Source organism: Micromonospora endolithica (assembly GCF_003626595.1).
Lineage (GTDB): Bacteria > Actinomycetota > Actinomycetes > Mycobacteriales > Micromonosporaceae > Micromonospora > Micromonospora endolithica.
The window spans coordinates 229,870-285,116 of record NZ_RBAK01000008.1 but is presented as its reverse complement, the minus strand read 5'-3'; the positions used below and the strand labels follow the sequence as shown (position 1 = coordinate 285,116).

Annotated in this window: 58 protein-coding genes and 2 tRNA genes (2 of these 60 only partly in view); 45 read left to right on the top strand and 15 right to left on the bottom strand. The window is 73.1% G+C overall.

The features are described from left to right. From D7223_RS21265 to D7223_RS21225, 10 genes are all read left to right on the top strand, one after another. On the top strand, positions 1–159 hold the final stretch of the coding sequence (locus D7223_RS21265) for a hypothetical protein (protein WP_186832280.1). The gene continues 354 nt to the left of window position 1, outside the view; the window shows 159 of its 513 coding nt (coding positions 355–513); the start codon falls outside the window, past its left edge; it ends in the stop codon at positions 157–159. Between the two features lie 182 nt (positions 160–341). Beyond that, the gene (locus D7223_RS21260; protein ID WP_120730212.1) at positions 342–965 is read left to right on the top strand and encodes a TrmH family RNA methyltransferase; all 624 of its coding nucleotides are present in this window, start codon (positions 342–344) and stop codon (positions 963–965) included. A 65-nt stretch (positions 966–1,030) separates the two neighbouring features. Then, complete coding sequence (locus tag D7223_RS21255; protein WP_337589458.1) at positions 1,031–1,732, top strand: DUF6758 family protein; 702 nt, start codon at positions 1,031–1,033, stop codon at positions 1,730–1,732. Between the two features lie 132 nt (positions 1,733–1,864). Next, a complete protein-coding gene (locus D7223_RS33070) occupies positions 1,865–2,023 on the top strand; it encodes a hypothetical protein (RefSeq protein WP_186832279.1) in 159 nt (52 codons plus the stop codon). Between the two features lie 6 nt (positions 2,024–2,029). Then, entirely contained in the window at positions 2,030–2,905 is an 876-nt protein-coding gene (locus D7223_RS21250; RefSeq protein ID WP_120730154.1) for a PH domain-containing protein, read from the top strand. A gap of 84 nt (positions 2,906–2,989) precedes the next feature. Beyond that, positions 2,990–3,832: a SigE family RNA polymerase sigma factor gene (locus D7223_RS21245; RefSeq protein ID WP_120730153.1), complete on the top strand. Its 843-nt coding sequence runs from the start codon at positions 2,990–2,992 to the stop codon at positions 3,830–3,832. Between the two features lie 56 nt (positions 3,833–3,888). Then, complete coding sequence (locus D7223_RS21240; protein WP_147252599.1) at positions 3,889–5,073, top strand: hypothetical protein; 1,185 nt, start codon at positions 3,889–3,891, stop codon at positions 5,071–5,073. A gap of 24 nt (positions 5,074–5,097) precedes the next feature. Beyond that, positions 5,098–5,964: a PHP domain-containing protein gene (locus D7223_RS21235; RefSeq protein WP_120730151.1), complete on the top strand. Its 867-nt coding sequence runs from the start codon at positions 5,098–5,100 to the stop codon at positions 5,962–5,964. A gap of 40 nt (positions 5,965–6,004) precedes the next feature. Beyond that, on the top strand, positions 6,005–6,619 hold the full coding sequence (locus tag D7223_RS21230; protein ID WP_120730150.1) for a MarC family protein: 615 nt from the start codon (positions 6,005–6,007) through the stop codon (positions 6,617–6,619). 137 nt (positions 6,620–6,756) lie between these two features. Further along, positions 6,757–7,584 carry a RecB family exonuclease gene (locus tag D7223_RS21225; protein ID WP_420330336.1) on the top strand — a complete coding sequence of 276 codons (828 nt, stop codon included), beginning with the start codon at positions 6,757–6,759 and terminating at the stop codon, positions 7,582–7,584. Positions 7,585–7,604: 20 nt separating this feature from the next. On the opposite strand, the gene D7223_RS21220 is transcribed toward D7223_RS21225, so the two are convergent. Then, positions 7,605–8,468, bottom strand: a complete 864-nt coding sequence (locus tag D7223_RS21220) for an oxygenase MpaB family protein (RefSeq protein ID WP_120730148.1) — start codon at positions 8,466–8,468, stop codon at positions 7,605–7,607. 139 nt (positions 8,469–8,607) lie between these two features. Here D7223_RS21220 and D7223_RS21215 point away from each other — a divergent pair, with 139 nt between their 5' ends. Continuing rightward, positions 8,608–9,090, top strand: a complete 483-nt coding sequence (locus D7223_RS21215) for a DUF2231 domain-containing protein (protein WP_120730147.1) — start codon at positions 8,608–8,610, stop codon at positions 9,088–9,090. Positions 9,091–9,102: 12 nt separating this feature from the next. Here D7223_RS21215 and D7223_RS21210 read toward each other — a convergent pair whose 3' ends face one another. Further along, a complete protein-coding gene (locus D7223_RS21210) occupies positions 9,103–9,459 on the bottom strand; it encodes a hypothetical protein (RefSeq protein ID WP_120730146.1) in 357 nt (118 codons plus the stop codon). A gap of 241 nt (positions 9,460–9,700) precedes the next feature. On the opposite strand from D7223_RS21210, the gene D7223_RS21205 reads away from it, so the two are divergent. Further along, positions 9,701–9,892 (top strand): hypothetical protein, encoded by a 192-nt coding sequence (locus D7223_RS21205; RefSeq protein WP_420330333.1) that lies wholly within the window; start codon positions 9,701–9,703, stop codon positions 9,890–9,892. Between the two features lie 128 nt (positions 9,893–10,020). Further along, positions 10,021–10,248, top strand: a complete 228-nt coding sequence (locus D7223_RS33670; protein ID WP_238162146.1) for a hypothetical protein — start codon at positions 10,021–10,023, stop codon at positions 10,246–10,248. A gap of 216 nt (positions 10,249–10,464) precedes the next feature. Here the strand turns inward: D7223_RS33670 and D7223_RS21195 are convergent, their stop codons facing one another. Next, complete coding sequence (locus D7223_RS21195) at positions 10,465–11,142, bottom strand: 5-formyltetrahydrofolate cyclo-ligase (RefSeq protein WP_120730145.1); 678 nt, start codon at positions 11,140–11,142, stop codon at positions 10,465–10,467. 86 nt (positions 11,143–11,228) lie between these two features. On the opposite strand from D7223_RS21195, the gene D7223_RS21190 reads away from it, so the two are divergent. The 9 genes from D7223_RS21190 to D7223_RS21150 all read left to right on the top strand — a co-directional run bounded on the left by D7223_RS21190 (position 11,229) and on the right by D7223_RS21150 (position 19,525). Next, positions 11,229–13,478, top strand: coding sequence for a GGDEF domain-containing protein (locus tag D7223_RS21190; protein ID WP_120730144.1), 2,250 nt, complete (start codon positions 11,229–11,231; stop codon positions 13,476–13,478). Positions 13,479–13,487: 9 nt separating this feature from the next. Continuing rightward, a complete protein-coding gene (locus tag D7223_RS21185) occupies positions 13,488–14,444 on the top strand; it encodes a UTP--glucose-1-phosphate uridylyltransferase (RefSeq protein ID WP_120730143.1) in 957 nt (318 codons plus the stop codon). Further along, the gene (locus D7223_RS21180) at positions 14,441–15,754 is read left to right on the top strand and encodes a molybdopterin molybdotransferase MoeA (protein ID WP_120730142.1); all 1,314 of its coding nucleotides are present in this window, start codon (positions 14,441–14,443) and stop codon (positions 15,752–15,754) included. Before D7223_RS21185 ends, D7223_RS21180 begins: the two co-directional genes overlap by 4 nt. Before the next feature lie 43 nt (positions 15,755–15,797). After that, positions 15,798–16,445: a GNAT family N-acetyltransferase gene (locus tag D7223_RS21175; protein ID WP_120730141.1), complete on the top strand. Its 648-nt coding sequence runs from the start codon at positions 15,798–15,800 to the stop codon at positions 16,443–16,445. A gap of 179 nt (positions 16,446–16,624) precedes the next feature. Beyond that, a complete protein-coding gene (sepX, locus tag D7223_RS21170; RefSeq protein ID WP_186832278.1) occupies positions 16,625–17,407 on the top strand; it encodes a divisome protein SepX/GlpR in 783 nt (260 codons plus the stop codon). A gap of 193 nt (positions 17,408–17,600) precedes the next feature. Then, positions 17,601–17,674: transfer RNA gene (locus D7223_RS21165), tRNA-Ala, on the top strand. 113 nt (positions 17,675–17,787) lie between these two features. Beyond that, positions 17,788–18,435 (top strand): DUF4304 domain-containing protein, encoded by a 648-nt coding sequence (locus D7223_RS21160; RefSeq protein ID WP_238162139.1) that lies wholly within the window; start codon positions 17,788–17,790, stop codon positions 18,433–18,435. Between the two features lie 34 nt (positions 18,436–18,469). Beyond that, positions 18,470–18,943 (top strand): VOC family protein, encoded by a 474-nt coding sequence (locus tag D7223_RS21155; protein ID WP_120730139.1) that lies wholly within the window; start codon positions 18,470–18,472, stop codon positions 18,941–18,943. Between the two features lie 93 nt (positions 18,944–19,036). Then, positions 19,037–19,525, top strand: a complete 489-nt coding sequence (locus D7223_RS21150) for a molybdenum cofactor biosysynthesis protein (RefSeq protein ID WP_120730138.1) — start codon at positions 19,037–19,039, stop codon at positions 19,523–19,525. A 39-nt stretch (positions 19,526–19,564) separates the two neighbouring features. Here the strand turns inward: D7223_RS21150 and D7223_RS21145 are convergent, their stop codons facing one another. Beyond that, positions 19,565–20,221 (bottom strand): 4'-phosphopantetheinyl transferase family protein, encoded by a 657-nt coding sequence (locus D7223_RS21145; protein WP_120730137.1) that lies wholly within the window; start codon positions 20,219–20,221, stop codon positions 19,565–19,567. Further along, positions 20,214–20,339: a hypothetical protein gene (locus tag D7223_RS34005; protein ID WP_272948736.1), complete on the bottom strand. Its 126-nt coding sequence runs from the start codon at positions 20,337–20,339 to the stop codon at positions 20,214–20,216. The genes D7223_RS21145 and D7223_RS34005 overlap by 8 nt, the downstream gene beginning before the upstream one ends. Positions 20,340–20,479: 140 nt before the next feature. On the opposite strand from D7223_RS34005, the gene D7223_RS21140 reads away from it, so the two are divergent. Then, complete coding sequence (locus D7223_RS21140; protein ID WP_120730136.1) at positions 20,480–20,734, top strand: hypothetical protein; 255 nt, start codon at positions 20,480–20,482, stop codon at positions 20,732–20,734. 59 nt (positions 20,735–20,793) lie between these two features. Here D7223_RS21140 and D7223_RS21135 read toward each other — a convergent pair whose 3' ends face one another. Both D7223_RS21135 and D7223_RS21130 read right to left on the bottom strand, forming a co-directional pair. Further along, positions 20,794–21,447, bottom strand: a complete 654-nt coding sequence (locus D7223_RS21135) for an HNH endonuclease family protein (RefSeq protein ID WP_120730135.1) — start codon at positions 21,445–21,447, stop codon at positions 20,794–20,796. A gap of 454 nt (positions 21,448–21,901) precedes the next feature. Further along, a complete protein-coding gene (locus tag D7223_RS21130) occupies positions 21,902–23,638 on the bottom strand; it encodes a dolichyl-phosphate-mannose--protein mannosyltransferase (protein ID WP_120730134.1) in 1,737 nt (578 codons plus the stop codon). Between the two features lie 65 nt (positions 23,639–23,703). Here D7223_RS21130 and rsmI point away from each other — a divergent pair, with 65 nt between their 5' ends. Further along, positions 23,704–24,570 (top strand): 16S rRNA (cytidine(1402)-2'-O)-methyltransferase, encoded by an 867-nt coding sequence (gene rsmI / locus D7223_RS21125; RefSeq protein ID WP_420330332.1) that lies wholly within the window; start codon positions 23,704–23,706, stop codon positions 24,568–24,570. Positions 24,571–24,850: 280 nt separating this feature from the next. Here the strand turns inward: rsmI and D7223_RS21120 are convergent, their stop codons facing one another. Next, a complete protein-coding gene (locus D7223_RS21120; protein ID WP_238162138.1) occupies positions 24,851–25,762 on the bottom strand; it encodes a hypothetical protein in 912 nt (303 codons plus the stop codon). 148 nt (positions 25,763–25,910) lie between these two features. Between D7223_RS21120 and metG the strand changes: the two genes are divergently transcribed. Beyond that, entirely contained in the window at positions 25,911–27,713 is a 1,803-nt protein-coding gene (gene metG, locus D7223_RS21115; protein ID WP_120730206.1) for a methionine--tRNA ligase, read from the top strand. A gap of 62 nt (positions 27,714–27,775) precedes the next feature. Here the strand turns inward: metG and D7223_RS21110 are convergent, their stop codons facing one another. Both D7223_RS21110 and D7223_RS21105 read right to left on the bottom strand, forming a co-directional pair. Further along, positions 27,776–28,627 carry an alpha/beta fold hydrolase gene (locus tag D7223_RS21110; protein ID WP_120730133.1) on the bottom strand — a complete coding sequence of 284 codons (852 nt, stop codon included), beginning with the start codon at positions 28,625–28,627 and terminating at the stop codon, positions 27,776–27,778. Between the two features lie 88 nt (positions 28,628–28,715). After that, positions 28,716–29,963, bottom strand: a complete 1,248-nt coding sequence (locus D7223_RS21105) for a hypothetical protein (RefSeq protein WP_120730132.1) — start codon at positions 29,961–29,963, stop codon at positions 28,716–28,718. 76 nt (positions 29,964–30,039) lie between these two features. Here D7223_RS21105 and D7223_RS21100 point away from each other — a divergent pair, with 76 nt between their 5' ends. From D7223_RS21100 to D7223_RS21075, 6 genes are all read left to right on the top strand, one after another. Further along, the gene (locus D7223_RS21100; RefSeq protein WP_120730205.1) at positions 30,040–30,939 is read left to right on the top strand and encodes a TatD family hydrolase; all 900 of its coding nucleotides are present in this window, start codon (positions 30,040–30,042) and stop codon (positions 30,937–30,939) included. Positions 30,940–31,021: 82 nt separating this feature from the next. Further along, positions 31,022–31,891 carry a 16S rRNA (adenine(1518)-N(6)/adenine(1519)-N(6))-dimethyltransferase RsmA gene (gene rsmA / locus D7223_RS21095; protein ID WP_120730131.1) on the top strand — a complete coding sequence of 290 codons (870 nt, stop codon included), beginning with the start codon at positions 31,022–31,024 and terminating at the stop codon, positions 31,889–31,891. A 142-nt stretch (positions 31,892–32,033) separates the two neighbouring features. Continuing rightward, positions 32,034–32,990 carry a 4-(cytidine 5'-diphospho)-2-C-methyl-D-erythritol kinase gene (locus D7223_RS21090; RefSeq protein WP_120730130.1) on the top strand — a complete coding sequence of 319 codons (957 nt, stop codon included), beginning with the start codon at positions 32,034–32,036 and terminating at the stop codon, positions 32,988–32,990. Positions 32,991–33,180: 190 nt separating this feature from the next. Further along, a complete protein-coding gene (locus tag D7223_RS21085; protein ID WP_120730129.1) occupies positions 33,181–34,986 on the top strand; it encodes an ABC-F family ATP-binding cassette domain-containing protein in 1,806 nt (601 codons plus the stop codon). A 102-nt stretch (positions 34,987–35,088) separates the two neighbouring features. Continuing rightward, a complete protein-coding gene (locus D7223_RS21080) occupies positions 35,089–35,544 on the top strand; it encodes a DUF4383 domain-containing protein (protein ID WP_120730128.1) in 456 nt (151 codons plus the stop codon). A gap of 130 nt (positions 35,545–35,674) precedes the next feature. Continuing rightward, positions 35,675–36,151 carry a DUF4383 domain-containing protein gene (locus D7223_RS21075; protein WP_120730127.1) on the top strand — a complete coding sequence of 159 codons (477 nt, stop codon included), beginning with the start codon at positions 35,675–35,677 and terminating at the stop codon, positions 36,149–36,151. 3 nt (positions 36,152–36,154) lie between these two features. Here the strand turns inward: D7223_RS21075 and D7223_RS21070 are convergent, their stop codons facing one another. Continuing rightward, on the bottom strand, positions 36,155–36,838 hold the full coding sequence (locus D7223_RS21070; protein ID WP_120730204.1) for a TetR/AcrR family transcriptional regulator: 684 nt from the start codon (positions 36,836–36,838) through the stop codon (positions 36,155–36,157). Positions 36,839–37,012: 174 nt separating this feature from the next. Between D7223_RS21070 and D7223_RS21065 the strand changes: the two genes are divergently transcribed. From D7223_RS21065 to cysN, 8 genes are all read left to right on the top strand, one after another. Further along, positions 37,013–37,084: transfer RNA gene (locus tag D7223_RS21065), tRNA-Gln, on the top strand. Between the two features lie 104 nt (positions 37,085–37,188). Beyond that, entirely contained in the window at positions 37,189–38,724 is a 1,536-nt protein-coding gene (glmU, locus tag D7223_RS21060; RefSeq protein ID WP_120730126.1) for a bifunctional UDP-N-acetylglucosamine diphosphorylase/glucosamine-1-phosphate N-acetyltransferase GlmU, read from the top strand. Positions 38,725–38,781: 57 nt separating this feature from the next. Beyond that, positions 38,782–39,762 (top strand): ribose-phosphate diphosphokinase, encoded by a 981-nt coding sequence (locus D7223_RS21055; protein WP_120730125.1) that lies wholly within the window; start codon positions 38,782–38,784, stop codon positions 39,760–39,762. Positions 39,763–40,105: 343 nt separating this feature from the next. Beyond that, positions 40,106–40,801, top strand: coding sequence for a 50S ribosomal protein L25/general stress protein Ctc (locus D7223_RS21050; RefSeq protein WP_120730124.1), 696 nt, complete (start codon positions 40,106–40,108; stop codon positions 40,799–40,801). A gap of 147 nt (positions 40,802–40,948) precedes the next feature. Beyond that, positions 40,949–41,539, top strand: coding sequence for an aminoacyl-tRNA hydrolase (pth, locus tag D7223_RS21045; protein WP_120730123.1), 591 nt, complete (start codon positions 40,949–40,951; stop codon positions 41,537–41,539). 111 nt (positions 41,540–41,650) lie between these two features. Next, positions 41,651–42,463 (top strand): 3'(2'),5'-bisphosphate nucleotidase CysQ, encoded by an 813-nt coding sequence (locus tag D7223_RS21040; RefSeq protein ID WP_120730122.1) that lies wholly within the window; start codon positions 41,651–41,653, stop codon positions 42,461–42,463. Positions 42,464–42,532: 69 nt separating this feature from the next. Continuing rightward, positions 42,533–43,444, top strand: a complete 912-nt coding sequence (cysD, locus tag D7223_RS21035; protein WP_120730121.1) for a sulfate adenylyltransferase subunit CysD — start codon at positions 42,533–42,535, stop codon at positions 43,442–43,444. After that, on the top strand, positions 43,444–44,739 hold the full coding sequence (gene cysN, locus D7223_RS21030; protein WP_120730120.1) for a sulfate adenylyltransferase subunit CysN: 1,296 nt from the start codon (positions 43,444–43,446) through the stop codon (positions 44,737–44,739). Before cysD ends, cysN begins: the two co-directional genes overlap by 1 nt. 225 nt (positions 44,740–44,964) lie before the next feature. On the opposite strand, the gene galK is transcribed toward cysN, so the two are convergent. Beyond that, the gene (gene galK, locus D7223_RS21025) at positions 44,965–46,149 is read right to left on the bottom strand and encodes a galactokinase (protein WP_120730119.1); all 1,185 of its coding nucleotides are present in this window, start codon (positions 46,147–46,149) and stop codon (positions 44,965–44,967) included. After that, positions 46,146–47,168 (bottom strand): UDP-glucose 4-epimerase GalE, encoded by a 1,023-nt coding sequence (gene galE / locus D7223_RS21020; RefSeq protein WP_120730118.1) that lies wholly within the window; start codon positions 47,166–47,168, stop codon positions 46,146–46,148. The genes galK and galE overlap by 4 nt, the downstream gene beginning before the upstream one ends. A 134-nt stretch (positions 47,169–47,302) precedes the next feature. Here galE and D7223_RS21015 point away from each other — a divergent pair, with 134 nt between their 5' ends. From D7223_RS21015 to D7223_RS20990, 6 genes are read left to right on the top strand one after another with little or no spacing between them, the layout of a single operon-like run. Beyond that, positions 47,303–48,316: a hemolysin family protein gene (locus D7223_RS21015; protein ID WP_120730117.1), complete on the top strand. Its 1,014-nt coding sequence runs from the start codon at positions 47,303–47,305 to the stop codon at positions 48,314–48,316. Between the two features lie 33 nt (positions 48,317–48,349). Beyond that, positions 48,350–49,375 carry a tryptophan--tRNA ligase gene (gene trpS, locus D7223_RS21010; RefSeq protein ID WP_120730116.1) on the top strand — a complete coding sequence of 342 codons (1,026 nt, stop codon included), beginning with the start codon at positions 48,350–48,352 and terminating at the stop codon, positions 49,373–49,375. A 36-nt stretch (positions 49,376–49,411) separates the two neighbouring features. After that, a complete protein-coding gene (locus tag D7223_RS21005) occupies positions 49,412–49,972 on the top strand; it encodes a 2'-5' RNA ligase family protein (RefSeq protein WP_420330335.1) in 561 nt (186 codons plus the stop codon). Positions 49,973–50,006: 34 nt separating this feature from the next. Continuing rightward, a complete protein-coding gene (locus D7223_RS21000) occupies positions 50,007–50,930 on the top strand; it encodes a YihY/virulence factor BrkB family protein (RefSeq protein WP_120730114.1) in 924 nt (307 codons plus the stop codon). Beyond that, positions 50,927–51,364, top strand: a complete 438-nt coding sequence (locus tag D7223_RS20995; protein WP_120730113.1) for a GntR family transcriptional regulator — start codon at positions 50,927–50,929, stop codon at positions 51,362–51,364. Before D7223_RS21000 ends, D7223_RS20995 begins: the two co-directional genes overlap by 4 nt. A 7-nt stretch (positions 51,365–51,371) precedes the next feature. After that, positions 51,372–51,809, top strand: a complete 438-nt coding sequence (locus D7223_RS20990) for a hypothetical protein (RefSeq protein ID WP_120730112.1) — start codon at positions 51,372–51,374, stop codon at positions 51,807–51,809. 149 nt (positions 51,810–51,958) lie between these two features. Here D7223_RS20990 and D7223_RS20985 read toward each other — a convergent pair whose 3' ends face one another. Both D7223_RS20985 and D7223_RS20980 read right to left on the bottom strand, forming a co-directional pair. After that, the gene (locus tag D7223_RS20985) at positions 51,959–53,593 is read right to left on the bottom strand and encodes a glycoside hydrolase family 13 protein (RefSeq protein WP_120730111.1); all 1,635 of its coding nucleotides are present in this window, start codon (positions 53,591–53,593) and stop codon (positions 51,959–51,961) included. 876 nt (positions 53,594–54,469) lie between these two features. Continuing rightward, on the bottom strand, positions 54,470–55,247 hold the 3' portion of the coding sequence (locus D7223_RS20980) for a LacI family DNA-binding transcriptional regulator (RefSeq protein ID WP_186832277.1). It continues 308 nt past the right edge of the window; the window shows 778 of its 1,086 coding nt (coding positions 309–1,086); its start codon lies beyond the right edge, outside the window — the gene reads right to left on this strand; the stop codon is at positions 54,470–54,472.

Sequence of the window (55,247 nt, the reverse complement as noted above, 5' to 3'; positions counted from 1 at the left end):
GTGCTGGGGCGTCGAGCGGACCCGGCCGACTCGGCGGCGTACCGGCAGTGGGTGCAGTCGGTCGCGGCACGGGTCTGCCAGGCGCCGCCCGCCGGCTCGATCTCCCCGGCCGACCGCCGCCTGCTGGACCGCCTGGGCACCGCCCTGGCCCTCCGCTGAGCCGCACGGAGATGTGCAAGGAAGGGCCCCCCGTTAACGCCTGGTGTAGAGGAAGGGCCCCCTGTTAACAACGGGCGAGGGCGGCGGGCGGCGGGGCGCGGGCAGTGGCCGGCGGATCGGCGGGTGGTGGATCGGCGGGCGGTGGCCGGGCGGCGGTACTGGGGCCGTACCCTCTGATGACCGTGACCGGTGACCAGCTCGACGTCGGTGTGGGCCCCTGGCCGGGCGACCCGCCGGACGACCCTCGGTACGACCCGGAGCTGCTCGCGGAGGGCGACCGGCGCAACGTGGTGGACCGGTACCGCTACTGGCGGCAGGAGGCCGTGGTGGCCGACCTGGACCGGCGTCGGCACGACTTCCACGTGGCGATCGAGAACTGGCAGCACGACTTCAACATCGGCACCGTCGTCCGGAACGCCAACGCCTTCCTCGCCGCCGAGGTGCACATCGTGGGCCGGCGCCGCTGGAACCGGCGGGGCGCCATGGTGACCGACCGGTACCAGCACGTTCGCCACCACGGGACGATCGAGGACTTCGTCGCCTGGGCCACCGGCGCGGACCTGACGGTGGTGGGCATCGACAACCTGCCCGGGTCCCGGCCACTGGAGACCACCACCCTGCCGCGTCGCTGCGTCCTGCTCTTCGGTCAGGAGGGGCCGGGGTTGTCCGAGGCGGCCCGTGCGGGATGCGACCAGCTCTTCTCGATCGCCCAGTACGGCTCGACCCGCTCGATCAACGCCGGCGTGGCGAGCGGTATCGCCATGCACGCGTGGGTCCGCGCGTACGCCGGCCCGCCGCCGGCCTGAGCTGCCTGACCGGTGCCGAAACCGCCGCTCGGCTTGACGTCGTGGCGGTGGGGGGTGACGGTGGGATGGTGAGTGTCGCGGTGAGTTGTCCGAGATGTGGAGGTCAGGTCCGTCCGCCGGACCTGATGCACTCCGATTCGCGCTGTCCCGACTGCGGACCGGTGCCCCCGCTGCACGTGCCCGAGCACATCGGAGCGGAGATCGTGGCCAGTGTGGTCGATCGGATCACGACCGCCGCCGACCCGCCGACCCGGCTGCCGGCGCCGCTCTGGTGCCCGTGGCCACTGCCGCCCGGGTGGACCATCACCGGCGTGGCGTACGCCGGGGACGACCGAACCGGTGTCCGGGCCACCGCGGTGGCGTGCGCCGGGCCGGAGCCGCTCGGCGGTGGGCCCGCCGACGTGGTCTTCGTGGCCGAGGAGCCGGGAGTCGGTCTCGGCACCCGGCTGGCCGGCTTGGCCGGACCGGATCCCGGTCCGCAGCTCGCCGAGGCCCTGACCGATCCCGGGCCGGGGCACCCGGAGCACGTCGGCCAGGCGAGGATCAAGGTGGCCGGTCACCCGACTCCACTGTGGTTGGTGAATTCTCCGACGGATCGAAGCGCGTACGCCGGCGAGGCTCGGGGAATGTGGCTCCATGCGATAGCCTGGCCCGCGAGCGCGGGACATCTGCTCGCGGAGGACGTGGCGCTCCACGACCTGACCGAGTGGACGCCACCCGAGCTCGTGTACGGCGCACCGTCTCCGTATCTGCACGGCAAGGCTTGACGGCCGAGAGGGCTTGACAGCGGCGCCGGAATGTCGGAGAACGGACGCAGATATTCACTGTACGACATCAGACTGATACTCTGGGTGCCGCTGCGGTAATGGGACCCGGCGCCGCGCGAGAGGATGCCCGCCATGGTCAAGAAGGTCTTCACCTGGGCCGGAATCGCATTCTTGATCTTCTTCGTCGCCTACAACCCGAACTCCGCGGCGGACGTCTTCAAGTCGCTGGGCAGCGGCGTCATGGACATCGCGCAGGGGTTCGGCGACTTCTTCACCAGCCTCGTCGCCTAGCCGTCGATGGGAAGCCCCTCCGGTCCACCGTTCGACCCGGACGACCCTGACCGGGGCCGCCGGGAGCGCGACACCGAACCCATCCCCCGGATCGACCCGGACGACGGGCCGGGCCGCCGTCCCGGCCCGGATGCGCCCGACGGGCCTCTCTTCCCCGACGACGTCGGCTACGGCGATCCACGCGGCTATCCCGGCGAGGACCGGTCGGGCCGTGCCTGGATCCGCGACCCGGAGGCGGGCTACCAGCCGCCGCAGATCTCCGAGGACGAGCTGGCCGGCCTACGGGCGGACGCGGCCGGCATGGCGCCGCGCCGGGTGCTGCCGCTGGAGGACGAGCCCAGCTCTCTGGTGGCGCGCTACCTGTTCCCCACCGAACGCTACCGGGGCGAGTGGAAGCGGCACTGGATCCACCTCGCGGTCCCGCTGACCGTCGGGATCGCCGCCACCTTCGTGCTCGGCTACCTCGCCGGTTTCCTCGCCGGGCAGGCCGTCGGGGCGCTTACCACGATCGCGGTGCTGCTCTGGTTCGCGGTGATGGGCTGGGTGGCGTGGAAGGTCGCCGACTGGTGGTACGACCGCTTCATCCTGACCAACAAGCGGGTCATGGTCGTCAACGGCATCATCACCCGCAAGGTGGCCATGATGCCGCTGGCCCGGGTCACCGACATGAAGTACGAGCAGAGCCCCAGTGGCCGGGCACTCAACTACGGCACCTTCGTGCTGGAGTCCGCCGGTCAGGACCAGGCGCTCCGCGAGATCAAGAACCTGCCCAACCCGAACGAGCTCTACCTGCGCGTCGTCGAGGAGATGTACGAGCCGCAGGCGGTCGAGGCGCGGCTGGGCAAGGAAGCGGACGAGGCCAAGGCCGACGACGGTGCGTGAAACTTTCTGACCGAACATCGGATGAACAGCGCACCTTCTTTCGTGGCAGCCTGCCAGGAAAGCAGGTCATGGAGGTGTCCGGCGGTGAGCAGGGATCCGCGCGAGGAGGAGTTCCGCGACTTCGTCGCGGCCCGCTCCGGCGCGCTCCTGCGTACCGCGTACCTCCTGACCGGGGACTGGGCCACCGCCGAGGACCTGTTGCAGACCGCCCTGACCAAGACCTACCTGGCGTGGAAGCGGCTCGGCGGGATCGAGGCGGTGGAGCCGTACGCCCGCCGCGTCATGATCAACACATCGACCAGCTGGTGGCGGCGACGCTGGCACGGTGAGCGACCCACCGAGGTGCTGCCCGAGCGGGCGGCGGTCGACGAGATCGAGCGACAGCTCGACCGGGACCTGCTCTGGCGTCATCTGCGGGCGCTGCCCGCCCGGCAGCGGGCGGTGCTGGTGCTGCGCTTCTACGAGGACATGTCGGAGGCGCAGACCGCGGCCCTGCTCGACATCTCGCCCGGCACGGTGAAGAGCCAGACCTCCCGGGCCCTGACCACGCTGCGCCGGCGGATGGGTGTCGACGCGGGTGCGGTCGACCTGCCGGAGGAGTCGGCGCTTCCGGCACGGCGGGCCGCCGTACCCCGACCGGCGGTGGCACCCGGGCCCCGCGACCGTGCTCCGACGGCGGGTGGTGCGGTGGGCGAACCCACGGTCGGCGCCGCGGCGGTCCGCCAACCCCGGCCGGGCCTGCCGACGGTGGCCCCGTTGCCGGCCGCGGTTGTCCGATCCGGCTCACCGACCGCCGGCACCCGACCGGGGCGGCTCCCGTCGGCCGGGGACGGCCGGGCGGACCCGGTGACCGGCGCGCCGGGCGACGTGGTGGATCGTGCCGTTGCGGCCGAGGCGATGCCGGCCGGGACCGGGGAACGACGGTGACCGGCTCGACCGGCCGTCCTGACAACCGCACCGGCACCCCGGCGCGTTCAAGCAGCATGAGCGGGGACGAGCTGGAGCGGGCGGTACGGGAGAGCCTGGCGAGCCAGGCCGCCGTACCACCGGTGCTCCGGGCCGACCTGGCCGGCGTGGCGATCCGCCGGGCCGGCCGGTCGCAGCGGCGACGCACCCTGTCCGGCGTGACGCTCGCCGCGCTGGCCACGGTACTGGCCAGTGCCGGGGTCACCCGGTTCACCCAGGAGCCGACACCGCCGGACGCCCCGGTCGTCGTGCTCGGCGACCCGTACCCGACGACGTCGGCATCCGCGCCGGTGGCGTCCCCCGGGGTCCACCCCGGGCTGCCGGCCGATGTCGACCTCGTCCTGGGTGACGTGCTCGCCACCGCCGCCGGCACCCGGGTGACGCTGACCGGCGTGCGGCCGGTCGACCGGGTCCAGCGCTTCCGGGACGCGGAGGGCTGGCTGGTGATCGGCGCCCCGACGACCGCCGGCCGCTCCCTGTGGGCGGTCCGGCCGAACAGCCCGCCCCAGGTGCTGCTCTCCGGCGCCGACGAGATCGTGCTGAGTCAGGACAGCCGGCAGGTGGCCTGGCGGGAGGGCACGAAGCTGGGCAAGGGCGGGATCCTGGACCGGCGGGTGGTCGCCGTGGTCCGCCGGCCGGCACCCGCTGGCGCCGTTCCGGTCGGGTTCACCGGCGACCAGGTGGTGATCCGCCTCGATCCCGACCTTCCCGGCCTCGCCCTGTGGCACCCGCCGACCGGCAAGCTGTCCACCGGGACGGACCGCACCACCACCCATGTCTACGGCACCCGGCCCGACGGCCTGGTCGTCGCCCAGGTCTCCACCGGTACGCCGCGCCGCCCCTGCGTGGCGTTGCTCGATCCGAAGCGGTACCTGGCCCCGGAGCGGACGATCTGCGGAGCCGTCCTCGGCACCGACGGCCACGGCGCGGTCTCCCCGGACGGTCGGCTGCTGCTGGCCAACGGCCGGGACAGCGCGCTCCTGGTCGACCTGGAGACGGTGGTGAACGCCCGACCGGCCGGGCCGCCGGTCACCGGGGCGGTCGCCTGGACGGACGACACCGCCGTGCACGTGAGCGGCGGCCGGACGCTGGTCCGGGTCGAAGCGGCGGCGGTGCAGGCGGACCGGAACGCCTCGGCCGGCCCGCTCGCCGGCCTGGACGGCGCGAGCCGCGCGTTGCCGGTCGTCGGTAACGGTTCCTGACCGCGCGCCCGGTAGCGTCGGGCGATGACCTCGGCCGCCCGGATCGACCTGCACACCCACTCGACGGCCAGCGACGGCACCCTCACCCCCGCCGAACTGGTGCGCGCGGCGGCGGATGCCGGACTGGACGTGCTGGCGCTCACCGACCACGACACCACCGCCGGTTGGGAGCCGGCCGTCCGCGCCCTGCCACCGGGCCTGCGCCTGGTGCGCGGGGCGGAGATCTCCTGCCGGTGGTTCGGCGCCGAGCCGGCGTTGCCCCTGCACCTGCTCGCGTACCTCGTCGATCCGGACCACCCGGAGCTGGTCGCGGAGCTGGCCCGGGTGCGGGCGGCGCGGGAGGAACGCGGCGAGCGGATCGTGGCGTTGCTGCGCGCCGACGGCGTGGACGTGAGCTGGCCGGCGATCCTCGCCGGCGCGGCCGGCGGAACGGTGGGGCGCCCGCACATCGCCCAGGCGCTCATCCGGGCCGGCCTGGTCGCCACCACCGACGAGGCGTTCGGGCCGGACTGGCTGGGCGAGCGGTACCGGCTGCCGAAGGAGGACATCGAGGTCTTCCACGCGGTGCGGCTGGTGCGGGCGGCCGGCGGTGTGCCGGTGTTCGCCCATCCGCGGGCCACCCGGCGGGGCCGCATCGTGCCGGACACGCTGATCGCCGAACTGGCCACGGTCGGCCTGGCCGGGCTGGAGGCCGACCACGAGGACCACTCGCCGGCCGAGCGGGCGCACGTCCGCGGCCTCGCCGCCGAACTCGACCTGATCGTGACCGGGTCGTCGGACTTCCACGGAACCCACAAGACGGTACGGCTGGGCGCGCACACCACCGCCGAGGAGGCGTACGAACGGATCGTCGCCGAGGCGTCCGGAGTGACCGGCATCGCTTACGCCTGATCCGTGTTTCGCCCCCGGACGGCGCGGCTAGGTTGAGCGGGTGGATTTCAAGCTCTTCGGCGAGGTGTTCGTAACCCTCCTGGTGATCACCGACCCGCCGGGCATGATGCCCATCTTCCTCGCGCTGACCGGCCCGTTGCCGGCCCGGGACCGCAACCGCGCCGCCTGGCAGGCGGTGGCGCTGGCGCTCGGCGTGATCGTGATCTTCGCGGTGGCCGGGCAGACCCTCCTCGACTACCTGCACGTCGACCTGCCCGCGTTGCAGGCCGCCGGTGGCCTGCTGCTGGTGCTGGTGGCCCTGGAACTGCTCACCGGCAAGGCCGACGACCCCAGCCAGCAGGTCACCTCGAACATCGCGCTGGTCCCGCTCGGCACGCCGCTGCTGGCCGGGCCCGGCGCGATCGTCGCCACGATGCTCTTCGTCCAGCAGGCCGACGGTGCGGCCGACTTCACCGCCATCGCCGCCGCGATCGTCGCGGTGATGGTCGCGGTCTGGGTGGTGCTGCGCTTCTCCGGCGGCATCGTCAAGATCCTGCGACCCGGCGGCATCGAGGTGCTGACCCGGATCGCCGGTCTCCTGCTGGCCGCCATCGCGGTGCAGCTCATCGCCGACGCGGTCGCCGCCTTCGTCACGCAGTACGTGAACCAGGGCTGACCGCCGCCGGAACTGTCGGTCCCGGGTGGCAGGATCGTGGTGTGCGACGGTCCTCATCCTCCGGCCGACCCTCCGCCACCGGCGGACGGGCTCCCCGGCCCCGTGACCAGCAGCCCGAGCAACTCGGCTTCGCGGGCATGCCGGAGCGGTTGTTCGTCTGCACCCCCAGCAAGATCGGGGCCTACGAGGACTGCCCCCGGCGCTACCGTTACTCCTACCTGGACCGTCCGGCCCCGCCGAAGGGGCCGCCCTGGGCGCACAACTCGCTCGGCGCGAGCGTGCACACCGCCCTCAAGAACTGGTATGCGCTGCCGGTCGACCGGCGCCGCCCGGAGGTGCTCGCCTCGCTCCTCAAGGGCACCTGGGTCCGCGAGGGCTACCGCGACGACGAGCAGGAACGCGCCGCGTACCGGCGGGCACTGGGCTGGCTCGAGGCATACGTGGAGACGCTCGACCCGGGTGCCGACCCGATGGGCGTGGAACGGGTGGTGGCGGTGAAGACCTCGGTGCTGGCCTTCAACGGCCGCGCCGACCGGATCGACTCCCGGCCCGGGCCGTCCGGGCCCGAGCTGGCCATCGTCGACTACAAGACCGGTCGCACCGGACTGGACGCGGACGACGCGCGGGGCTCCCGCGCGCTGGCGCTCTACGCGTACGCGGCGGAACGGGTGTTCCGCCGCCCGTGCCGCCGGGTCGAGCTGCACCACCTGCCCAGTGGCACGGTCGCCGCGCACGACCACACCGCGGAATCGCTGGCCCGGCACCTGTCCCGGACCGAGGACACCGCCCGCGACATCATGGCCGCCGAGAAGGCGGTCGCCGAGGGCGGCGACGCCGACGAGGCGTTCCCCACCACCCCGGGGGCGCGCTGCGGCTGGTGCGACTACCGACGCACCTGCCCGGCCGGCGCACAGGCGCCGGGCAAGGACCCCTGGGCGGCCGTCGACCGGCCCGCCGAGGGCTGACCGGCCCGCCGGGACCGGGGTCAGCCGGTGACCGGGGCAGCGGCGAGGCGGGCCGCGCGCTCCTTCGCCGCGATCTGCATCGGGCCCTCGCGCCAGCGGCGGGGCAGGGTGGTCAGCGCCAGCCGCAGCGCGCGTACGGTCAGGTCGGCGGAGAGCGCGGTGGTGGGCAGGCCGAGACCGCCGTACAACCGCCGGGCCCAGGCCGGCAGCAGCGCGAACGCGGTGCCGGCGATGCCCAGGTACGCCCAGCGGGGCGGCCCGAGGTTCAGCCCGACCCGCGCGGGCAGGCTCAGCTTCCACGGCAGCGGGGGCGCGGTGAGGAACAGCGCCGTCTCCGCCGCCTCGCGGGTCATCCGCAACTCCGGACGGACCCGCCGGTAGTAGTCGGCGATCTCGGCGGCGGTGGACGGGACCGTCTCCGGGTCCAGGCCGACCAGGGCGGCGACCCGGCGCTGCTCGGTGTAGTAGCCGTCGACCTCGTCGTCGGTCAACGCCAGCCCGGCGCGGCGGGCGGTGTCGAGGAACGACTCGACCTCGGTGACGTGCACCCAGCGCAGCAGGTCCGGGTCGTCGACGCGGAACTCCTCGCCGGTGAACGGGTCGGTGGCCCGCAGCCGGGCGTGCAGCCGGCGCAGCCGGGCACCGGCCGCCTCCGCCTCGGCGGTGGTGCCGTAGATGGTGGTCCCCACGTAGTCGGCGGTGCGGGTCAGGCGGCCCCAGGCGTCCGTACGGTAGTTGCTGTTCTGGGCCACCCCGGCCATCGCGCGGGGGTGCAGGGCCTGGAGATAGAGCGAGCGCAGGCCGGCGACGATCAGGATCGGCTCCTCGTGCAGCTTCCACGTGACCGATCCGGGACCGAAGAGGCCGAGGTCATCGGAGTCCACCTGACCAAGAGTGCCACGGCGCGCCGGCATCGGTGAACCGGATCATGACGCGATGCGTGTAGCCCGTTGAGAGCCCTGTGGCTGGCCGGCCGGCGCGCCGTACGCTGGCAGCCCGCCACGCGTACCGCCGGAGGTTTCGATGTTCGAGCAGATCATGGGTCTACCGGTGCATGTGCTGGTGGTGCACGCGGTGGTGGTGTTCGTGCCACTGCTGGCGGTGCTGTCCATCGCGTACGTGGCGCTGCCCCGGTTCCGGTCCCGGCTGGACTGGGCCGTGCTCGGTGCGGCGGTGGTGGCGCCGGTGACCGCCTGGGTCGCGGTCGAGTCCGGTGAGCGCCTCACCGACGTGTTCACCGCCCGCGGGTTGCAGGGCCCGATCGTCGACCAGATCTTCGAGCACTCCCGCTACGGTGACCTGCTGTTCCGCTACACCCTGCCGCTCGGGATCGGCGCCATCGCGCTGCTGGCGGTGACCAGCGGGCACCCCCGACTGCCGAAGCTGCCGTCCTGGCTGACCCCGGCGCTGTCGGTGGTCGTGGTGGCGCTGGCCGCGGCCAGCCTGGTGTACGTCTATCTCACCGGTCACTCCGGTGCCGAGGCCGTGTGGGGCAACACCCTCTGACCGAGGCCCTGGTCAGCGAACGAGCCGGGAGCAGAGCAGGCAGACCAGGAGCACCAGCACCACCGCCACCGCCACGCCGACGCCCTGGGTGACGCGCTGCGCGCGTTGCTCGGCGGCGTCCAGGTCGGCCGCGTCCTGCGGGGGGAGCCGCCGGGGCGGTGGGGGTTGCACGTGCACCGGCGGCCGCCACCCGACCGGGGGAGGCGTGGTCGGCGGGGGACCGGCGTAGCCGTCCGCCCCGTCGCCGGGCCGGCGCGCCGGGCCGGCGCGGCCCTCGGGCGGCTGCGGCGGGTTCGTGGGCCGCTGCGAGGTCGGATCGGGCCGCCGCCAGTAGTGGTCCGGGTCGGGGCCGGTGCCGGGGGTCGTCACGACGTCCGACGCTACCAACGCCGCCGGTCGGGCGCTGCCGGTCGACCCGGCGCCGCCGTTCGTGGCTCTGCCCTGTTTCGCGGCTCTGCCCTGTTTCGGGGCTCCGCCGGCCGGCGGCACCACTGGACGCGCGAGCGCTTCATTTCGCTGCGACATTTTCATGTCACGGCGACATGACGCACGCCCGACGTGTGCCGCCCGCGCTCCGACAGCCCGCTGGCCATCGCTCGCTGCGCTAGTCTTGCCGCTCGTGAGCATCGATGATCCGGGCGTGCCGGGCCTTCCCGACGACGACCGGCAGGTCGACCTGACCGACGACGACTTCGTGGTGCTGCCCGAGCAGACCTCCGACGACACCGATCGGGGCTGGGGCGAGCCCGGCGGCGGCAACGACGACTGGCTGCTCGCCGAGCGCCCACCGCACTGGGGCTGACCCGAACGACGCCGGACGCGAACGACGCCGGACGTGAACGATGCCGGACGCGAACGGCGTCACGCGAACGCGCCGGCCCCCGGTGTCCTACCCGGGAGCCGGCGTCGTCACGGCGAGGTCAGGAGGCGGTGGCCGTCGAGGTCTTGGTCGAGCCGCCGCCGGACGAGCCGCCCGAACCGGACGAGCCGCCCGAGCCCGAGGAGCCGGACGAGTTCGACGAGCCGGACGAGCCGTTCGACGTCGACGAGGACCCGGTCGAGCCGCCCGACGAGCCGGAGTCGCCGCCGGTCTTCGCCGGCTTGGCCGCACCGCCGGAGCCGGTCTCCGAACCGGAGGACCGGGAGTCGGTGCGGTAGAAGCCGGAACCCTTGAACACGACTCCGACGGAGTTGAACACCTTCCGCAGCCGCCCTTCGCAGGCCGGGCACTCGGTCAGCGGCTCGTCCGAGAAGGACTGCACCGCCTCGAGCTGCTGGCCGCACGCGGTGCAGGCGTACTGGTACGTGGGCACGTTCTCCTCCGGATCTGGCACGGCCGGTTGGCACTCGACGACTTCGAGTGCCAATGGTGCGTCATCGTCCCCGGGTTCGTCCAGCGGACGTGTGGCGCGCGACACCCGTGTCGTCGGCGGGGGCGGCGTCCAGGGTACGCAGGCCCCCCGCGGGGGTGACCACCGCGCGGACCGGGCGGTCGTGCGATTCGGCGGGCAGCGCTTCGACCAGCTCACCGTCGTGCAGCGGCACCACGGTCAGCGTGCTGGTCGCCACCCGGGTCAACGCCCGGTCGTACGAGCCGCCGCCCCGGCCCAGCCGCAGTCCACGGCGGTCCACCGCCAGCGCGGGCACCACCACCAGCTCCGCCCCGGCCACCGCGCCGACGCCGAGCCGTGGCCCGGCCGGCTCGCGCATCCCCCGGCCGGCGGCGACCAGCCCGTCCGGGCCGGTCCAGGCCGCCCAGTCCAGGTCCAGGTCGTCACGCAGCACCGGCAGCAGCAGCTCCGCGCCGGCCGGTAGCGCCGCGTACAGCACCGCCGGCAGGTCCGGGCCGCCGGGTTCGGAGCCCACCGGAACGTACGCCGTCACGCGGCGCGGGCGCAGCCGACGTACCAACGACACCAGCTCGGCCTGGACGCGCCCGGCGGCTTCCGCCCGGTGCGGCGCGGTCAGCGCGCGCCGGCGGGCGAGCAGCGCGGCGCGGGCGTCGCGCTTCGCCTCATGGGTCACTTCCGCTCCATCAGAAAAATCCGGCACGCAACACTCCTGACGCAACGCTGGTCCTGTGGTGGCGCTGTGTCAGCATCGCAAGCATCGGCCGGCGGAACTTCCGGGGGGACCGAGTGACGCTACGCGGGCGGCTCACCGCAGCCTTCCTGGTGGTGGTGCTCGGCCCGGTACTGCTCGGGGCGTTCTTCGTCGGCTCGACCGTGGTCGCGGTCGACCGCAGCCGCTCCGCCGAGCGGCTGGCGGTGGCCGCGGCGGCCGTGCGGACCTCGGTCGACGCCCTCTGCCAGCAGCTGCGGGCCGCCGCCGACGCGGTCGCCCTGACCGGCGACCGGCCCGCCGCCGCGGCGCAGGTGGTCAGCCGGGGCCTGGCCGCCGCGATCCTGCTCACCGACGTCGCCGGGCAGACCACCTACGCCACGCCGGACGCGCCGCCGGCACCCTGGCGGGACTGCGCCGCCGGCGGCGGCGCGCCCGGCCCGGTCGGGGCGCTCGCCGTCCGGGTGGACCTGCGCGACCGCTCCGGCGCGTCGCTGGGCACGGTGGCCGCCGCGCAGCCGGTCGACCCGGCCTTCGTGGCCCGCCTCGCGGCGGTGACCGGGGTGGCGGTCACCCTCCTCGACGGTCCCGGCGCGCCGGTCCGGCTCCGGCACACCACCGAGTCGACCGGCGTACGCGACGCGGTGCTGGCCGCCGCCGGCGCGCTGGACGGGGAACGGGTGGCCGGCACCTCGGACGGTCGGTACGTGCGTCGTGTCGGCCCGTCGGCGGGCCAGCCGCTGCCGCTGGTGCTCTCGGTGCCCAGTGACCGCCCGCCCGGCCTGTACGTGGCGCTGGTCGCCGCCGTGCTGCTGGCCGGTCTGCTGGCGGTGGCGGCGGCCGGGCGACTGGCCCGGGTGACCACCCGGCCCCTGGTGGAGCTGGCCGGTGCGGTGGACCGGGTGGCCCGGGGTGACCTGACCGCCCGGGTGCCGGTCCGGACCCGGGACGAGATCGGCCGCCTGGCCGGCGCGTTCAACCGGATGACCCGGGAGACCGGCACCTATGTGACCGCCCTGACCAGCAGCCGGGACCAGCTGCGCGGGCACCTGGCGGTGCTCGGCGACACGCTGGCCAGCACCCACGACCGGCAGCGGATCCTGCGGGTCATCCTGCACAGCGCGATCGCGGCCACCGGCGCGCGGGCCGGCGCGGTGCTGCTGGTCGACACCGGCGGGGCGCTCGTGGCGCAGTGCACCGAGGGACTGGACGATCCCGGCCCGACCGACGAACGTCCGGGACCGCACCGGGTGCCGCTGGGCACCGGCCCGGTCGGCGCGGTGGCGGTGACCGGGGAACCGCGCCGGGGGCGGGTGGAGCCCGGTGAGATGGCACCGGGAGAGCCGCCGTGCCGGACGTACGTCGCGGTGCCGTTCGCCGCGCCGGCGCCGGCGGACGGGCCGGAAGCGACCGGCCGGGGTGACGGGCCCGAGCCGGCGGTCGGCGCGCTCGGGGTGCTGGCGCTCTACGACCGGTTGGGCGGTGACGAGTTCGACGACGACGACCTGATCACCCTGCGCACCTTCGCCGGGCACGCGGCGGTGGCGGTGGACAACGTCCGGGTGCACGAGGAGGCGCAGCGGCTGTCCCTGACCGATCCGTTGACCGGCCTGTGGAACTACCGCTACCTGCGGGAGTCGATCCGCCGGGAGGTCGAGCGGGCCAGCCGGTTCGGCCGGATGCTCAGTGTCCTGGCGCTGGACCTGGACCGTTTCAAGGCGGTCAACGACACCCACGGGCACACTGCCGGCGACACCGTGCTGGCCGAGTTCGCCCGCCGGGTCCGGGGGGAGATCCGCGAGGTGGACCTGGCGTTCCGGCAGGGCGGCGAGGAGTTCGTGCTGCTGCTTCCGGAGACCGACGCCCGGGGGGCCGCCATCGTCGCCGAGCGGCTCGGCGCGGCGGTCCGGGACACTCCGATCACCGTCGACGCGCACGGCGGCACCCTCGCGATCCGGGTCACGGTCTCGATCGGCATCGCCGTCTTCCCGGGTCACGCCGGTAGCGGGCAGCAGGTCCTGGACGCGGCCGACGAGGCGCTCTACGCCGCGAAGGCCGGCGGTCGGGACACCTGGCGGCTCGCGGACCTGCCCCGGGCGGCCCCGCCGGTCCGGGAGATCCCCGTTCCGGTCCACGCGGTCAGCCCCTCCGACGGCCTGCCCCGGGCCGGCGCGCACCGGCGGCCGGCCCCGGCGGACGTGGTGCCGGCCGACGCGGACGAGGTGGACGCCGGCACCGCGCCGGCCCTCCCCGGCTCGTCGCACCCGGCCTCCGGCGGCGGCGCGTCTTCCGGTCCTCACCCGCCACGACAGAGCCGTGGCCGATAGTCTCGCGGCATGTCGGAGCACTCTGCGAACCCCTCATCCGCGACCGCCGCATCCGGTCGTCCCCGCGCGGTCAAGGCCGTCATCCCGGCCGCCGGCCTGGCCACCCGGTTCCTGCCGGCCACCAAGGCGGTGCCCAAGGAGCTGCTCCCGGTGGTCGACCGACCGGTCCTCCAGTACATCGTCGAGGAGGCCACCCAGGCCGGCATCGGTGACGTGCTGCTGATCACCGGCCGGGGCAAGACATCGATGGTGGACCACTTCGACCGCCGCCCCGACCTGGAGGAGCGGCTCGCCAAGAAGCCCGAGCTGCTCGCCGCCGTCAAGCGGACCGAGGAGCTGGCCGCCATCTACACCTGCCGGCAGCCCGAGCAGCTCGGCCTGGGCCACGCCGTCGGGTTCGCCGAGTCGCACGTCGGCGACGCGCCCTTCGCGGTCCTGCTGGGCGACGAGTTCGTGAAGCCCGCCGAGCCGCTGCTGCCGGCGATGCTGGAGCTCCAGGCCCGCACCGGCGGTGTGGTGCTCGCCTTCTTCGAGGTCGACGCGGCCGAGACCTCCCGGTACGGCATCGCCTCGGTGGAACCGGCCGAGGCGGAGCTGAGCGACATCGGGGAGGTCGTCCGGGTCACCGGCATGGTGGAGAAGCCGAAGCCGGAGGACGCGCCGAGCAACCTCGCCGTCCTCGGCCGCTACGTGCTGCCCGGCACGATCTTCGACGCGATCCGCCGGACCGAGCCCGGCAGCGGCGGCGAGATCCAGCTGACCGACGCGATGGAGCTGCTGCGCAACGAGGGCACGCCGGTGCACGCGATCGTCTACCGGGGCACCCGCTACGACACCGGCATGCCGCTGGGCTACCTCCAGACCGTCGTGCAGATCGCCTCCGAGCGCGACGACCTGGGCGCCGAGTTCCGCAAGTGGCTGGCCGAGTTCGTCAACTCCGACGCGTCGGGCGGTCCGAATACATGACCGCGACGGCCGACGCCGAGGCGGCCGCGAACGAGTTGACGCCGCTCGCCGACTACCTGGGCAGCGTGCTGCGCAGGTTACGCGCGCTGCCGCCACTCGACCTCGACCTCACCCAGGCGCACGGCAACGTCCTCGCCGAGGACGTCCGGGCGCCGCACTCCTTCCCGGCCTTCGACCAGGCCGCCGTCGACGGGTACGCGGCCCGCTGGGAGGACATCGCCTCCGGCGGCCGGGGCGTGGGCTACGTCCCGGCCCAGCCGGGTGGGCCGGGTGGGCGCTCGATCCGGCTGAACGTCGTCGGTGACCTCGGCGCGGCCAGCTGGCGGCCGGTCCGGCTCACCCCCGGGGCCTGCTTCTCGGTGGCCGCCGGCGCGCCCCTGCCGATCACCGCCGACGTGGTGGTGCCGGTCGAGTGGACCGACCAGGGCATGGCCGCCGTGGAGATCCACCGGGTCCCCAAGCGCGGGTACGGTGTCCGCCGCGCCGGCACCGAACTGCCCGCCGGCACCCTGCTCGCCCGCGCCGGCACGTACGTCTCCCCGGCGCTGGTGGCGGTCTTCGCCGCCACCGGCATCGGGCACGTGGTGGTGCGGCCCAGCCCCCGGGTGGTGGTGGTGGCCACCGGCGACGAACTCGTCGACGTCGGCCGGGCCAGCCAGCCCGGCCAGGTGGTCGACGCCAACTCGCACGCGCTGACCGCGGCGGCGGCCGAGGTCGGGGCGCACGCGTACCGGGTGGGTATCTGCGACGACGACCCGGAGGGGCTGCGCGGGCTGCTGGAGGACCAGACCCTGCGCGCCGATCTGATCATCACCACCGGCGGCACCGGCACCGGGCCCGGCGACATGGTCCGGCGCATCCTGTCCCGCCGCGAGGGCGGCCGGGCCGGGCCGGTGGCCTTCACCGAGGTGGCGCTCTACCCCGGCACGGCGCTCGGCTTCGGCACCGTCGGCGCCGAGGAGGTGCCGGTGGTGTGCCTGCCCGGCGACCCCGGCGCCGCCCTGATCGGCTTCGAGGTGCTGGCCCGCCCGGCGATCAACCTGCTGGCCGGCGCCGAACCGGTGTTCCGGCCCAGCGTCCGCGCGCACCTGCTGGAGACCGTGTCGTCGCCGGCCGGGCTGCGCGAGTTCCGGCCGGCGCACGTCGCCGAGCGGCGCGGCGGCGGCTACACCGTCCAACCGCTCAGCGGCGGGCCGTTCACGCTCTCCGGGCTGGCCGAGGCGAACGGCCTGCTGGTCCTCGGCGAGCGCGTCACCGCCGCCGCCGCCGGATCCACGGTGGACGTCCTACTCATGGACAGGCGCCGATGAACATGCTTGCCCGCACCCCCGCTGCCGGTGGAGGATCGGCCGGGTGAGTCTCCTGGGACCCCGTCCGCCCGGCTGGCCGGTGGTGCTGACCGACGGGCCGGTGGTGCTGCGACCGTACCGGCGTTCCGACGCCGCCGCCTGGGCGGAGATCCGCCGGGCCAACCAGGCGTGGCTGGCGCCGTGGGAGTCGACGCTGCCGGGCAGGTGGGAGGAGCTCAACTCGCCGGCCGCGTTCCGCTGGGTCTATCGGGAACAGCGCCGCTCGGCGCGGACCGGCGACGGGATGCCGTTCGCGGTCTGCCTGCGCGAGGAGGGGCGGGAACGGCTGGTCGGCCACCTCAACGTGGGCAGCATCGTGCGGCGGGCGTTCTGCTCCGGGTACGTGGGCTACTGGGTGGACTCCCGGGTCGCCGGCCGTGGCGTGATCCCCACCGCGATGGCGCTCGCCGTCGACCACGCCTTCGGACCGGGCGGGCTGCACCGGATCGAGGTGAACATCCGCCCGGAGAACCGGGCCTCCCGCCGGGTCGTGGAGAAGCTGGGCTTCCGCGAGGAGGCGTACCACGTGCGCTACATGCACATCGACGGCGCCTGGCGGGACCACATCGGCTACGCGATGACCAGCGAAGAGGTCGCCGCCGAGGGTGGGCTGCTGGCCCGCTGGCACCGGCTGCGCGCGCCCACCCGGTGAATCGTCCCACGCGTGACGATCGGCGCGCCGTGGCACCATCGGGGGAGGACCGCCCGTAACCTCAAGTAACTGCAAGCTGCGGCAAGCGCTGCCCGACCGTACGATCCACGTCCCCCAGCGTGATCGGCGGAAGATCCTGCGGACGGGACGCGGTTGTCCCGAACTCGGTGACGGGAGGGGTGAGGGTGCCGACCTCGGTGCTCCTCGCCGTCCTCGCCGCCGCCGGCCTGCTCGCCCTCGCCCCGGCGCTGGTCCGTCGGTACGACGCCACCGAGCGGCTGGCGGCGGAGCGGGCGCAGTCGACGGCGCGGGTGCTCCAGCGCCGCCGGCGACGCCGTACTGTGCCGGGTCGCGAGCCGGTGCATCCACCGCGTTCCGTCGTCGTCACGCTGAGCGAGAACTTCGCCGGGGTGCCGGTGTCCGCGCCACCCGCGCCGGGTCGTCGCCCCGGCCGTCTGCGTGCCGTCCCGCCCGCACCGCGTGGCGCCCGCCGCCGCCCGCCGCCCCGCCGGCCGCACACCCCTGCCGTGTACCGCCGGCGCCGGGTCCTCGCCGCGCTGCTCCTGCTCAACTTCGTCGAGCTGGTCGGCGTGGCGGTGGTCGGCCCCGGCTTCTGGATCAGCTTCGGCGTCACCGGGACGCTGCTCGTGGCGTACGTCGTACACCTGCGGTCGAAGGCCCTGGCGGACGCCCGGCGGCGGCGGGCGCGGGCCCGGGAGGCGGCGTGGCTGGCCGCGCGCCAGGCCGAGGTCCGGCGCGAGCAGGCCCGCCGGGCGGCGGCCCGCCGGGAGGCGCAGCGCCGGCTGGCGGCCCAGCGCGAGGTGGTACGCCGCGCCGCGATGGGCCTGGACCGCCCGGCCGACCTGCCGGCGGCGGCCAACGGCGGATCGGTCTCCTACCGGCGTGCGGGAGGGCTACGCGGCCGCCCCTACCAGTCCGGCCGCGGCTCCCACTCGGCCTGACCCGCTTGATCCACTCGACTTCCGGGAAGCCGGGGTGTCCCGGCCCCTGGACACCCCGACTTCTCGGGAACACGGGTGGATCAAGCGGTCGGCGCGCCGGGGGTGATTCGCCGTCGCGGGGCGGGACCTGTTAGCCTTGGCGCCGGCCCGCCCGGTGAAAGCCGGGTGGGACCGATGCCGGTCCGCCGGTGGAGGGGCTGTGGCGCAGTCCGGTAGCGCACCTCGTTCGCATCGAGGGGGTCAGGGGTTCGAATCCCCTCAGCTCCACCCAGTTCGAAGGCCGTTTCCCGTGGTGGGAGACGGCCTTTTTCGATCTATCCGAACGGCATCATGACTGGCGCACGGGTGGACGTCGACAAACTAGGGGACGGAGTCTGCCAGTGACGGTGCGGAGGGCGTTCGAAGGCTTCCTGCGGGAGCTGTCGGCTGACCTCGCCGGGCACGGCTTCACGCCCGGAGCAGGTGGGCAGGTCTTCCGCCGGTTCTCGGACGAGGGGGACGCGCTCGTCGTCGAGGTGCAGATCTCGGACCACTCCACGACGTCGGAGAAGGTCTTCTATCTCAACGTCGCCTTGGTGCTGGCACCGACGTGGGCCTGGGACCGGCAACGAACCGGCCGACCGGCGACCGCGCTACCGCGACACGTCGACGGCATCTGGCGGCGGCGGCTCGGTTCCTCGGGCCTCTCCGGCGACGACCAGTGGCGCGTCGCGGACGACAACACCGCGGGCGAGGTGTCCGCTCAGATCCGCCGGCACCTGGACGAGATCATGCCGCACCTGCTGCCCCTGTTGGATCGGGCGGTCGTCCTCGAACGGCCCCCGGGCATCCTCGGGCCGGGCGCCTGGCTGCTGCGGGCCTGGCTGCTGGCGGAACAGGGGCCGACCGAGGTGTTGCGGCACCTGCTGTTCGTGGAGCGGCCACCGGCCACCCACAACTCCGTCCCGACCAGGACCGTCTGGGCGTACGCGAACCGTCAGACCCGGGCCACCGAGCAGGCCGACGCCGCCCGCGCCCACGACGGTTGAGTCTCCCGTTACGTCAGTCTCTACCGTCGCCCACATGGACGACATCACACCCGAGATCACCCGGGACATCTACGGCATGCCCGCTTTCGTCACGATGACGGTCGCGGACATCTCCCGCACCGTCGACTGGTACGTCAACGGGCTCGACTTCATCTCGCTGTTCTCGATGCCCGGCCCGGATGCCCGACCGGCACTGGTGCACCTCCGCCGTTGGCGGTACCAGGACATCCTGGTGCGCCCGGGACTGCCGCCGGCAGGCGGCGAGTGGACGCTGAGTTTCCTGGCCACCGCCGAGCAGTTGGACGCCGTCGCCGAGCGCGCCCGGAGGCACGGCGGCGGGCTTGTGGACGGCCCGGCGGAGACGCCGTGGAACACCCGCGACCTGCGGTTGACCGACCCGGACGGTTACACCGTCGTCTACACCGCGCGGCGGCCGGAGGGCAGACGTGACGAACGCTTCGACGCGATGATGGAGCGGGAGGCCCGCCGGCAGCTCGGCGACCACTGAGCGGGTGCCCGATCCGGGTGGTGACCGCCTCGGGCCCGGGGCCGGGTCGGGCATCGCCCAGCCGGACGGGAACAACCTGCCTAGACTCGACGGGTGCCCGAGATCGTCCAGTTGCTGGCCTCACCCGTGCACCGCCTGGCGGGCCGGCCGGCGGACGGTCCGGCGCCGGCCCCACCGGACGAACTGGTCGGGGAGATCCAGCTGCGGGCGGGTCTCGGCGTCGTCGGCGACCGCTACTTCGCCAAGCCCGCGCACCGCAACGCCAGTGTCACCATCATCGCCCGGGAGTCGCTGCCGCCCGGCGTCGACCTGGTGCAGGTACGCCGGAACATCCTCACCGCCGGCCTGTCCGTGGACGACCTGATCGGCGCGGTGCTGACCCTGGACTCCGGGGACGGGCCGGTGCGGCTGCGGGTCAACCGGCCGGCGAACCCCTGTGCCTGGATGGACGTCACGATCGGGCCGGGTGCGTTCCGGGCGCTGCGCCGGCGGGGCGGTGTCCGCTGCACCCCGCTGGACGACGGAGTCCTGCGCCTCGGCCCGGTCCGGGCCACCGTCGACCGGGAGGCCGTCGGTGCGTGAGCCGGGTCGGCGCACCGCACGGTTGACCGACGCCAGCCCTCAGCGGTGGTGCAGCAGCGCCGCCGTCCGGACCAGGTCCTCCTCGACCGCGAACCGGCCCACGATCACCGCGGGCGGGTCGGCCACCGGTGCCGCCGCGATCCGGGCCGGCGAGATCCGCGCGGTGAACGTGCCCGACGACGGGTCCAGTTCGACCGCCGCGTCGTGGAAGTCCAGCCAGGTGCCGACGATCGGGTGCCAGAGCTTGTAGACGGTCTCCTTCGCGCTGAACAGCACCACCGGCCAGGCCGTGCCGGCGGGCAGCCCGGCGCAGTGCGCCTCCTCCTCGGCCGAGCAGATCATTCGGCGTACGCCCGCTTCGAGCTGGCGGGGTCGCTCGGCGTCGATGCCGACGGCCCGGACCTCGGCGGCGTGGGCCGCGACCGCGGCGCAGTAGCCGCGGGTGTGGGTGATCGCCCCGACCACCCCGGGCGGCCACACCGGTGAGCGGTCGGCCGACGACGGGACCGGGTGCGGCGGCAGGCCCAGCGCGGTCATCGCCCGCCGGGCGCAGACGCGTCCGGCGGTGAAGTCGCGGCGCCGGCTCGGCACGGCCCGTTCGCCCAGGCAGGCCCGTTCGGCGGGGAGCAGCTCGCCGACGAAGTCGGCGGGACCGGCCACGGCCACCGCGACCGCCGCCGGCAGCAGGTCACGCACCGCCCACCCCGCGCAGGTACGCGGCCCGCCGTCCCCACCCGGCGCGGAGCGCGCCGGGCGGCCGGCGCGGCGGGTTCCGGCCCGACACCTGGACGATGGTGAGCGTCAATTCGGCCATGATCGGTCAACGTACCGCAGGATGTAACACCGGTGGGTTGCGTGAAGCTGTTCGGGCCGTCTCTGGGGAGCGACGGCCCTCCACTGTCGACGCCGTGCGCTCCGGGAGGAGCAGGTGCGGTGTCCCGGAGAGGGAGCGCGATGACCGGTACCGAACCCAGGGTGGGCGAGCACGTCCCGTTGACGCCCGGCTGGACCTGTGGCACCTGCGGCGACGAGTGGCCGTGCGTGACGAAACGCCGCCGGCTGCTGGAGGAGTACCAGGTGGACCGGGCCATGCTCAGCGTCTACCTGGGTTCCTGCCTCGCCGCCGCCAGTCAGGACCTGCGCCCGCCGGCCGGCACGTCGCTGCAGGAGCGGTTCATCGGCTGGTTGCCCCGGGCTTCGCGACCCTGAGGACCGTGACGTGGCGCGGGGCGGGTGCGCCGCACCCGCCCCGCGCCGGCGCGTCCGGGTCAGAACGCGTGGGTCACCGTGACGGTCACGTTCGTGCAGGAGTTGCCCAGGCTGGTGAGCGCGTTCTTCTCGGCGGTGTCGACGCTCAGCCGCCACCGGGTCTTCACGGCCGCCCACTCGCGCGCGTAGCGGCACCGCTCCTGGGCCGGCAGCCAGGTGGCCGGGTCCTGGTCGCCCTTGGCCTGGTTGACGTTGTCGGTGACCGCGACCAGTGAGCGTACGTCGCCGAGGTCGTTGGCGAACGCCTGCCGGCGGGAGGTGGACCAGTTCCGGGCGCCCGAGTCCCACGCCTCGGCGAGCGCGACCATGTGGTCGATGTCGAGGTCGGCCGGGTTGGTCCAGTAGGCCGCGTCGTAGTAGGAGTACCAGCGCCCGCCGGACAGGTAGCAGCCGGAGCCGACCGACGGAACCGTGGTGGCCTCGGCGATCAGGACCTCGTAGCGGGTGTTGCACCCGTCGCCGTCGGCGTCGATCCAGTGCGGGAACAGGTCCCGGGAGTAGCCGGTGCGGACCTCGGAGGCGACCGGCAGGTTGGCGATGAGGGTGCGTAGCGGCACCGAGACGGTGGCGGCCCGGGCGGGGGTGGTGAGGCCGAGGGTCGACAGGGTGACGGCGGCCAGCAGGCCACCGATCCAGCGGAGGGAACGGGTCATCGCGGGCTCCAGTGGTGTCGTCGGGCGGGCTGGCCGACAGTCCAGTCGGGTCGGGTTCCGGCTGGTCCGACGGTAGGTGACCAGGGAGCGAAATTGGTCGATACGTTTGGAGAATCCGCCCGGGACGCGTAAACCGGATGGCGAAGGGTCCGTTCGACGCACCCCGTTTCCCTTTGATAACCGTCCGTCAGGTGCGGGATGTAAACCATCCGGCCCGCGTGGCATCCGTCGGAAATCTGACCCAAGTCGACCCGTTGTGCCGGTGGTGCCCTGTGGTTAAGCTTCTCGTGCGCGCCTCAATCGCCCGCTTCCCCCGTGGCAGGCGATCGGGGCGCGCCCTAACGTCGAAGGGCCCGCACGCTCCAGCGTGTGGGCCCTTCTCCGTACCCGGCGACCGTCGGAGGCGGCCCCGCGCCGTGCGCGCGGGGCCGCCTCCGACCGGGGTCGCCGTCGGTCAGATCCAGCGGCCGTCGAGCCACATCCGCGCCGACCACTCGGCGTACGGCAACAGCTCGGCGACGAAGATCGGATAGAAGTACGCGAAGCAGAGCGCGACCAGCAGCACGTACGCCCCGACGACCACGCCACCGACCAGCCGCCGGTCCGCGGTCGCCTCGGGCGGCACGGTGACCCTGTCGTCGGGGGGGCCGCCCGGGGTGGCGATCGCGCCCAGCACGTAGGTCACCGCGAGGACCAGGAACGGCACGGCCGGCGCGGCGTAGAAGGAGAACATCGTCCGGCCGCCGTCGATCGCGAACCAGAACCAGGGCCCCAGCCCGGCCGCGACGACGAGCAGGATCGCCCCGGCGCGCCAGTCCCGACGGGCCAGGCCCAGCCAGGCGAGCGCGGCCAGCGCGGGCAGGAACGACCACCAGAGCAGCGGCGTGCCCAGCAGCAGGATCTCCTCGGCGCAGGACGGCGCACCGCAGCTGCCCTCGCCGGTCCAGTGGAAGGCGACCGGGCGGCCCAGCAGCAGCCACTGCCACGGCCACGACTGGTATTTGTGCGGCTCGTCCAGCGTCGAGTGGAACCCGTACGCGGCCTTGTGGTACTCGAAGAGGTTGACCAGCGGCCCGATCACCGGGGTGTCGCTGAGCGGGGCGTTCGGCCAGCGGGACGCGTCGACCACCCGGTAGTAGCCCTCGTCGCCGATCAACCAGCCGGACCAGGTCGCCACGTAGGTGACGACCACCAACACCCCGGCGACCGCCATCCAGGGCACCTCGTCCAGCGCGGTGTCCCGCCACGGCCGGCGCACCCCCGCGGAGCGGCGCACCCCGACCTCCCAGAACAGCACCAGCAGCGCGAACGCCGGCACGAAGTAGAGCGCGCTCCACTTCACCGCGCAGGCGCAGCCCAGCAGCACCCCGGCGGCGAACCGCCACCACGGCCAGTTCCGCCAGCCACCGGGCGGACGGCCGGCACGGCCGGGCCGGGTCGGATCGAGCCCGGCGTCCAGGGCCCGTGCCCAGCGCCGACGCCGGGCGTCCCGGTCCAGCACCAACGCGCCGAACGCGGCGAGGACGAAGAAGAGCAGGAAGATGTCGAGCAGCGCGGTGCGGGACAGCACCAGATGGAAGCCGTCCAGCGCGAGCAGCAGCCCGGCGGCGCAGCCGAGGACGGTCGAGCGGAACAGCCGCCGGCCGATGCGGACCAGCAGCAGCACCGACAGCGTGCCGACCAGCGCCGCGGAGAACCGCCAGCCGAACGCCGGCGCGGTGGTGATCAGGTGCCCGGGGACCGAGATGCCGTGCTCGGCGTCGGAGTAGCCGAAGGCCCACTCGCCGAGCCCGATCAGCCACTTGCCCAGCGGCGGGTGCACCACGTAGGACGGGCCGCCGTCCTTGTAGTTCCACTCGACGCCCTTGGTGACCAGCCCCCACGCGTCGCGGGCGTAGTAGACCTCGTCGAAGATCTTGCCGGGCGGATGGCTCAGACCGACGAACCGGAGGATCGCCGCGATCGCGACGATCACCCCGGTGGCGAGCCAGGAGCGTTTGTCGAGCCGGGCGTCGACGGTGGCCAGGCGCCGCCGGACGACGCCGGGCAGCCCGCCGTCGGATGACGCGGACTCGTCCACGGGGTCACCGGAGACCGTCACGGTGGGCTGCCGCGGATCGTGGTCGCCGGGCTCGGACTGTGGTTCAGGTCCGGTCCGGCCGTCGGTGTGCGCTGTCGACGCCTGGGTCACCTGGCGATCGTAGGCTGCGAAGGTGGTCGGTGGCGCCCGTCGTCCCCGAATGCGGACCAACGTCGATGAAGGAGCACCAACTCGTGGGTGAAATGTCCGACACCGGGCGCCTGATCCTGCTGGGCGCGCCGCTCGGTAACCCCGCCGACGCCTCGGCGCGGCTGCGTACGGTGCTCGCCAGCGCCGACGTGGTCGCCGCCGAGGACACCCGGCGGCTCACCCGGCTGGCCCGGGACCTGGACGTGACCGTCGAGGGCCGGATCGTCTCCTACTTCGAGGGCAACGAGGAGCGGCGTACGCCGGAACTGGTCGAGGCGCTCCTCGCCGGCTACGTGGTCGCCCTGGTCACCGACGGCGGCATGCCGAGCGTGTCCGACCCCGGCTACCGGCTGGTCCGGGGTGCGCTGGACGCCGGGGTGCCGGTCACCGCCGCGCCCGGCCCGAGCGCGGTGACCACCGCGCTGGCGCTGTCCGGGCTGCCCAGCGACCGGTTCTGCTTCGAGGGCTTCCTGCCCCGCAGCCCGAGCGGTCGCCGTTCCCGGTTGCGCGCTCTCGCCGCCGAGGAGCGCACGCTGGTGCTCTTCGAGGCGCCGCACCGCATCACCGGCGCGCTCGCCGACCTGGCCGCCGTGTTCGGCTCGGACCGGCCCGCCGCGCTCTGCCGGGAACTGACCAAGACCTACGAGGAGGTGGTCCGCCGGCCGCTCGGCGAACTGGCCGACTGGGCCGCCGAGCAGGAGCCGCGCGGGGAGATCACCCTGGTGGTGGCGGGCGCCCCGGAGACGCCGGCCGAGCGGCCGGACGACGACACGCTGCGCGCGGCGGTCGCCGACCGGGAGGCGGCCGGGATGTCCCGGCGGGACGCGATCACCGATGTCGCCACCGGGTACGGGCTGCGCCGCCGCGACGTCTACACCGTCGTCCACCGCTGAGGTGTAAGGAAGGGCCCCCTATTAACGCCTCGCGTAGAGGAAGGGCCCCTTGTTAACACCGGACGGGCGGTTCACGGGGCGGTGGCGGCGTCGGACCACAAGATCCACAACACCGGTGCTCCGTGTGAAGCTCCGTCTGTCCTGCGTCGGGTGCCCCCACGAGTCACACACCGCGCCCCTGAGCGGGCCATTCGTTTGCGCAGATCCGCAGAACCAGATGTCCGGCGTTAATAAGGGGCCCTTCCTATGCGCGAGGCGTTAATAGGGGGCCCTTCCTTACTCACCAGGCGGCGGTGAGGAAGCCTGCGGTGATCAGCAGCGGCCCGGCCAACCCGGCGGCGACCGCCCAGCGGCGGGCCCGCGGGTCGGCGAGCCGGGCGGCACCGGTCCACCGGACGATGCCCACCCCGCAGCCGAGCACCGCCACCAGGCCGAGCAGCCAGCGCAGGTGACCGGCCGCGCCGGTGTCCACGTACGCGGTGCCGCCCTCCGGCCCGGTCATCCGGGCCGGGACCAGGGCGCCCGGCTCAGCCCGGTCCCCGGACAGGCCGCTGATCGTCACACCGTGCGCGGTCCACCCCTGCGTGTCGGCGGCGAAGTTGCCCCGGCAGCGTTGGTCGAGCCCGCTGCCGGTGCACTGGTAGACGGCCACCCGCCCGGATGTGCCGTGCCCGACCGCCAGCCAGAACGGCGCCGCGCTGACCCACGCGAAGAAGGCCGCCGCCAGGCTCAGCCCCACCAGTGCGGCCAGCCCCGGCAGCGGGTCCGGGGGATGCGGCCGGCGGGTCGGTCGGGCCGGTCGCCACCGCAGGACCCGGACCAGCAGGTGGTCGACCGGGGGCTCCTCGCGGACCGGCGTACCGTCCCAGTGGACCTGCTCGATCGGGGCCCAGGGCGCGTCGTCGGCGTCGGCGTGCGTACCCCCGCCGGCGGCTCGCCCACGGCGGTGCCGGCGCAGCGGGACGCGGCGCGGCAGCGCGTCGGCCGGTGCCCCGGTGGTCGGCTCGACCTCGACGCCGGGTTGCGGGTCGACCGGCGATTCCGGCGGTGCCGCCGGGACCGGCCGGGGTAGTGGCGCCGTGCCGCCACCCCGGACCGGCGGTCCGACGGGGTCCCGACGTCCGCCCGCCGGCGGCCCGGAGGGACGCTCGTCATGGTCCCGTGCCGTTCGTCTGCCACTCACGGTGACCATTGCACACCGCTGCGCGACCGTCGGCGGGCAGGCGGACCGCGTGTCGGCGACAAACCGGACCAACGGCGACCCGGGTGGACCCGACCCGGCGGCCCGGCCGGCCTATTGGTTCGCGGCCGTCCCCGGCGGGTCACTAGGCTTGCTGGTCATGAGTCACGTTCTCGCGGCGGTAGCCTGGCCCTACGCCAACGGCCCGCGCCACATCGGCCACGTCTCCGGCTTCGGCGTTCCCTCCGACGTCTTCGCCCGGTACATGCGGATGGCCGGTCACGACGTGCTCATGGTCTCCGGCACCGACGAGCACGGCACGCCGATCCAGGTGCAGGCCGACGCCGAGGGGGTCAGCCCGCGCGAGCTGGCCGACCGCTACAACCGGGTGATCGTGGAGGACCTGCACGGGCTCGGCCTGTCCTACGACCTGTTCACCCGCACCACCACCGGAAACCACTACGCGGTGGTGCAGGAGCTGTTCGAGGGGATGTACCGCAACGGCTACATCGTGCCGAAGACGACGATGGGCGCGATCTCCCCGTCCACCGGCCGGACGCTGCCCGACCGCTATATCGAGGGCACCTGCCCGATCTGCGGCTACGACAGCGCGCGCGGCGACCAGTGCGACAACTGCGGCAACCAGCTCGACCCGGTCGACCTGATCAACCCAAAGTCGAAGATCAACGGGGAGACACCGAAGTTCGTCGAGACCGAGCACTTCTTCCTCGACCTGCCGGCGCTGGCCGACGTGCTGCGGCGCTGGCTGGACGGCCGGGAGGGCTGGCGACCCAACGTGCTGCGGTTCTCCAGGAACCTGCTCGACGACCTCCAGCCCCGGGCGATCACCCGCGACCTGGAGTGGGGCGTGCCGATCCCGCTGGACGGCTGGCGGGAGCGCGGCGACAAGCGCATCTACGTGTGGTTCGACGCGGTGATCGGCTACCTGTCCGCCTCCGTCGAGTGGGCCCGCCGCAGCGGAGACCCCGAGGCGTGGCGGAAGTGGTGGTCCACCGACGGCGAGGGGAAGGACTCCCGGGCCTACTACTTCATGGGCAAGGACAACATCGTCTTCCACTCGGTGATCTGGCCGGCGCTGCTCGCCGGCTACTCCGGCGAGGGCGCCAAGGACGGCGAGCCGGGCCGGCTCGGCCGGCTCAACCTGCCCACCGAGGTGGTCTCCAGCGAGTTCCTGACCATGGAGGGCCGCAAGTTCTCCTCGTCCCGCCGGGTCGTCATCTACGTCCGCGACTTCCTGGAGCGGTACGACGCCGACGCGCTGCGCTACTTCATCGCCGTCGCCGGTCCGGAGAACAACGACACCGACTTCACCTGGGCGGAGTTCCTCCGCCGCAACAACGACGAGCTGGTCGCCGGCTGGGGCAACCTGGTCAACCGGTCGATCTCGATGGCGGCGAAGAACTTCGGCGCGATCCCGGAGATCGACCCGGCCGGTCTCACCGAGGCCGACGAGGCGCTGCTCGCGGTCGCCCGCGCCGGGTTCGCCACCGTCGGCGACCTGATCGCCCGGCACCGGCAGAAGCAGGCCATCGGCGAGGCGATGAAGGTCGTCGCCGAGGCCAACCGCTACCTGTCCGAGCAGGCGCCGTGGAAGCTCAAGGACGAGGCGGACAAGCCCCGGATGGGCACCATCCTGCACGTCGCCCTCCAGGTGGTCAGCGACGCCAACACGCTGCTGACCCCGTTCCTGCCACACTCCGCGCAGAAGGTGCACGAGCTGCTCGGCGGCACCGGCGTGCACGCTCCGATGCCGCAGATCCAGCAGGTCGACGACCTCGACGGCGGCCCGGCCTACCCGGTGCTCACCGGCGACTACACCGTCGGCGCGCGCTGGGAGTCGGTGCCGGTGGAGGCCGGTCGACCCCTCGCCGCGCCGAAGCCGGTCTTCCGCAAGCTCGACCCGTCCATCGTCGACGAGGAACTGGCCCGCCTCACCGGCTGACCGTCGGCACGCCGGGGTCCGGGGGGCGACAGCCCCCCGGACCCCGACGGTACGGCGGTGCGTCAGGCGCGGGCCATCGCGGGCGAGCCGATGAACTCCAGGATCGCCTTGTTCACCTCGTCGGCGTTCGTCCACGGCGTGCCGTGCGGGGCGCCCTTCAAGGTGATCAGTTGGCTGCCGGGCAGCATCGGCGCCAGCCGGGCACCCGTCTTCGGGTACGGCAGCACGTTGTCCTTGTCGCCCTGCACGATCAGCACCGGCACGTCGATCCGGGCCACGTCCGGGCGGAAGTCCTCCTGCCAGGCGTCCACCGAGTCGTGGGTGCCCTTGGCCGAGGCGCGGGCCCCGATCTCCCAGTGCCCCCGGAACGCTTCCTCGCTGACCAGCTTGCCCTTGTTCTCCGAGTAGTTGAAGAACGCGTCGCAGAACTGGGTCAGATAGGCGAACCGGTCCTCGATGATGGCCTTCTGGAAGCCCTCGAAGAGGCTCTTCTCGACGCCCTCGGGGTTGTCCGGGGCCTTCCCCAGCATCGGCGCCAGCGGTGCCAGCATGACCGCCCGCTGCACCCGGTCCGAGCCGTACGCGCCGAGGTAGCGGGTCACCTCACCGGTGCCCATCGAGTGGCCAACCAGGACGACATCCCGCAGGTCCAGTTCGGTCATCAGCACGTCCAGATCGGCCGCGAACGTGTCGTAGTCGTACCCGAACGTCGGCTGCGCCGAATTGCCGTAGCCGCGCCGGTCGTACGTGATGACCCGGTAACCGGCGTTCAGCAGTGCCCTCGTCTGCTTCTCCCAGGTCGCCCCGTTGAACGGGAAACCGTGGATCAGCACGATCGGCTGGCCGGACCCGTGGTCCTCGTAGTAGAGGTCGATCGGCGCGGAGTTCTCCGTCCCCACGGTGATGAAAGGCATGCGTCACTCCTGAGCTCGGACTCCATGTTCCGGTCGCACGACGCTTTCCCGGGGCACCTGGCGGTATGCGCGGCCCGGTAGCCCGATGTCAGAGGTCGTACGGGTGGTCCACCACCCGGTCGTCGACCACCTCGGCGCCCGGCGCCCAGGCCTCGTAGACACCCCGTTCCTGACACTGTGCCCCGGTTTCGGCCACCGAATCCGGATCCGGCCGGCACAGCCGCAGCCGCAGCCAGCCGGCCTCCTCCCGGAGTACCAGGCAGGACACCCCCCGCCACCGCGCGTACCGCAGTCGACGGACGGCCGAGTCGACCGGGTACCGGGCCGCCCGGGTCATCGCCAGTACCCGGAAACCGCCCGGCAGGTCCGCCACCGCCTCGTACTCACCGCCGGCGTAGCCGCCGACCAGCTGGGTCGCGCGCGGCGCCTCCCCGGTCGGCACGTACTCCTGGTCCGGGGAGAGCCCCGGCACCGCCGCCAGCAGGTGCCGCCACTGCGGGCCCACCATCCGCAGCCAGCCGCGCTGCTCCGCCTGGTAGGTGTACAACACCACCTCGGTCCCCTCGGCCGGGTACGCGAGCAGGGTGGCGTTCGCCGGCATCGGCAGGTCCGCGAAATCGCGGGTGACGAACTCGGGGATCAGCTGGCTGTTGCTCGGCACGAAACCGGTGCCCAGCACCGCCGCGCCGAGCCGGTCGCGGGGTGCCAGCCGGGTCAGTCCGGCGTACTCCGGGCCGGCCGGCACGTCGTAGTCGGTCGGGTCGGCGGCCCGCCAGCGCAGCGCGTACGTCACCTCGGAGCCGTCGCGGGCCCCCGCGCCGTCGCCGCGCAGCACCGCCGTCGTCGCCGGCGTACGCAGGTGCGCCACGTCGTGCTCGCGGTAGCAGAAGCCGTGCGGCAGCCACCCCCGAACGTAGCCGGCGAGTTGCCGGGCGGAGAGCACCTTCACCATCCGGGTGCCCCGCCGGATCGTCGCCGAGGCGCGGACCGCGCCGAGCAGCGGATCTCCCGCCGCCGTGGGCTGCTGGGCGAGCTGGTGCACGTCCCGCCAGCCGCGCTCCCGGTGCAGCGGCACCAGTAGCGGGGTGTCCGGCTCCTCGGCCGGTTCGCCCGCCCCGTGTACGGCGCTGACCTCGGTGACATGCGCGAACCGGCGCCAGGGCAACGCGCCGCCGGGCCGGGGCGCCCATTCGAAGCCGGCCACCTCGTCCGCGCTGAACAGCTCGTACGCCGAACCGCGGGCGATCTCCTCGGCCGGGTACACCGCACCGCCGTAGGCCACGTGCAACCCGGTCCGCTCGTCGGCGGACCCGCCGGTCCGGGGGGTGACGCTCATTGCGGCGAGGCTAGGCGGGTGCGACGTAGCGCGGGTGAACGTCGAGTGGCCGCCGGATGGACACGCTCGGTGTGTGATGCTTGCCGCGATGAGCGAGCCGAACGAGACCCGCAAGCAGCGCGCCGCCCGCCGGGCCGGCGAGTTCCCGCCCGCCCCGGAGGCGCTGCCCCGTCCCGTGCTGGACAGCCACACCCACCTCGACATCACGGTCAGCGAGGCCGGCGTGCCCGGCGGCGGTCCCGCCGACGACCCGGTGGCGGCGGCGATCGAGGTGGCCGCCCGGGTGGGCGTGGACCGGCTGGTCCAGGTCGGCGTGGACGTCGACTCCTCCCGCTGGGGCGCCACCGTCGCCGCGACGTACCCGGCGGTGGTAGCGACCGTCGCACTGCACCCCAACGAGGCACCCCGACTGTCCGACCTGGACGAGGCGCTGCGCGAGATCGAGGCGCTCGCCGCCGGCGACCGGGTCCGCGGGATCGGCGAGACCGGGATGGACTTCTTCCGGACCGGCGACCAGGGGCGGGCCGCGCAGGAGGAGAGCTTCCGGGCGCACATCGACATCGCCAAGCGGTACGGCAAGACCCTGGTGATCCACGACCGGGACGCGCACGCCGACGTGCTGCGCATCCTCGACGACGAGGGCGCGCCGGACACCGTGGTGCTGCACTGCTTCTCCGGCGACGCCGAGTTCGCCGCCGAGTGCGTGCGCCGGGGATACCTGCTCAGCTTCGCCGGCACCGTCACCTTCGGCAGCGCCACCGCCCTGCGCGAGGCCGCCGCCCTGACCCCGCCGGAGCAACTACTGGTGGAGACCGACGCGCCCTACCTCACCCCGATGCCGCACCGCGGCCGGCCCAACGCGTCGTACCTGATCCCGCTGACCGTACGGTCGCTGGCCGCCACCACCGGCACCGACCTGGACACCCTCTGCGCCGCCATCTCCACCAACGGTGACCGCGCGTTCGGCCCCTGGTGAAAGGAAGGGCCCCTTATTAACGCCTCGTGTTGTACAAGGGGCCCTTCCTAACACCGCACCCGAGCCGCATACGCTACCGGGTGTGACCGGTCTCCTCGGCCCGGCGGAGATCCGGGACCTCGCCGCCCGCCTCGGCGTGACGCCCACCAAGAAGCTCGGCCAGAACTTCGTGCACGACCCGAACACGGTGCGCCGCATCGTCGCCGCCGCCGGGCTCACCCCGGACGACGTGGCGCTGGAGGTTGGCCCCGGGCTGGGGTCGCTCACCCTGGGCCTGCTCCCGGTCGCCGCCCACGTGCACGCCGTCGAGATCGACCCGACCCTGGCCGGCGCCCTGCCGGAGACCGCGGCCCGGCACACCGGCTCGGACGCCGCCCGGCTCACCGTGCACCGGGCCGACGCGCTGCGGGTGACCGCCGCCGACCTGGCCGGCCCGGCACCGACGGCGCTGGTGGCGAACCTGCCCTACAACGTCGCGGTCCCGGTGGTCCTGCACCTGCTCGCCGAGCTGCCCACCCTGCGGCACGGCCTGGTGATGGTGCAGAAGGAGGTCGCCGACCGGCTGGTCGCCGGTCCCGGCTCCAAGGTGTACGGCATCCCGTCGGTGAAGCTCGCCTGGTACTCCCACGCCCGCGCCGCCGGCCGGGTGCCGCCCAACGTTTTCTGGCCGGTACCCAACGTCGACTCCGGCCTGGTCGCCTTCACCCGCCGGGAGCCGCCCCGTCCCGACGTACCCCGGCAGCGGGTCTTCGCCGTGGTGGACGCGGCCTTCGCGCAGCGACGCAAGACGCTGCGCGCCGCGCTGGCCGGCTGGGCCGGCGGCGCGGACCGGGCGGCGACCGCCCTCACCGCGGCCGGCGTCGACCCCGGCGCCCGGGGGGAGTCGCTGACCGTCGAGCAGTTCGCCGCCATCGCCGCGTCGGCTCCGGCCGCCGCACCCGCCGCCGGATAGGCTGTGCGCCGTGCCCGCGCAGGGCCCCGCAGGTGTACGCGTACGACCTGGTCGAGGGCCGGCACGAGCCGCCCGCAGACGCCGAGGAGCTGATCGTGACCGAGCCGTTCGACATCCGTCCACGCCACCGGGACGTCGCTCCGTGACCGAGGCGTGGCGACCGGACGACGAGGACGACCCGCGGCGGCGCGGGGCCAGCGGACCGGTCAAGGTCCGGGTGCCGGCCAAGGTCAACCTGCATCTCGGGGTGGGGCCGTTGCGCCGCGACGGCTACCACGAGCTGAACACCGTCTACCACGCGATCTCGATCCACGACGAGCTGACCGCCCGGCGGGGCGACACGCTCACCCTGACCATGGAGGGCGAGGGCGCCGGCGAGCTGGCCCTCGACGACTCCAACCTGGTGATCCGGGCCGCCCACGCCCTGGCCGGTTACGCGGGCGTCCTCCCGCACGCCCGCCTGCACCTGCGCAAGCAGATCCCGCTCGCCGGCGGACTGGCCGGCGGCAGTGCCGACGCCGCCGCCGCGCTGGTCGCCTGCGACACCCTGTGGGGCACCGGGCTGTCCCGCGACGAGCTGGCCGGGATCGCCGCCGACCTGGGCTCGGACGTGCCGTTCCTGATCCACGGCGGTACGGCGTTGGGAACCGGCCGGGGCGAGGCGGTCAGTCCGGTGCTGGCCCGGCCCACCTCCTGGCACTGGGTGGTGGCGCTCGCCGACGGCGGGCTCTCCACCCCGGCGGCGTACGCCGAACTGGATCGGCTGCGCGCGGCCGGCGCCGCCGGTGAGCCGCTGGGCAGCACCGACGCGCTCTTCGCCGCGCTGCGCCAGCGGGATCCGCGGGTTCTCGCCGCCGCCCTGGGCAACGACCTCCAGGACGCCGCCCTCGCCATGCGCCCGTCGCTGGCGGCCACCCTCAAGGCCGGCGAGGCCGCCGGCGCGCTGGCCGGCATCGTCTCGGGCTCGGGACCGACCTGCGTCTTCCTGGCCCTCGACCAGGCCGACGCCGCCCGGATCGCCGCCGAGCTGGACACCGCCGGCGTCTGCCGGGACGCCCGGGTGGCCCACGGCCCGGTCCCCGGCGCCCGCGTCGTCTGACCCCCCACCCCCCACCAACCCCGTTGATCAGGGGTTGACCGGTCATCTGTCGGCGTGTCGACACGGCAACCCCTTGATCAACCTCGTGGGGGCGGGGTGGGCGGGGTGGGGCGGGTGGGCGCGTACGCTGGGGGCCAGGCGTCCTCAGGTGCTGCCGGCACCGGGACGCCTTGATCATGGGAGGTGTGCGGTGGCCAACATCGTCAACCTGGACCGGGTGTCCAAGGGCTACGGCGCCGCCGGGCCGCTGCTCACCGACGTCTCGCTGGGGCTGGACGACGCCGACCGGGTCGGCGTGGTCGGCCTCAACGGCGCGGGGAAGTCCACCCTGCTGCGGCTGCTGACCCGCGGCGAGGACCCGGACGACGGCCGCGTCACCCACCGCCGTGACCTGCGGGTCGCCTGGCTCCCGCAGACCCTGCACCTCTCCCCGGACGCCACCGTCCGCGACGTCGTCCTCGGCACCGAGTGGCTGGCCGAGAGCATGGGCGCCGAGCACGAGTGGGCCGGCGACGCCGGCGTCCGGGCGATCCTCGACGGCCTTGGCATGCCCTACCTCGGGCTGGACCAGCCCGTCGGCCCGATGTCCGGGGGCGAGCGCCGCCGGGTCGCCCTCGCCGCGCTGCTGGTCCGCGAGTCCGATCTGCTGATTCTCGACGAGCCCACCAACCACCTCGACGTCGGCGGCGTCGACTGGCTGGCGAAGCACCTCCTCGGCCGCAAGGGCGCGCTCGTCGTGGTCACCCACGACCGGTGGTTCCTCGACGCGGTCTGCACCACCACGTGGGAGGTCGCCGACCAGACCGTCCGCGCGTACGAGGGCGGCTTCGCCGCCTGGACCCTGGCCCGGGTGGAGCGGGAACGCGTCGCTGCCGCCACCGAGGCCCGCCGGCAGAACCTGCTCCGCAAGGAGATCGCCTGGCTGCGGCGCGGTCCGCCGGCCCGGACGTCCAAGCCGCAGTTCCGCATCGACGCGGCGAACGCGCTCATCGCGGACGTGCCGCCGCCGCGTGACACCATGTCGCTGCAACGGCTGGCCACCGCCCGGCTCGGCAAGCAGGTGTACGACCTGGAGCACGTCCGCCTGCACGCCGGCCCGAAGACCATCCTCGACGACACCACCTGGCAGGTCGGGCCCGGCGACCGGATCGCCATCCTCGGCGCGAACGGTGCCGGCAAGACCACCCTGCTCCGGATGCTCGCCGGTGTCACCCGCCCGGACGGCGGCCGGTTCGCCGTCGGCTCCACGGTCCGGCCCGCGTTCCTCTCCCAGGAACTGGCCGAACTCCCCGGGCACCTGCGGGTGCTGGAGGCCGTCGAGGAGGTGGCCCGCCGGGTCCAACTGGGCGACCGGGAGATCTCCGCGTCCCAGCTCGCCGAGATCTTCGGCTTCGACGACCGGCGGCTCTGGACTCCCGTCGGCGACCTGTCCGGCGGCGAGCGGCGTCGACTCCAGATGCTCCGGCTGCTGGCCACCGAGCCGAACGTGCTCCTGTTCGACGAGCCCACCAACGACCTGGACACCGACACCCTCGCCTCGCTGGAGGACCTGCTCGACTCCTGGCCGGGCACGATCATCGTGGCCAGCCACGACCGTTACCTGATCGAGCGGGTCGCCGACGCGGTGTTCGGCATGTTCGGCGACGGCCGGCTGGTGCACCTGCCCGGCGGCGTCGACGAGTACCTGGCCCGCGCCGCCGGCCGGCTCGGCCCGGCGGCGGCGTCCGCGACACCGGCCGCCACCGGAGAAACCCCCGCCGCCGGCGGCATGTCCGCCGCCGAGGCCCGGCAGGCCCGCAAGGAGCTGACCCGGCTGGAACGCCAGATCGGCAAGCTGGAGCAGCGGGAGGCGACGCTGCTCGACCAACTGGCCACGCACGCCACCGACTACGCGAAGGTCGCCGACCTCGACGCACAGCTCAAGGAGGTACGCGCCGAGCGGGAGCGGACCGAGGAGACCTGGCTGACCCTCGCCGAGGAGGTTCCGCCGGTCTGACCGGGTCACCCGCCACGCGCGGGGGGCCGTGTGCGGCGTCACACCTCGACGTGCGGGACAATCGAGCGCGACCCTCACCCGAACGGCGTTGGAGATTCAGACATGGCGCACACCCCCGTCAACCACCCCGCGCGGCCGATCTTCCGGGCGATCGGCGGGCTGACCGGTCTGTACCTGGTGGCCTTCGGGGCGCTCGGCATCATCGCGAGCGCCGGCGGCGACCTCTTCGCCCAGGACGACACCCGGGTCCTCGGCCAGGGCACGAACCTCGGCTTCTCGCTGCTCAGCATCCTGCTCGGCGGCGCGATCCTCGCCGGCACGGTGATCGGGCGCAACCTCGACGTGCTGATCAACCAGTGGCTGGCGTACGTCGTGATGGCGGTCAGCCTGGCCGGCCTGGCCTTCATCCGCACCGAGGCGAACATCTTCAACTTCAGTGTGGTCACCGTGATCGTGCTGATGGTGATCGGCCTGGTCCTGCTGATGGTCGGCATGTACGGCAAGGTCGGCACGGACGACGAGCGGGAGGCCTGGGAGAAGGCCCGCCTGGTGCTCTGAGTCCGTCCGCCCCTCCGATTCCTCCCGGAGCCCGACCCGTCCCGCGGGTCGGGCTCCGGCCATTCGACCGACACCGCTCCCGTTCCCGAGGGACAATCCTCTCGATTGTTATCACTCGGGCGGAGGCGTCATGGCGCACTTTCCGGTCAACCATCCGGCGCGGCCGATCTACCGGGTCCTCGCCGGCGGCATCGGCCTCTACATCCTGGTGTTCGGCGTCTGGGGCACCGCGCAGACCCTGGGTGACCCGCTCTTCGACCGGGACGGCAACTGGGTGCTCGGGCTGCGCACCAACCTCGCGTTCTCCCTCGCCTCGGTGATCTTCGGGGCGGTCCTGATCATCGGTGCGTCCCGCCGGGGCAACCTCGGTCACTACATGAACCTGACCGCCGGCGTCGTCTTCCTGGTCACCAGCATCCTGATGATGTCCGTGCTCCAGACCTCGGCGAACTTCCTCAACTTCTCGATGTCGACCGTCATCGTCTCGATGCTCTTCGGGCTGATCCTGCTCGGCACCGGCCTGTACGACAAGGTCGGCCCCGAGGAGGACGCGGAGGCCCAGCGAATGCACCGCAACCACCCGGTCAACGAGTCGTCCGCCCGCTGAGGGTCACCGCCCCCGGACGGTGATCAGGCCCGGCTTCGCCTCCAGGTGCGACAAACCGTTCCAGGCCAGGTTGACCAGGTGCGCCGCGACCGTCTCCTTGCGCGGCTTGCGGACCTCCAGCCACCACCGGCCGGTCAACGCCACCATCCCCACCAGCGCCTGCGAGTACAGCTCCGCCAGTTTCGGGTCGTACCCCCGGCTGGAGAACTCGGCGCCCAGGATGTGCTCCACCTGGTGCGCCACGTCGTTCATCACGCTGCTGAAGTTGCCCGTCGCCGACATCAGCGGCGACTCGCGCACCAACACCCGGAAACCGCTGGTCTCCTCCTCGATGTAGGTCAGCAGGGTCAGCGCGGCCTGCTCCAGCAGCTCGCGGGGATGTCCGGCGGTCAACGCGGTGGTGACCCGGTCCAGCAGGCTGCGGACCTCCCGGTCGACCACGACCGCGTACAGGCCCTCCTTGCCGCCGAAGTGTTCGTACACCACCGGCTTGGACACCTTGGCGCGGGCCGCCACCTCCTCGATCGAGGTCGCGTCGAAGCCGCGCTCGGCGAAGATCTGCCGGGCGATCGAGATCAGCTGCTCCCGACGCTGCGTGGCGGACATGCGTACGCGGGAGGGCTTGGCCGCCGCCGCGACCGTCCGCCGTCGGCGGGGCGTGCTCTGGTCGCCGGTTCCGTCCACCATGTCGCCACCCTGCCGGGGCGCGGGGACGCCCTGTCGTGGGATCTTGCCGGTCACCCGGCCATACTGCCAGGTAACCTCCCGGCCGAGGCTCCGCTTTCCCGCGCTGCCTCGATGGGGCGGCGGTCAATGGGCTTCGTCGTGTCGGCGGGTAGGCGCTAAGCTGTTGACGATCCTTCGGCCGTGGTGTAATTGGCAACACCCGGGTCTTTGGTACCCGTATTTCAGGTTCGAACCCTGGCGGCCGAGCTGCGCCAAATGTCCGACTTGCTTCGTGGGGTACGGACCGGTGTGACCAGTTGCGTGGTTAGCATGGCCGCGAGACTGTCGCCGTCCCGACGGGAGCCCACGTCGTGTCCCAGCCCCACCTCCGCACCGTTGTCGTGCTCGCCGCCGGTGAGGGCAAGCGGATGAAGTCGGCCCTGCCCAAGGTGCTGCACCCCCTGCTCGGTCGTACCCTCGTCGGTCACGTGCTGACCGCCGCCGCGCCGCTGGCCGCGGACCGCACGGTGGTCGTGGTCGGCCACGGCGCCGACCAGGTGCGGAGCCACCTCGCCGAGATCGCCCCCGATGCCACGCCGGTGCTCCAGGCCGAGCAGCTCGGCACCGGCCACGCGGTCCGCATCGCGCTGGACGCGGTGCCGGACGCGAGCGGCACGCTGGTGGTGCTCAACGGCGACGTGCCGCTGCTGCGCCCGGAGACGGTGGCCGCGCTGGTGCGGGCTCACGAGTCCGCCGGCTCGGCGGCGACCGTGCTGGCGGCCGAGGTGCCCGACCCGACCGGCCTGGGCCGGATCGTGCGGGACGCCGACGGCCGGCTGGAGCAGATCGTCGAGCAGCGCGACGCCACCGAGGCGCAGCGGGCGATCCGGGAGATCAACGCCGGGATCTACGCGTTCGACGTGAGCCGGCTGCGGGACGCGCTGGGCAAGCTGTCCACCGACAACGACCAGGGCGAGGAATACCTGACCGACGTCTTCGGCCTGCTGGGGTCGGCCGGCGAGCCGGTCGGCGTGCACGTGGCGGCGGACCACGTGGAGACGTTGGGCTGCAACGACCGGGTGGAGCTGGCGGCGCTGCGCCGGCTGATGCGGGACCGGGTCAACGAGGCCTGGATGCGCTCCGGGGTGAGCCTGCTCGACCCCGACACCACCTGGATCGACGTCACCGTGGCACTGGACCGGGACGCCGTGGTCGACCAGAACACCCAGCTCCGCGGCGGCACGGTGGTCGGCACCGGCGCGCTGGTCGGACCGGACGTGACGCTGGTCGACACGATCGTCGGGCCCGGCGCGACCGTCGTACGCAGCCACGCGGTGGGCGCGGAGGTCGGCCCGAACGCGAGCGTCGGCCCGTACGCGTACCTGCGGCCGGCGGCGCGACTGGCCGAGAAGGCGAAGGTCGGCACGTTCGTGGAGGTGAAGAACTCGGAGATCGGCGCCGGCTCGAAGGTGCCGCACCTGACGTACGTGGGCGACGCGACGATCGGCGAGCAGAGCAACATCGGCGCGGCATCGGTGTTCGTGAACTACGACGGTGTCAAGAAGCACCGGACGGTGATCGGCAGCCACGCCCGGACCGGCGCGGACAACATGTTCGTCGCGCCGGTCGAAGTGGGCGACGGGGCGTACACGGCCGCCGGTTCGGTGATTCACGAGAACGTGCCGGCGGGCGCGATGGGCGTGGCCCGGGCACGGCAGCGCAACATCGAGGGCTGGGTGCTCAAGCGGCGGGCCGGTACCGCCGCCGCCGAGGCCGCCGAGCGGGCCCGCCGGACCGCCGAGGGTGCGCCGAATTCCGGGTCGACGGCAAGTGAAGGTGAGGCAATCCACGGGGACACCGAGGCGGTGGGCCCGACGGCCGGCGCGAGGGATACTGCAACCGACTAGTCCCCGGCCCACCACCACCGTGCCGGGTACCACCGACCAACGGGAGCAGACGGGCCCATGGGCAGCATCGTCGCCGAAAACCGCAAGAGCCTGATGCTCTTCTCCGGGCGTGGTTTCCCGGAGTTGGCCAAGGAGATCGGTGAGGTGCTCGGCGTCGCGCCGACTCCCGCCGACGCGTACGAGTTCGCCAACGGCGAGATCTTCGTACGGTTCAAGGACTCGGTACGTGGTTCGGACGCCTTCGTGGTGCAGTCGGTCACGCACGGCGTCAACACCTGGGTCATGGAGACCCTGATCATGGTCGACGCGTTGAAGCGCGGTTCGGCCAAACGGATCACCGTCGTCCTGCCGTTCTACCCGTACGCCCGGCAGGACAAGAAGCACCGCGGCCGGGAGCCGATCTCGGCGCGGCTGATCGCGGACCTGTTGAAGACGGCCGGCGCGAACCGGATCCTCACCGTGGACCTGCACACCGCGCAGATCCAGGGTTTCTTCGACGGGCCGGTGGACCACCTGTTCGCGATGGACATCCTGGCCGAGTACGTGGAGCACAAGTACGCCGGCCGGCCGATGACGGTGGTCGCGCCGGACTCGGGTCGGGTGCGGGTGGCCGAGCGCTGGACGGACCGGCTGGGCGGCTGTCCGCTGGCGTTCATCCACAAGACGCGGGACCCGCTGAAGCCGAACCAGGTGGTCGCCAACCGGGTGGTCGGTGAGGTCGAGGGCCGGGTCTGCCTGATCGTCGACGACATGATCGACACCGGTGGGACGATCACCAAGGCCGCCGACATCCTCAAGGAGTCCGGCGCTTCGGAGATCATCGTGGCGTCCACCCACGCGCTGCTGTCCGACCCGGCGACCGAGCGGCTGAAGAACAGCCCGATCACCGAGGTCGTGGTGACCAACACGCTGCCGCTGCCGCCGGAGAAGCAGTTGGACAAGCTGACCGTGCTGTCGATCGCGCCGCTGCTGGCCCGGGTGATCCGCGAGGTGTTCGACGACGGGTCGGTGACCACGCTCTTCGGCGGCCTGAGCTGAGGACGGACACTGCCTGAACTGAGGACGGGACACCGTCCGAGCCGAGGGCGGGGCGACGGCCGGGGGCGGGTGACGCGCCCCCGGCCGGCGTCGGTTTTCGCCCCACCCGTAAAGCCGAACGGCGATGGTGGGTACTGCCGGAGACCCGGGAATCGGCTCGGGTAGACTGGTGCGGTTGCCACGGCGAGGGTGCCCGGCGGGCCGCTGAAAAGCACCGCACGGAGGCGCCGTCATCGACGCGGTGCTCCGGGCATTCGTTCAGAACGCATGAGCCCCAGCGAGCCCCTCGCCCCAGCACCGCCAGACGACAAGCCGCCGCAGCGAAAGCATCAGGAGTTTCCCCGTGTCCGAGGTAAAGATCAGCGCCGAGCCCCGCACCGAGTTCGGCAAGGGTGGTGCCCGCCGTACCCGCCGGGCCGGCAAGGTGCCCGCCGTGCTTTACGGCCACGGCGAGAAGCCCAAGCACATCGCGCTCCCGGCCCGCGAGTTCGCGGCCGCGATCCGCAAGGGCGGCGCGAACCAGCTCTTCGCGATCGAGGTCAGTGACGGCACCCAGGCGCTGGCGCTGCCGAAGGCGATCCAGCGTGACCCGATCAAGGACACCTTCGAGCACGTGGACCTGATCCTGGTCCGTCGGGGCGAGAAGGTCACCGTCGACGTTCCGGTCCAGCTGACCGGTGAGGCCGCGCGGGACACCCTGATCGTGCACGACCACGACACCCTGTCGGTCACCGCCGACGCCACCAAGGTCCCGGACCACCTGGAGGCCTCGATCGCGGGCCTGGAGGCCGGTTCCACGGTCACCGCCGCCGACGTGGAGCTGCCGGCCGGTGTCGAGCTGGCCGCCGACTCGGAGCAGACGGTCGCCTCGGTGACCGCCGCGCCGACCGCCGAGCAGCTCGAGGCCACCCTGCCCGAGGTCGAGTCGGCCACCGAGGAGGCCGAGGCCGAGGTCGGCGAGGAGACCGAGGGCTCCGAGGGCGCCGACGCTCCGGCCGCCGCGGGCGAGGAGAACACCGAGGCGAAGACCGAGGCCTGATCGGTCCGCAGCGTTTCGCGACAGGCGTCCCCGGTTCCGGGGGCGCCTGTCGGCGTATCGGTGGGCCGCGGGGTGGCCCCGGCCCGCCGGGAGTGACGACCAGGGACGGGCCGGAGGGTCCGCGGGGCAGAGCGGAGGGGACGGGCGGTGACGGACGAGACGGGGCCGTGGCTGGTGGTCGGCCTGGGCAACCCGGGCCGGGAGTACGCCAACAACCGGCACAACGTGGGGTTCATGGTGGCCGACCTGCTGGCGCGTCGGATCGGCGCCACCTTCGGCCGGCACAAGCGTGCGGTGGCGGAGGTGGCCGAGGGCCGGCTCGGCTTCGGCGGGCCGAAACTGGTGCTGGTGAAGCCGCTGACCTACATGAACCTCTCGGGCGGGCCGGTGGCCGGGCTGGCCCAGTTCTGGAAGGTGCCCTCGGGCCGGGTCGTCGCGGTGCACGACGAGCTGGACATCGCGTACGGGCAGCTGCGGGTGAAGTGCGGCGGCGGCGAGGGCGGCCACAACGGGCTGCGGTCGATGACGAAGTCGCTGGGCACGAAGGAGTACGTGCGGGTGAGGTTCGGGATCGGTCGGCCGCCGGGGCGACAGGATCCGGCGGACTACGTACTGTCGGATTTCGGCACGGCGGAGCGCAAGGAACTGGAGTTCCTGGTGGATCGGGCGGCGGATGTGGTGGAGTCGGTGGTCACCAGGGGCGTGGAGCCCACGCAGAACCTGTACCACGGCTCCTGAACCGTCCCGGGCGGTGGATCCGGTCGGCCCGGGGGGTCGGTACCGGGCCGACTGCCGGTAGTCTGCGCCCTTGGCGCGTGGCGCCGTTCAGTTGGCGACGGGAGCAGGTGCATGGGCAGTCCTCCGACCATCGATGGGGCGTTCGCCCGCTGGCTGGCGACCCGGGCCGGGCAGGCGCTGCTCGATCTGCGTACCGAGATGGGGTTCGCCGACGCCGCGGCGTTGAAGGCGGCGGGTGACCAGGCCTCGCACGACCTGATCCGGACCGAGCTGGCGACGTGGCGGCCGGGTGACGCCGTCCTCTCCGAGGAGGACGAGGGGTCGCGGGCGGCCGGATCGGTGTCCCGGCTGGGTGCCGACCGGGTGTGGATCATCGACCCGCTGGACGGCACCCGGGAGTTCTCCGAGGAGGGCCGCTCCGACTGGGCGGTGCACGTGGCGCTGTGGGCGCGCAACGCGCCGAGCCCGCACGGGCTGACCGCCGGGGCGGTGGGCCTGCCGGCGCAGCACCGGGTGCTGGGGACCGACTACCCGCCGGCGTACCCGCCGATGACCGTCGAGGCGGCGACCGCCAGCGGCGTACGGACGATCCGCCTGGCGGCGAGCCGGAGCCGACCGCCGGCGTTCCTGACCGACCTGGCCGACGACGTGGGCGCGCACCTGGTGCCGATGGGGTCGGCCGGCGCGAAGATCGCCGCGGTGGTCACCGGCGAGGTGGACGCGTACATCCACGCCGGCGGCCAGTACGAGTGGGACTCGGCGGCGCCGGTGGCTGTGGCGACGGCCACCGGACTGCACGCTTCCCGGATCGACGGTTCTGCGCTGAAATACAACGAGACGGATCCGCGTCTACCGGATCTGCTGGTCTGCCGCAAGGATCTCGCCAGTCGGTTGCTTGCGGCGTTGCAGAAGCATTCCGGGTAGCCTGAGCGCTGTTCTTCACATGCCCGACCGGAAAGGTCTGGAAATGAGCCTGCGAATCGAGCCGGTGTCATGACCTCGCCCGCCGCCTACCAGGTGTCGCACCTCGACGCGCTGGAGGCCGAGAGCATCTTCGTGATGCGCGAGGTGGTCGCCGAGATGGAGCGGCCGGTGCTGCTCTTCTCCGGCGGCAAGGACTCGATCGTGATGCTGCGGCTGGCCCAGAAGGCGTTCGCCCCGGCGAACATCCCCTTCCCGGTGATGCACGTGGACACCGGGCACAACTTCCCCGAGGTGCTGGAATACCGGGACCAGCGGGTGGCCGAGCTGGGCCTGCAACTGGTCGTGGCGAGCGTCCCGGAGGCGCTGGCCGCCGGGCTGGTCCGCGAGGCGGCGGACGGCACCCGCAACCGGATCCAGACGCCGGTGCTGCTCGACGCGGTGGAGAAGCACCGCTTCGACGCGCTCTTCGGCGGCGCCCGGCGGGACGAGGAGAAGGCCCGGGCCAAGGAGCGGGTGTTCAGCTTCCGCGACGAGTTCGGCCAGTGGGACCCGAAGAACCAGCGGCCCGAGCTGTGGTCGCTCTACAACGGCCGGCACCACCCGGGCGAGTCGATCCGGGTGTTCCCGCTGTCGAACTGGACCGAGCTGGACGTGTGGCACTACATCGCCCGGGAGCGGATCGCCCTGCCGTCGATCTACTACGCGCACGAGCGCGAGGTGATCGAGCGCGACGGAATGCTGTACGCGGTCAACGAGTTCTTCCACCCCCGGGCCGGCGAGGAACGGTTCAAGGCCCAGGTGCGCTACCGGACGGTCGGCGACGCCTCCTGCACGGCCGCCGTCCGCTCCGACGCGGACACGGTCGAGAAGGTCATCGAGGAGGTCGCCGCCACCCGGATCACCGAGCGCGGCGCGACCCGCGGTGACGACCGGGTCAGCGAGGCCGCCATGGAGGACCGCAAGCGGGAGGGCTACTTCTGATGACCACCGAGATCCTCCCGCCGGAGGCTCCGGCCCGGCCGATGGACCTGCTGCGCTTCGCGACCGCCGGCAGCGTCGACGACGGCAAGTCGACCCTGATCGGCCGCCTGCTCTACGACACCAAGTCGCTCTTCACCGACCAGCTCGCCGCCGTGGAGGCGGTCAGCGCGGCCCGTGGCGACGAATACACCAACCTGGCGCTGCTCACCGACGGCCTGCGGGCCGAGCGGGAGCAGGGCATCACGATCGACGTGGCGTACCGCTACTTCGCCACCCCCCGGCGGAAGTTCATCATCGCCGACACCCCGGGGCACACCCAGTACACCCGGAACATGGTCACCGGGGCGTCCACGGCCGACCTGGCGCTGATCCTGGTCGACGCCCGCAAGGGGCTGGTCGAGCAGTCCCGCCGGCATGCGTTCCTCTGCTCGCTGCTGCGGGTGCCGCACCTGGTCCTCTGCGTCAACAAGATGGACCTGGTCGACTGGTCCCAGGAGGTCTTCGAGCGGATCGCCGACGAGTTCACCGCGTTCGCCGCGAAGCTCGACGCGCCGGACCTGACCGTGGTGCCGGTCTCGGCGCTGCGGGGCGACAACATCGTTTCCCGCTCGGAGAACATGCCCTGGTACGACGGGCCGTCCCTGCTGCACCATCTGGAGCGGGTGCACATCGCCAGCGACCGGAACCTGGTCGACGTCCGGTTCCCGGTGCAGTACGTGATCCGGCCGCAGTCGACCACCGTCACCGACTACCGGGGTTACGCCGGTCAGGTCGCCTCCGGCGTGCTCAAGCCGGGCGACGAGGTGATGGTGCTGCCGTCCGGCTTCACCAGCCGGATCGCCGCGGTGGAGACCGCCGACGGGCCGGTCACGGAGGCGTTCCCGCCGATGTCGGTGACGGTACGCCTGGAAGACGAGATCGACATCTCCCGGGGCGACCTGATCTGCCGTCCGAACAACGCCCCCACCGTCGCCCAGGACATCGAGGCGATGGTCTGCTGGATGGACGAGACGCGGCCGTTGCAGGTCGGCGGCCGGTACGCCATCAAGCACACCACCCGCTCGGCGCGGACGATCGTGCGTGCCCTGCACTACCGGCTGGACATCAACTCGCTGCACCGCGACGAGTCGGCCGGCGAGTTGAAGCTCAACGAGATCGGCCGGGTACGGCTGCGCACCACCGTCCCGCTACTCGCCGACGAGTACCGCCGCAACCGCACGACGGGCGGCTTCGTCATCATCGACGAGTCCACCAACCGTACGGTCGGCGCCGGCATGATCGTCGAAGCCGCCTGACCGTCGCGGGGGTGCCGCGTGCGCCGTACCGTGCCGTGCGCGCCCCATGATCACGCTCGATCCATGAAGTAGTGGCCCCGCGCTCGATGCGAGGCCACTACTTCCATGTTCCAGCACGATCATGCCCGCGTGCGCGCTCGCGCCGTGCGCGCTCGCGCGCCGCGAGTGGCGTTGTTAAAAGGGGGCCCTTCCTCTACGCCAGGCGTTAATAAGGGGCCCTTCCTTTCACCGCAGGCGGGTGGCGCCGGGGGCGGGTTGGACGGTGACGTGGGTGGGGGCGGTGAAGCCGCGCTCGGCGTACGCGGCGGTGACCGCGTCCGCGACGGCGTCCGCGCGGTCGGCCTCGACCAGTGCGAGGACGCAGCCGCCGAAGCCGCCGCCGGTCATCCGGGCGCCGAGCGCGCCGGCGGCGAGCGCGGCCTCGACCGCGGTGTCGATCTCCGGGACGGTGATCTCGAAGTCGTCGCGCATGGAGGCGTGCGAGGCGGTCAGCAGGGGGCCGATCTCGCGCACCCGGCCGGCGCGCAGCAGCGCCACCGTGTCCAGGACGCGCTGGTCCTCGGTGACCACGTGACGGACCCGGCGGCGGGTCTCCGGGTCGTCGAGGCGGGCCAGCGCGTCGTCCAGGCCGGTCACGTCGATGTCCCGCAGGGCCGGTACGCCGAGCTGGGCGGCGGCCTGCTCGCAGGAGCGGCGGCGGGCCGCGTACTCGCCGTCGGCGTGCCGGTGCGGGGCGCGGCTGTCCACGACCAGCACGGTCAGCCCGGCGGCGGCCGGGTCGAAGGGGATCTGCTCGACCGACTCGTCCCGGCAGTCGAGGAAGAGGGCGTGCCCCTCCCGGCAGCGGATCACCGCGGACTGGTCCATGATCCCGGTCGGTGCGCCGACGTAGACGTTCTCCGCCCGTTGGGCGAGTCGGGGCTGCTTCTCCACCGGCAGGTCGAGGTCGCCGAGGTCGACCAGGGCGGCCAGCACGGCCGCCTCCAGGGCGGCCGAGGAGGACAGCCCGGAGCCCAGCGGCACGTCGGAGGCGATCGCCAGCCGGGCGCCTCCGACGTCGTGCCCGGCGTCGCGCAGCGCCCACACCACCCCGGCCACGTACGCGGCCCAGTCGGTTACCCGGCCCGGCTCGGTGACGTCCTCGGCGCCGAAGGTGACCGTCTCGCCGGACAGCTCCGACCAGACCGTCCACGTCCGGCCGGGCTGCGGCGCGGCGGCGACCACGGTCCGCAGGGACAGCGCGAAGGGCAGCACGAACCCGTCGTTGTAGTCGGTGTGCTCGCCGATCAGATTGGCCCGGCCGGGAGCGGCCCAGCGGCCGGCGGGCTCGGCGGCGTACTCCTGACGGAAGCCGGCGGTGGCGCGCTCCGCGACGTCCGTCGCCGCCCGACCGGCGGGGTGGCCGGTCACCGGTCCGCCAGCACGTGGGTGCGGTAGAACGCCCAGGCGTCACCGACCATGTCGTGCAGGGTCGGCTTCTGCGGTACCCAGCCCAGCTCCTCACGGGCCAACCGGGACGAGGCGACCAGCTCGGCCGGGTCACCCTCCCGGCGGGGTGCCACCTCGACCGGGACCGGGTGGCCGGTGACCTCGCGGACCACGTCGGCGACCTGCCGGTTGGTGAAGCCGTTGCCGTTGCCCAGGTTGTAGATGCGGTGCTGGCCGGGCGTGGCGGCGTCGAGGGCGAGCAGGTGGGCGCGGGCCAGGTCGGCGACGTGGATGTAGTCGCGGACGCAGGTGCCGTCCACGGTGGGGTAGTCGTCGCCGAAGAGTTGAAGCTTCTCCCGCCGGCCGGCGGCCACCTCCAGCGCGATGGGGATGAGGTGGGTCTCCGGGTCGTGTCGTTCGCCGAGCGCGATGTCGCCGTCGAGGTGAGCGCCGGCCACGTTGAAGTAGCGCAGGGACACGGCGGCCAGACCGTGCCCGATCGCCTCGGAGGTGAGCGCCATGTCGACGGCGAGCTTGGTGGCGCCGTACGTGTTGGTGGGGGCCTTGACCGCGGTCTCCGGGATGGGCAGCTCGGTGGGGTTGCCGTAGACGGCGGCGGTGGAGGAGAAGACCAGCCGGGGCACCCCGGCGGCGCGGACCGCGTCGAGCAGCGCGAGCGAGCCGACGGTGTTGTTGTGCCAGTAGAGCTCCGGTCGGACCATCGACTCCCCGGCGGCGATCAGGGCGGCGAAGTGCAGGACGCCGTCGAAGCCGGCGTCCGGCGTGAGGACCCGGGCGGCTTCGTGGATGGAGGCCTCGACGTGGGTCGCCTCGGGAGCGAGTGCCGGCCGGTGACCGGTGCGCAGGTCGTCCAGGACGACGACCTGGTGTCCGGCGTCGAGCAGCATCCGGGTCACCACGCTGCCGATGAAGCCGGCACCACCGGTGACGAGCAGTTTCACGTCGGTCTCCTCCTGCCTGGCCGCCTCCGTCGCGACCATGTGGTGATCACCCTAAGGCCGGGGGTGTGGCGGCGCGTTACGTCACCCCGGCGCCATTCCACCATAAACTCTCACGATTAAACAGAGCCGAACATAGTGCCCGAGGACGGTGCGCGCTGTCTACCATCCTTGTCATGCGGGAAGCGGGTGGTCCCGGGCCCCGGCGGCGGTCGCGGGGGCAGCCCCGCCGCGCACCGGGTCCGTTCGCCCGGGGCGTCGCCCGGATCGTGGTCCGGGCCGCCGACGGCGCGACCCGCCTGGTCACCGACCTGCTCGGGGCCAGTCCGACGGCCGGCCGGGAGCGGATCAGCGAGGACGAGCTGCGTGACCTGGTCGCCGCCAACACCGTCCTGGACCCGGTGGAACGCCGGATCATCGACGAGGTGCTGGAGGCGGGCGCGAAGCTGGTCCGCGAGGTGATGATGCCGCGCACCGAGGTCGTGTTCCTCGCCGCCGGCAGCACCATCGCCGAGGCCGAACGCCTGGTCCGGGCGGAGACACACACCCGCTACCCGGTGGTGGACGGCACCCACGACGACGTGGTCGGGTTCGTGCACCTGCGCGACGTGCTGCTGCGACCCGACCTGGACCCGTGCACCACCATCCGGGAGCTGACCCGGGAGGTCAAGCAGCTGCCCGGCAGCAAGCGGGTGCTCGCCGCGCTCAGCGAGATGCGCCGGGAACGCCACCACCTCGCGGTCGTCGTCGACGAGTACGGCGGCACCGCCGGCATCGTCACGCTGGAGGACCTGATCGAGGAGCTGATCGGGGAGATCCACGACGAGTACGACACCGCCCCCGACCCGGTGCACGCCGGCCTGCCCGCGGTGGTCGACGGCCGGCTCAACCTCGCCGACTTCGCCGAGCGCACCGGTGTGCCGCTGCCGGCCGGCCCGTACGAGACGGTCGGCGGCTTCGTGATGGCGTCGCTGGGCCGGCTCCCGGTGGCCGGCGACGAGGTGCCGGTGACCGTCGAGCCGTCCGGCGACGACCCGCCCGAGCCGGGCGGATGGCTGCTGCGCGTGGTGGAGCTGGAGGGCCGCCGGGTGGCCCGGCTCGCGGTCTCCGCCGGGCGGCCACCGGAACAACGGCGTGAGGCGACCGTGCCGGCCGCCGCCGGCTCCGCCCGACCCGCCGGCCCGTCATGACGTACGGGGGGAGTTGCTGACAGAATTGCCGGCATGTCCGACGCGCCCGCCCGCCCCCGTACGTTCTCCGGCATCCAGCCGACGGCCGACTCGTTCCACCTCGGCAACTACCTGGGCGCGGTGCGGCACTGGGTGGCGTTGCAGGAGACCCACGACGCCTTCTACTGCGTCGTCGACCAGCACGCGATCACCGCCGGGCACGATGCCGCGTCGCTGCGTCAGCGGTCCCGGACCGCCGCCGCGCAGCTGCTCGCCGTCGGTCTCGACCCGGAGCGCTGCACGCTGTTCGTGCAGTCCCAGGTGCCCGAGCACGCCCAGCTCGCCTGGATCCTGTCCTGCATCACCGGCTTCGGCGAGGCCGGCCGGATGGTGCAGTTCAAGGACAAGTCGCAGAAGCACGGCAACGAGCGGTCCAGCGTGGGCCTGTTCACCTACCCGATCCTCCAGGCCGCCGACATCCTGCTCTACCAGGCGAACGCGGTGCCGGTCGGCGAGGACCAGCGCCAGCACCTGGAGCTGTCCCGCGACCTCGCGCAGCGCTTCAACACGATGTTCGGGGCGACCTTCACGGTGCCCGCCCCGCACATCGTCAAGGACACCGCGAAGATCACCGACCTGCAGGACCCGACCGCCAAGATGTCCAAGTCCTCGTCGTCGCCGGCCGGCATCGTGAACCTGCTGGAGGACCCGGCCCGCTCGGCCAAGAAGATCCGCTCGGCGGTCACCGACACCGGCCGCGAGATCGTCTTCGACACCGAGACCAAGCCCGGCGTCTCCAACCTGCTGACGATCTACTCGGCACTCGCCGAGCGGAGCATCGACGACCTGGTCAACGCGTACGCCGGCAAGGGCTACGGCGACCTCAAGAAGGACCTCGGCGAGGTGGTGCGGGAGTTCGTCACCCCGGTCCAGGAGCGCACCCGCGCCTACCTCGACGACCCGGCGCAGTTGGACAAGCTGCTCGCCGCCGGCGCCGAGAAGGCTCGCGCGGTCGCCGGTCCGACGCTGCGCACCGCGTACGAGCGGGTGGGCTTCTTCCTGCCGGTGCGCGGCGAATAGCACCGGGGCGGGGGTGGCGGGTCGGTGGCGAAGGGTGTGGCGGGCAGCGTGGATGGTGCGGACGGGACGGCGGTGACGTCCGGCGACACCATCCAGATCGGCATCGCCGTCGACGTCCCCGAGCCGTGGGGCGGCTACCTGACCCGGCGCCGCTACGAGGCGGGCGACCCGCAGACCGTGCAGGCGCACGTGACACTGCTCGGGCCGACCGAGATTCCGGTGTCCACGCTGCCGGCGGTGGAACGGCACCTGGGCCGGGTCGCCGCCACCCACCTGCCGTTCACCCTGCACCTGCGGGGCACCGGCACCTTCCGGCCGGTGACCCAGGTGGTCTTCGTGACGGTCGCCGCCGGGATCAGCGAGTGCGAGCTGCTGGCGGCCGCGATCAGCGCCGCGCCCGAGCTGCGCCGGGAGACCCGCTTCCCGTACCACCCGCACGTCACGGTGGCGCAGGACGTCGCACCGGAGGCACTGGACAAGGCGTACGAGGACCTGGCCGATTTCTCGGCGATGTTCGAGGTGGACTCGTTCACCCTGTTCTCGCACAGCGGCGCCACCCGGTGGCAGCCGCGCCGGGACTTCCGGCTCGGCGGCTGACCCGCACCGGGTCGGAATCGGCGAGGATGACGGCGTGAACGCGTTGGGCCGCATCGAGGCGGGCATGGAACGGCGGATCGGCGTGGCGCGCCGCCGCTCCGCCGGTTTCGACCACGTGTGGCGGGCCGGCGTGCTCTACAACGACGTGCTGGGCGGCCGGCTGGCGGCGGCCATCGCCTACTACGGGTTCTTCGCGGTCTTCGCGTTGGCGCTGGTCGGCTACTGGGTGTTCGGCGCGGTCCTGGAGAGCAACGCCGAGGTCAGAGGTGCGGCGGCCGGTTTCCTGCGGGAGAACCTGCCGTTCCTGGACCCGGTGCAGATCAACGAGAGCAGCGGCACCGTCGGCATCATCGGCCTGATCATCCTGGTGTTCACCGGGATCGGCTGGGTGGAGGCGATCCGCTCCTCGCAGCGCCTCATGTTCGGGCTCAACCAGCAGCCCGGCAATCTGGTGATCCGGCGGCTGGTCGACCTCGGCGTGCTGCTCGTCGTGTTCGTCCTGCTCGGCCTCTCGGTGGCCGCGGTGGACACCCTGGAGTCGCTGCTGCGTTTCCTGCTGCGCAGCACCGGCTCGGTCGGCCTGACCACGGTCAGCGCGGTGCTCAGCGTGCTGGTCAACGCGGTGCTCGCCACCCTGCTGCTGGTGGCGGTGCCCCGGCTGCGGATGAGCCGGGCCCGGCTGCGCCCGGTGGTGCTCTTCGTGGCGATCGGGATCACGCTGCTCAACACGGTCGGGCGTTACTACGTGGTGCGCACCGAGCGGAACCCCGCGTACACCGTCGTGGCCGGCGCGGTCGGACTGCTGCTCTACCTGTACCTGCTGAACCAGCTGGTGCTCTTCGGCGCGGCGCTCGCGGCGACCAGCCGCCGGGGCCGGGTGGTCGACCTGGCGGAGAAGCCCCGGCCGGCCGACCTGGACGTCGACACCGACCCGGGCACCCCGGGTGGAGCCGGATGACCGGCGGGAAGGGGGGAACCGTGCGACTCACGGTCGACCCGGGCTCGTCGGTGGCGCCGTACGAGCAGGTGCGCGCGCAGCTCGCCGCCCAGGTGGGGGACGGGCGGCTGCCGGTCGGCACCCGGCTGCCTCCGGTACGGCGGCTCGCCGCGGACCTCGACCTGGCGGTGAACACGGTGGCCCGGGCCTACCGGGAGCTGGAGGCGGCCGGCCTGCTGGAGACGCGCGGCCGGCACGGCACCTTCGTCGCGCCCGGCCGGGACGACGCGCGGGACCGGCTGCACCGGGCGGCGGTCGACTACGCGGCGCAGGCGGCCCGGCTCGGCGTGCCGGCGGACGCGGCACTGGATCTGGTACGTGCCGCGCTGGAAGCCGGAGTCGATCACCACAATCACGCCGAAGCGGCCCCACGCCGCCCCGCCGGGGGACCATGATGAGCGCGTGGGCGCTCTCGTGACACTCGACCTGCCGGAAGACTCACCGATGCTCGGCCTGCCGTGGATCATCACCTTCGGCCCGCTCGGTGACACCGAGGAGTGGGAACCCGTGGTCTGCGGCCCGTACGAGCGACAGCACGCCCTCGCCCTGGCCGAGACCGTCGTCGCCGAGGAACAGTTGATGGCGGTGGTCGAGCCGCTGCTGCCGGCGGTGTCGACGGAGGAGATCCGTAGTGAGATCGCCGCCGCCCAGATCGCCGCCGAGGACGAGGTGGCCCAGGTCGACGACGCGGATCTCTACGGCGACTTCGAGGACACGATCGACGACGAGTTGGAGGCGGCGGCAGAGGACCAGCCCGAGCCGCTTCCCCCGCCCACCGAGGCGGAGCTGCGCGCCGGCTTCGGCCGGATCGCGGCGAGGCTGACCGGCGGAACGAGCTGACCTGCGGCCGAGATGGACCGCCGGCGCCTCGCGGAGTCGTCTCCGCGAGGCGCCGGCGCCACCTCACCCCCCACCACAAGGGGTCGGTTGCCCAGCCGCCCGTCGGCGCGGAGCACAACGGACGACCAGGTCGATGACGGGTTACCCGCTCAGTGGCGTTCGAACCAGGCGGCGGCGTCGACGCCGAGCAGATGGCCGGAGCCCTGCGCGGTGAGCGCCTCGCTGGCGACGACCGGTTCGCCGTACCCGTCGATCAGGGCCGGCGCGCCGCTGATGTTGACCACGCAGGTCAGCACCGCCTCGCCGGCGTTACGGCTGAACGCGAGCACCCCGGGCCCGGTCTCCAGCCAGACGACCCCGGACGCGCCGGTGGACAGCGCCGGGTGACTGCGGCGCACCGCCAGCGCCGCGCGGTACAGCTCCAGCGTCGAGCCGGGCACGCCCGCCTGGGCGGCCACCGAGAGGGCACGCCAGGTCGCCGGGGCCGGAAGCCAGCTCAGCTCGCTGCCGTCCGGACCGAAGCCGTACGGGGACAGCTCGCCGCTCCATGGGATCGGCACCCGGCAGCCGTCCCGGCTCTCGCCGGTGCGCAGGAACTGCGGGTCCTGCCGCATCTCGTCGGGCAGGTCCAGCACCTCGGGCAGGCCCAGTTCCTCGCCCTGGTACAGGTACGCGCAGCCGGGCAGGGCCAGCATCAGCAGGGAGGCGGCGCGGGCGCGGCGCAGCCCCTCGGCCCCGTCGCCGTAGCGGGTGACGTGCCGCTGCTTGTCGTGGTTGGACAGCACCCAGGTGGTCGGGGCACCCACGATGGTCGACTCGGCCAACGCCGTGTCGATGACCTTGCGGAAGGAGTCGGCCGACCAGGTGGCGTCGAGGAAGTCGAAGCTGAAAGCCTGCTGCAACTCGTCGGGACCGATGTAACGGGCCAGTCGCTGCGGCGTCTCCGCCCACGCCTCGGCCACCGCCATCCGGCCACCGGGGTAGCTGTCCAGGATCGGCCGCCAGGCGCGGTAGATCTCGTGCACCTCGTCCTGGTCGAAGTAGGGGAGCCGACCCTTGCCGAGCAGCTCCACCTGGCGCTGCCCGGTGGTCATCGTGCTGAAGCCGACGTCGGGCAGGCCCTCAGCCTTGATCATCCCGTGGGCCACGTCGATCCGGAACCCGTCCACGCCCCGGTCCAGCCAGAAGCGCAGCACGTCCTCGAACTCGGCGCGTACCTCCGGGTTGCGCCAGTTCAGGTCCGGCTGGGCCGGGTCGAACAGGTGCAGGTACCACTGGCCGTCCGGCAGCCGCGTCCAGGCCGGGCCGCCGAAGATGCTCTCCCAGTCGTTCGGCGGCTCGGTGCCGTCGTCGCCCCTGCCTTCGGCGAAGAGGTAGCGCGCCCGCTCGGTCGAGCCGGGCGCGGCGGCCAGCGCGGCCTGGAACCAGGGGTGCGCGTCGGAGGTGTGGTTCGGCACCAGGTCGACGATGATCCGCAGGCCCAGCGCGTGCGCGTCGGTGATCATGTTGTCGAAGTCGGTGAGGTTGCCGAACATCGGGTCGACGTCGCGGTAGTCGGCCACGTCGTAGCCGCCGTCGACCATCGGTGAGGTGTAGAAGGGGGTCAGCCAGAGCGCGTCGACCCCGAGGTCGCGCAGGTACGGCAGTCGTTCCCGGATGCCCTGGAGGTCACCGATGCCGTCGCCGTTCGAGTCGGCGAAGCTGCGCACGTAGACCTGGTAGACGACCGCGGAGCGCCACCAGTCGTCGTCGGAGGTCAGCGGCGTGGAATTGCTGGCGGTCATCGGAGACTTCCCCGTTCTGTGGCTCGGGACAGCGGCACTCGGCGCGGCCCGGGTGGTGGCACGCGGGTGTCAGAGAAGAATGCCGCTCACGTGCTGCAAGAGTCAAGCAGTTCTTGCGCAAGAAATGACAGTCGTCACGCTACCCGTTGGTACGTTGCCGGGCCGACACCCCGCGGTTCGGGCGCTTTCGAGCTGATGTCGGGGATGGATCGCCCTCCGGCAACGCAATGTCGATCTTGAGACGCGGCACCGGCCGTGCGCCGGGGTGGTGCCTGCGGTGCCGGCTGGTGTGCACGGTGCCGGATGTGCGCGCGGTGCCGGATGGTGCGTGGGGTGGGGTGCCGGGTGGTGCGTGCGGTGCCAGGTGGTGCCTGCGGTGCCGGCCCGGGTGTGCCGGGGTGTGGCGGTTGTGGTGCGAGCTAGGGCGGGGGTGTGGCGAGCCGGGGCGGGTTGTGGTGGGTATGCCATCGGGGGTGGTGGTTGTAGCGCGGCCGACGTCGGGCGGTGGCCGCGCTGGCGCGGCTGACGGCCAAGCGGACGCGCGGTCCGACGGCGCTGGGTGCGGCCTGATGTCGTTAATGGCTCAGCTCGAAAGTGCGCCGCAGGTGTCCGAACCGATGGGAGCTGCGCTGACTACAGGGCGCGGAGGGATGGCAGCGGGGCGCGCAAGGCGGGGAGGGTGTGCAGGGCGCGCAGGGATGAGGGCGGCGGGCGCACAGGTGGAGGGCACCGGGCGGGCAAGGCGGGGTGTGCGCGGGGCGCGCAAGGCGGGGGGTGCGGTGCGCGCAAGGCCGGTGGGGTGTGCAGGGCGCGCAAGGCGGGGGGCGCGCAAGGCGGAGGGCCCAAGGCGTGAGCGCGCAGGGCGCGGGCGGTGGGTCAGGCGGAGACGGCGAGCGCCGACGGTGCGGAGCGCGGCCGGGCCGGGCCGGCGTCGCCCGGGGCGGGGACCTGCCGGGCCACCGCGGTGGAGCCCCGGACCACCAGTTCCGGCCGGAACAGGTATTCCGAGTGCGGGGAGGCGTGGCCGTTGATCTCGTCGACCAGGGCGCGTACCGCGGCCACCGCCATCGCCGCCACCGGCTGGCGCATGGTGGTCAGCGGCGGGTCGGTGAAGGCCATCAGTGGCGAGTCGTCGTAGCCGACCACCGACAGGTCGGCCGGTACGGAGAGGCCGCGCTGCCGGGCGGCCCGGATCGCGCCGAGGGCCATCAGGTCGGAACCGCACACGATCCCGGTGACGCCCCGGTCGAGCAGCCGTGCCGCGGCGGCCTCGCCGCCCTCCACACCGAACAGGGACAGCTCGGTCAGCTCGGAGAGTTCGGCGTCGGTCACGTCGGTGAGCCGCTTCATCGCCCCCAGGTAGCCGCCGACCTTGCGCTGCACCGGCACGAACCGGTCCGGACCGGTGATCAGGCCGATCCGGCGGTGCCCGAGGGCGACCAGGTGGGCGACGGCGAGTTCGGCGGCCTCCCGGTCGTCGCAGGAGACGAACGGCGCGGGGATGCCCGGGGCGTACCCATTGATCATGACGACCGGCAGCGGGCGGGCGAGCAGTGCGCGGTAGCGGTCGTGGTCGGCGGCCGTGTCGGCGTGCAGGCCGGAGACGAACACGATGCCGGAGACCTGGCGGTCGAGCAGCATCTCGACGTACTCG

What these genes read in the sequence shown, in the direction of transcription:
- D7223_RS21120 (WP_238162138.1), bottom strand. Translation starts at nt 25,762, where the DNA reads ATGGTCACCGTGAGTGGCAGACGAACGGCACGGGACCATGACGAGCGT.
- rsmI (WP_420330332.1), top strand. Translation starts at nt 23,704, where the DNA reads ATGAAGGAGCACCAACTCGTGGGTGAAATGTCCGACACCGGGCGCCTG.
- D7223_RS21015 (WP_120730117.1), top strand. Translation starts at nt 47,303, where the DNA reads ATGCGGGAAGCGGGTGGTCCCGGGCCCCGGCGGCGGTCGCGGGGGCAG.
- D7223_RS21055 (WP_120730125.1), top strand. Translation starts at nt 38,782, where the DNA reads ATGGGCAGCATCGTCGCCGAAAACCGCAAGAGCCTGATGCTCTTCTCC.
- D7223_RS21215 (WP_120730147.1), top strand. Translation starts at nt 8,608, where the DNA reads ATGTTCGAGCAGATCATGGGTCTACCGGTGCATGTGCTGGTGGTGCAC.
- cysD (WP_120730121.1), top strand. Translation starts at nt 42,533, where the DNA reads ATGACCTCGCCCGCCGCCTACCAGGTGTCGCACCTCGACGCGCTGGAG.
- D7223_RS21240 (WP_147252599.1), top strand. Translation starts at nt 3,889, where the DNA reads ATGAGCGGGGACGAGCTGGAGCGGGCGGTACGGGAGAGCCTGGCGAGC.
- D7223_RS21075 (WP_120730127.1), top strand. Translation starts at nt 35,675, where the DNA reads ATGGCGCACTTTCCGGTCAACCATCCGGCGCGGCCGATCTACCGGGTC.
- D7223_RS21105 (WP_120730132.1), bottom strand. Translation starts at nt 29,963, where the DNA reads ATGAGCGTCACCCCCCGGACCGGCGGGTCCGCCGACGAGCGGACCGGG.
- D7223_RS21040 (WP_120730122.1), top strand. Translation starts at nt 41,651, where the DNA reads ATGGGCAGTCCTCCGACCATCGATGGGGCGTTCGCCCGCTGGCTGGCG.
- D7223_RS20995 (WP_120730113.1), top strand. Translation starts at nt 50,927, where the DNA reads ATGACCGGCGGGAAGGGGGGAACCGTGCGACTCACGGTCGACCCGGGC.
- D7223_RS21135 (WP_120730135.1), bottom strand. Translation starts at nt 21,447, where the DNA reads ATGACCCGTTCCCTCCGCTGGATCGGTGGCCTGCTGGCCGCCGTCACC.
- D7223_RS21100 (WP_120730205.1), top strand. Translation starts at nt 30,040, where the DNA reads ATGCTTGCCGCGATGAGCGAGCCGAACGAGACCCGCAAGCAGCGCGCC.
- D7223_RS21185 (WP_120730143.1), top strand. Translation starts at nt 13,488, where the DNA reads ATGTCGGAGCACTCTGCGAACCCCTCATCCGCGACCGCCGCATCCGGT.
- D7223_RS21070 (WP_120730204.1), bottom strand. Translation starts at nt 36,838, where the DNA reads ATGGTGGACGGAACCGGCGACCAGAGCACGCCCCGCCGACGGCGGACG.
- D7223_RS34005 (WP_272948736.1), bottom strand. Translation starts at nt 20,339, where the DNA reads ATGGCCGAATTGACGCTCACCATCGTCCAGGTGTCGGGCCGGAACCCG.
- D7223_RS21155 (WP_120730139.1), top strand. Translation starts at nt 18,470, where the DNA reads ATGGACGACATCACACCCGAGATCACCCGGGACATCTACGGCATGCCC.
- trpS (WP_120730116.1), top strand. Translation starts at nt 48,350, where the DNA reads ATGTCCGACGCGCCCGCCCGCCCCCGTACGTTCTCCGGCATCCAGCCG.
- cysN (WP_120730120.1), top strand. Translation starts at nt 43,444, where the DNA reads ATGACCACCGAGATCCTCCCGCCGGAGGCTCCGGCCCGGCCGATGGAC.
- D7223_RS20985 (WP_120730111.1), bottom strand. Translation starts at nt 53,593, where the DNA reads ATGACCGCCAGCAATTCCACGCCGCTGACCTCCGACGACGACTGGTGG.
- D7223_RS21180 (WP_120730142.1), top strand. Translation starts at nt 14,441, where the DNA reads ATGACCGCGACGGCCGACGCCGAGGCGGCCGCGAACGAGTTGACGCCG.
- D7223_RS21110 (WP_120730133.1), bottom strand. Translation starts at nt 28,627, where the DNA reads ATGCCTTTCATCACCGTGGGGACGGAGAACTCCGCGCCGATCGACCTC.
- metG (WP_120730206.1), top strand. Translation starts at nt 25,911, where the DNA reads ATGAGTCACGTTCTCGCGGCGGTAGCCTGGCCCTACGCCAACGGCCCG.
- D7223_RS21250 (WP_120730154.1), top strand. Translation starts at nt 2,030, where the DNA reads ATGGGAAGCCCCTCCGGTCCACCGTTCGACCCGGACGACCCTGACCGG.
- D7223_RS21255 (WP_337589458.1), top strand. Translation starts at nt 1,031, where the DNA reads ATGGTGAGTGTCGCGGTGAGTTGTCCGAGATGTGGAGGTCAGGTCCGT.
- D7223_RS21080 (WP_120730128.1), top strand. Translation starts at nt 35,089, where the DNA reads ATGGCGCACACCCCCGTCAACCACCCCGCGCGGCCGATCTTCCGGGCG.
- galE (WP_120730118.1), bottom strand. Translation starts at nt 47,168, where the DNA reads ATGGTCGCGACGGAGGCGGCCAGGCAGGAGGAGACCGACGTGAAACTG.
- D7223_RS33070 (WP_186832279.1), top strand. Translation starts at nt 1,865, where the DNA reads ATGGTCAAGAAGGTCTTCACCTGGGCCGGAATCGCATTCTTGATCTTC.
- D7223_RS21235 (WP_120730151.1), top strand. Translation starts at nt 5,098, where the DNA reads ATGACCTCGGCCGCCCGGATCGACCTGCACACCCACTCGACGGCCAGC.
- D7223_RS21140 (WP_120730136.1), top strand. Translation starts at nt 20,480, where the DNA reads ATGACCGGTACCGAACCCAGGGTGGGCGAGCACGTCCCGTTGACGCCC.
- D7223_RS21225 (WP_420330336.1), top strand. Translation starts at nt 6,757, where the DNA reads ATGCCGGAGCGGTTGTTCGTCTGCACCCCCAGCAAGATCGGGGCCTAC.